Annotated in this window: 52 protein-coding genes and 1 pseudogene (2 of these 53 cut by a window edge); 27 read left to right on the top strand and 26 right to left on the bottom strand. The window is 57.4% G+C overall.

Going from position 1 to position 57487, the window contains the following annotated elements; all coding sequences use genetic code 11:
• The 3 genes from CKW20_RS24750 to CKW20_RS24760 all read right to left on the bottom strand — a co-directional run.
• Nucleotides 1-259: the 5' portion of a putative quinol monooxygenase gene (locus tag CKW20_RS24750; protein ID WP_095055226.1), read on the bottom strand. It extends 44 nt beyond the left edge of the window; the window shows 259 of its 303 coding nt (coding positions 1-259); the start codon lies at nt 257-259; its stop codon lies beyond the left edge, outside the window.
• A 131-nt stretch (nt 260-390) separates the two neighbouring features.
• The gene (locus tag CKW20_RS24755; protein ID WP_095055227.1) at nt 391-3480 is read right to left on the bottom strand and encodes an efflux RND transporter permease subunit; all 3090 of its coding nucleotides are present in this window, start codon (nt 3478-3480) and stop codon (nt 391-393) included.
• Nucleotides 3477-4586 (bottom strand): efflux RND transporter periplasmic adaptor subunit, encoded by a 1110-nt coding sequence (locus CKW20_RS24760; protein WP_095055228.1) that lies wholly within the window; start codon nt 4584-4586, stop codon nt 3477-3479. The genes CKW20_RS24755 and CKW20_RS24760 overlap by 4 nt, the downstream gene beginning before the upstream one ends.
• A 219-nt stretch (nt 4587-4805) precedes the next feature.
• On the opposite strand from CKW20_RS24760, the gene CKW20_RS24765 reads away from it, so the two are divergent.
• A complete protein-coding gene (locus CKW20_RS24765) occupies nt 4806-6266 on the top strand; it encodes an efflux transporter outer membrane subunit (protein ID WP_095055229.1) in 1461 nt (486 codons plus the stop codon).
• Nucleotides 6267-6451: 185 nt separating this feature from the next.
• Here the strand turns inward: CKW20_RS24765 and CKW20_RS24770 are convergent, their stop codons facing one another.
• The gene (locus CKW20_RS24770; protein ID WP_095055230.1) at nt 6452-7072 is read right to left on the bottom strand and encodes a TetR/AcrR family transcriptional regulator; all 621 of its coding nucleotides are present in this window, start codon (nt 7070-7072) and stop codon (nt 6452-6454) included.
• 178 nt (nt 7073-7250) lie between these two features.
• On the bottom strand, nt 7251-8297 hold the full coding sequence (locus CKW20_RS24775) for an ornithine cyclodeaminase (RefSeq protein ID WP_095055231.1): 1047 nt from the start codon (nt 8295-8297) through the stop codon (nt 7251-7253).
• Nucleotides 8298-8824: 527 nt separating this feature from the next.
• Here CKW20_RS24775 and CKW20_RS24780 point away from each other — a divergent pair.
• The 6 genes from CKW20_RS24780 (at nt 8825) to ctlX (ending at nt 13509) form a co-directional block, all read left to right on the top strand.
• On the top strand, nt 8825-9604 hold the full coding sequence (locus tag CKW20_RS24780) for a transporter substrate-binding domain-containing protein (protein WP_095055232.1): 780 nt from the start codon (nt 8825-8827) through the stop codon (nt 9602-9604).
• A 59-nt stretch (nt 9605-9663) separates the two neighbouring features.
• Complete coding sequence (locus CKW20_RS24785) at nt 9664-10389, top strand: ABC transporter permease (RefSeq protein ID WP_095055233.1); 726 nt, start codon at nt 9664-9666, stop codon at nt 10387-10389.
• On the top strand, nt 10386-11096 hold the full coding sequence (locus CKW20_RS24790; RefSeq protein WP_095055234.1) for an ABC transporter permease: 711 nt from the start codon (nt 10386-10388) through the stop codon (nt 11094-11096). Before CKW20_RS24785 ends, CKW20_RS24790 begins: the two co-directional genes overlap by 4 nt.
• A gap of 56 nt (nt 11097-11152) precedes the next feature.
• Nucleotides 11153-11914, top strand: a complete 762-nt coding sequence (locus tag CKW20_RS24795; protein WP_095055235.1) for an ABC transporter ATP-binding protein — start codon at nt 11153-11155, stop codon at nt 11912-11914.
• A gap of 12 nt (nt 11915-11926) precedes the next feature.
• Nucleotides 11927-12406 carry an Lrp/AsnC family transcriptional regulator gene (locus tag CKW20_RS24800; protein WP_095055236.1) on the top strand — a complete coding sequence of 160 codons (480 nt, stop codon included), beginning with the start codon at nt 11927-11929 and terminating at the stop codon, nt 12404-12406.
• 173 nt (nt 12407-12579) lie between these two features.
• On the top strand, nt 12580-13509 hold the full coding sequence (ctlX, locus tag CKW20_RS24805; RefSeq protein WP_095055237.1) for a citrulline utilization hydrolase CtlX: 930 nt from the start codon (nt 12580-12582) through the stop codon (nt 13507-13509).
• Here ctlX and CKW20_RS29405 read toward each other — a convergent pair.
• Together CKW20_RS29405 and CKW20_RS24810 are read right to left on the bottom strand one after the other, a co-directional pair.
• A complete protein-coding gene (locus tag CKW20_RS29405; protein ID WP_141228983.1) occupies nt 13395-13727 on the bottom strand; it encodes a hypothetical protein in 333 nt (110 codons plus the stop codon). The two genes, ctlX and CKW20_RS29405, sit on opposite strands and share 115 nt — an antisense overlap.
• Before the next feature lie 76 nt (nt 13728-13803).
• Nucleotides 13804-14646, bottom strand: coding sequence for a type 1 glutamine amidotransferase domain-containing protein (locus tag CKW20_RS24810; RefSeq protein ID WP_095055238.1), 843 nt, complete (start codon nt 14644-14646; stop codon nt 13804-13806).
• Between the two features lie 115 nt (nt 14647-14761).
• Here CKW20_RS24810 and CKW20_RS24815 point away from each other — a divergent pair, with 115 nt between their 5' ends.
• The 8 genes from CKW20_RS24815 to CKW20_RS24850 all read left to right on the top strand — a co-directional run bounded on the left by CKW20_RS24815 (nt 14762) and on the right by CKW20_RS24850 (nt 24101).
• Nucleotides 14762-15667, top strand: coding sequence for a LysR family transcriptional regulator (locus CKW20_RS24815; protein ID WP_095055239.1), 906 nt, complete (start codon nt 14762-14764; stop codon nt 15665-15667).
• Nucleotides 15668-15883: 216 nt separating this feature from the next.
• Nucleotides 15884-17152, top strand: a complete 1269-nt coding sequence (locus tag CKW20_RS24820) for a cystathionine gamma-synthase family protein (RefSeq protein WP_095055281.1) — start codon at nt 15884-15886, stop codon at nt 17150-17152.
• Nucleotides 17153-17288: 136 nt separating this feature from the next.
• A complete protein-coding gene (locus CKW20_RS24825; RefSeq protein ID WP_095055240.1) occupies nt 17289-18725 on the top strand; it encodes an amino acid permease in 1437 nt (478 codons plus the stop codon).
• A 51-nt stretch (nt 18726-18776) separates the two neighbouring features.
• Nucleotides 18777-19667, top strand: a complete 891-nt coding sequence (locus CKW20_RS24830; protein WP_095055241.1) for a LysR substrate-binding domain-containing protein — start codon at nt 18777-18779, stop codon at nt 19665-19667.
• Nucleotides 19668-19685: 18 nt separating this feature from the next.
• Entirely contained in the window at nt 19686-21074 is a 1389-nt protein-coding gene (gene thrC / locus CKW20_RS24835; protein ID WP_095055242.1) for a threonine synthase, read from the top strand.
• On the top strand, nt 21071-21508 hold the full coding sequence (locus CKW20_RS24840; protein WP_095055243.1) for an Lrp/AsnC family transcriptional regulator: 438 nt from the start codon (nt 21071-21073) through the stop codon (nt 21506-21508). The genes thrC and CKW20_RS24840 overlap by 4 nt, the downstream gene beginning before the upstream one ends.
• A gap of 115 nt (nt 21509-21623) precedes the next feature.
• Nucleotides 21624-22664: a homoserine dehydrogenase gene (locus CKW20_RS24845; RefSeq protein WP_095055244.1), complete on the top strand. Its 1041-nt coding sequence runs from the start codon at nt 21624-21626 to the stop codon at nt 22662-22664.
• 12 nt (nt 22665-22676) lie between these two features.
• A complete protein-coding gene (locus tag CKW20_RS24850; protein WP_095055245.1) occupies nt 22677-24101 on the top strand; it encodes an aldehyde dehydrogenase family protein in 1425 nt (474 codons plus the stop codon).
• Nucleotides 24102-24191: 90 nt separating this feature from the next.
• Here the strand turns inward: CKW20_RS24850 and CKW20_RS24855 are convergent, their stop codons facing one another.
• The gene (locus CKW20_RS24855) at nt 24192-25580 is read right to left on the bottom strand and encodes an amino acid permease (protein WP_095055246.1); all 1389 of its coding nucleotides are present in this window, start codon (nt 25578-25580) and stop codon (nt 24192-24194) included.
• A 268-nt stretch (nt 25581-25848) separates the two neighbouring features.
• On the opposite strand from CKW20_RS24855, the gene CKW20_RS24860 reads away from it, so the two are divergent.
• Both CKW20_RS24860 and CKW20_RS24865 read left to right on the top strand, forming a co-directional pair.
• Nucleotides 25849-26307: an Lrp/AsnC family transcriptional regulator gene (locus CKW20_RS24860; RefSeq protein WP_095055247.1), complete on the top strand. Its 459-nt coding sequence runs from the start codon at nt 25849-25851 to the stop codon at nt 26305-26307.
• A gap of 169 nt (nt 26308-26476) precedes the next feature.
• Entirely contained in the window at nt 26477-27376 is a 900-nt protein-coding gene (locus tag CKW20_RS24865; protein WP_095055248.1) for a DMT family transporter, read from the top strand.
• Nucleotides 27377-27630: 254 nt separating this feature from the next.
• Here the strand turns inward: CKW20_RS24865 and CKW20_RS24870 are convergent, their stop codons facing one another.
• From CKW20_RS24870 to CKW20_RS24895, 5 genes are all read right to left on the bottom strand, one after another.
• Nucleotides 27631-29061, bottom strand: coding sequence for an IS1182 family transposase (locus CKW20_RS24870; RefSeq protein ID WP_095055249.1), 1431 nt, complete (start codon nt 29059-29061; stop codon nt 27631-27633).
• A gap of 180 nt (nt 29062-29241) precedes the next feature.
• Entirely contained in the window at nt 29242-30222 is a 981-nt protein-coding gene (locus CKW20_RS24875; RefSeq protein WP_256585125.1) for an NAD-dependent epimerase/dehydratase family protein, read from the bottom strand.
• Nucleotides 30223-30352: 130 nt separating this feature from the next.
• Nucleotides 30353-30730 carry a c-type cytochrome gene (locus CKW20_RS24880; RefSeq protein WP_095055251.1) on the bottom strand — a complete coding sequence of 126 codons (378 nt, stop codon included), beginning with the start codon at nt 30728-30730 and terminating at the stop codon, nt 30353-30355.
• 629 nt (nt 30731-31359) lie between these two features.
• The gene (locus CKW20_RS24890; RefSeq protein WP_095055252.1) at nt 31360-33792 is read right to left on the bottom strand and encodes an SAM-dependent methyltransferase; all 2433 of its coding nucleotides are present in this window, start codon (nt 33790-33792) and stop codon (nt 31360-31362) included.
• 2 nt (nt 33793-33794) lie between these two features.
• Nucleotides 33795-34538 carry a protein-L-isoaspartate(D-aspartate) O-methyltransferase gene (locus CKW20_RS24895; RefSeq protein WP_256585127.1) on the bottom strand — a complete coding sequence of 248 codons (744 nt, stop codon included), beginning with the start codon at nt 34536-34538 and terminating at the stop codon, nt 33795-33797.
• A 134-nt stretch (nt 34539-34672) separates the two neighbouring features.
• Between CKW20_RS24895 and CKW20_RS24900 the strand changes: the two genes are divergently transcribed.
• Nucleotides 34673-35020: a hypothetical protein gene (locus tag CKW20_RS24900; RefSeq protein ID WP_095055253.1), complete on the top strand. Its 348-nt coding sequence runs from the start codon at nt 34673-34675 to the stop codon at nt 35018-35020.
• A 128-nt stretch (nt 35021-35148) separates the two neighbouring features.
• Here the strand turns inward: CKW20_RS24900 and CKW20_RS24905 are convergent, their stop codons facing one another.
• Together CKW20_RS24905 and CKW20_RS24910 are read right to left on the bottom strand one after the other, a co-directional pair.
• On the bottom strand, nt 35149-35637 hold the full coding sequence (locus CKW20_RS24905) for a hypothetical protein (RefSeq protein ID WP_095055254.1): 489 nt from the start codon (nt 35635-35637) through the stop codon (nt 35149-35151).
• A 15-nt stretch (nt 35638-35652) separates the two neighbouring features.
• On the bottom strand, nt 35653-36069 hold the full coding sequence (locus tag CKW20_RS24910) for a hypothetical protein (protein WP_095055255.1): 417 nt from the start codon (nt 36067-36069) through the stop codon (nt 35653-35655).
• 607 nt (nt 36070-36676) lie between these two features.
• On the opposite strand from CKW20_RS24910, the gene CKW20_RS24915 reads away from it, so the two are divergent.
• From CKW20_RS24915 to CKW20_RS24925, 3 genes are all read left to right on the top strand, one after another.
• Nucleotides 36677-37198: a hypothetical protein gene (locus CKW20_RS24915; RefSeq protein WP_095055256.1), complete on the top strand. Its 522-nt coding sequence runs from the start codon at nt 36677-36679 to the stop codon at nt 37196-37198.
• A 232-nt stretch (nt 37199-37430) separates the two neighbouring features.
• On the top strand, nt 37431-37691 hold the full coding sequence (locus tag CKW20_RS24920; protein WP_095055257.1) for a hypothetical protein: 261 nt from the start codon (nt 37431-37433) through the stop codon (nt 37689-37691).
• 245 nt (nt 37692-37936) lie between these two features.
• Nucleotides 37937-38176, top strand: coding sequence for a hypothetical protein (locus CKW20_RS24925; RefSeq protein WP_095055258.1), 240 nt, complete (start codon nt 37937-37939; stop codon nt 38174-38176).
• A 156-nt stretch (nt 38177-38332) separates the two neighbouring features.
• Here the strand turns inward: CKW20_RS24925 and CKW20_RS24930 are convergent, their stop codons facing one another.
• From CKW20_RS24930 to CKW20_RS24940, 3 genes are all read right to left on the bottom strand, one after another.
• Nucleotides 38333-39175 carry a lipopolysaccharide kinase InaA family protein gene (locus CKW20_RS24930; RefSeq protein WP_095055259.1) on the bottom strand — a complete coding sequence of 281 codons (843 nt, stop codon included), beginning with the start codon at nt 39173-39175 and terminating at the stop codon, nt 38333-38335.
• A 216-nt stretch (nt 39176-39391) separates the two neighbouring features.
• On the bottom strand, nt 39392-39835 hold the full coding sequence (locus CKW20_RS24935; protein WP_095055260.1) for a PRC-barrel domain-containing protein: 444 nt from the start codon (nt 39833-39835) through the stop codon (nt 39392-39394).
• Between the two features lie 480 nt (nt 39836-40315).
• Nucleotides 40316-41554 (bottom strand): acyl-CoA dehydrogenase family protein, encoded by a 1239-nt coding sequence (locus CKW20_RS24940; protein WP_095055261.1) that lies wholly within the window; start codon nt 41552-41554, stop codon nt 40316-40318.
• Between the two features lie 407 nt (nt 41555-41961).
• Here CKW20_RS24940 and sfnG point away from each other — a divergent pair, with 407 nt between their 5' ends.
• A complete protein-coding gene (gene sfnG, locus CKW20_RS24945; RefSeq protein ID WP_095055262.1) occupies nt 41962-43062 on the top strand; it encodes a dimethylsulfone monooxygenase SfnG in 1101 nt (366 codons plus the stop codon).
• 97 nt (nt 43063-43159) lie between these two features.
• Here the strand turns inward: sfnG and CKW20_RS24950 are convergent, their stop codons facing one another.
• The 7 genes and pseudogenes from CKW20_RS24950 to CKW20_RS24980 all read right to left on the bottom strand — a co-directional run bounded on the left by CKW20_RS24950 (nt 43160) and on the right by CKW20_RS24980 (nt 49627).
• Nucleotides 43160-44263, bottom strand: coding sequence for a sigma-54-dependent Fis family transcriptional regulator (locus CKW20_RS24950; RefSeq protein WP_095055263.1), 1104 nt, complete (start codon nt 44261-44263; stop codon nt 43160-43162).
• A 64-nt stretch (nt 44264-44327) separates the two neighbouring features.
• Nucleotides 44328-44455, bottom strand: a pseudogene (locus tag CKW20_RS30020) (monooxygenase); the annotation flags it as partial.
• A 189-nt stretch (nt 44456-44644) separates the two neighbouring features.
• The gene (locus tag CKW20_RS24960) at nt 44645-46015 is read right to left on the bottom strand and encodes an OprD family porin (protein WP_095055284.1); all 1371 of its coding nucleotides are present in this window, start codon (nt 46013-46015) and stop codon (nt 44645-44647) included.
• Between the two features lie 121 nt (nt 46016-46136).
• Nucleotides 46137-47141, bottom strand: a complete 1005-nt coding sequence (locus CKW20_RS24965; protein ID WP_095055264.1) for an MBL fold metallo-hydrolase — start codon at nt 47139-47141, stop codon at nt 46137-46139.
• Nucleotides 47142-47212: 71 nt separating this feature from the next.
• On the bottom strand, nt 47213-47866 hold the full coding sequence (locus CKW20_RS24970; RefSeq protein WP_030130686.1) for a hydrolase: 654 nt from the start codon (nt 47864-47866) through the stop codon (nt 47213-47215).
• Between the two features lie 367 nt (nt 47867-48233).
• Complete coding sequence (locus CKW20_RS24975) at nt 48234-48596, bottom strand: response regulator transcription factor (protein ID WP_095055265.1); 363 nt, start codon at nt 48594-48596, stop codon at nt 48234-48236.
• A 38-nt stretch (nt 48597-48634) separates the two neighbouring features.
• Complete coding sequence (locus CKW20_RS24980) at nt 48635-49627, bottom strand: response regulator (RefSeq protein WP_095055266.1); 993 nt, start codon at nt 49625-49627, stop codon at nt 48635-48637.
• A 354-nt stretch (nt 49628-49981) separates the two neighbouring features.
• On the opposite strand from CKW20_RS24980, the gene CKW20_RS24985 reads away from it, so the two are divergent.
• Nucleotides 49982-55036 carry an AAA family ATPase gene (locus CKW20_RS24985; RefSeq protein ID WP_095055285.1) on the top strand — a complete coding sequence of 1685 codons (5055 nt, stop codon included), beginning with the start codon at nt 49982-49984 and terminating at the stop codon, nt 55034-55036.
• Between the two features lie 56 nt (nt 55037-55092).
• Here CKW20_RS24985 and CKW20_RS24990 read toward each other — a convergent pair whose 3' ends face one another.
• Nucleotides 55093-55590 carry a helix-turn-helix transcriptional regulator gene (locus CKW20_RS24990; RefSeq protein ID WP_095055267.1) on the bottom strand — a complete coding sequence of 166 codons (498 nt, stop codon included), beginning with the start codon at nt 55588-55590 and terminating at the stop codon, nt 55093-55095.
• A gap of 240 nt (nt 55591-55830) precedes the next feature.
• Between CKW20_RS24990 and moaC the strand changes: the two genes are divergently transcribed.
• The 4 genes from moaC to CKW20_RS25010 all read left to right on the top strand — a co-directional run.
• Nucleotides 55831-56304: a cyclic pyranopterin monophosphate synthase MoaC gene (gene moaC, locus CKW20_RS24995; RefSeq protein WP_095055286.1), complete on the top strand. Its 474-nt coding sequence runs from the start codon at nt 55831-55833 to the stop codon at nt 56302-56304.
• Nucleotides 56301-56546 carry a MoaD/ThiS family protein gene (locus CKW20_RS25000; RefSeq protein WP_095055268.1) on the top strand — a complete coding sequence of 82 codons (246 nt, stop codon included), beginning with the start codon at nt 56301-56303 and terminating at the stop codon, nt 56544-56546. The genes moaC and CKW20_RS25000 overlap by 4 nt, the downstream gene beginning before the upstream one ends.
• Before the next feature lie 107 nt (nt 56547-56653).
• Nucleotides 56654-57097, top strand: a complete 444-nt coding sequence (locus tag CKW20_RS25005; RefSeq protein WP_095055269.1) for a CopD family copper resistance protein — start codon at nt 56654-56656, stop codon at nt 57095-57097.
• Nucleotides 57098-57352: 255 nt separating this feature from the next.
• Nucleotides 57353-57487, top strand: partial view of a coproporphyrinogen III oxidase gene (locus CKW20_RS25010; protein ID WP_095055270.1) — the start only. 1251 nt of this gene lie beyond the right edge of the window; only the first 135 of its 1386 coding nucleotides appear in the window; its start codon is at nt 57353-57355; its stop codon lies off the right edge, out of view.

Consider the following 57487-nt stretch of genomic DNA (forward strand, 5'->3'; position numbering starts at 1 on the left):
CTGCCCTGAAGGTAGGACTGTATGCGTCAGCTGCAATCATATGAGGCGTAATGTCATGAGCTTCCAGGGCTGATTTCGACGCCCATCGCTCAATCAAAACAAATTGGTCTTCATCGTCAGTGACCCTATGAAGGTCGTATTGCAGGCACCCATCTTCATTTCTGACAAGTGGGGCAAGTTTTTCAAATGCATCAATTTGCTCTTGTCCTCGCCCCGCCTGCGTAGAAATCAAAATTATCAGCTTCACTTCACTAGCCATAAACATGCTCCATGCTGGTATTCAGAAATTTGATTGCATTACCTATTGAGAACACATGAATTGTCAACTTTGTAGTGAGGTGAACAACGAGAGGACGGGGTGGCATCCTCTTTTCTAGTAAGTTCGCGCGCTTACGCCAGTTCTGCTGTTTCAGTTTGCCTCTGAGTGACAGGACTGATCTTGAACCAGATGGAGTACATCGCTGGCAGGAACACTAGCGTCATGATGGTTCCGACGAACGTACCTCCGATCAGTGTGTAGGCCAGGGTCCCCCAGAAGACGGAGTGTGTCAGGGGGATGAACGCCAGGATGGCTGCCAGCGCTGTCAACAGCACCGGGCGAGCACGTTGTACTGTGGCTTCGATCACTGCGTGGAACGGATCCAGTCCTTCTTGTGCGTTGTGATGGATTTGCCCGATCAGAATCAGCGTATTACGCATCAGAATGCCAGACAGCGCGATCAGCCCAACCAGGGCGTTGATACCAAACGGTTGCTGGAAGATGAGCAATGTCGGCACCACGCCAATCAACCCCAGCGGCGCGGTGAGAAACACCATGATCATCGCCGAGACCGAACGTACCTGCAGGATGATGATCAGCAGCGTGATGGCAATCATGATCGGGAGCAGCGGCAATATCGCCTGGCCAGCCTTGCCCGACTCCTCGATTGCACCGGACTGCTCGATACGATACCCATCAGGCAACTTGTCGACGACCGGCTGCAGTTCCTTTGTGATCACGCTCGAGACGTCCGGTGGCTGCAAGCCTTCGGCAATATCGCCGCGCACGGTAATGGTTGGTGTGCGGTCACGACGCCGTAGGATCGGATCCTCCATACGCACGTCGACTTCCCCTACCTGGGACAGCGGAATCCGCTGGCCCGCCGTGCCCACGAGTGTAAAGCCTTCTATTTTTGCAGGGTCGAGCCGGATATCACCCGCAGCACGCCCGATCACCTGCACCGAACGAATGTCTTCACGAACTGCCGTGATGGGTACCCCCGCGAGCAGGAACTGCAGCTGCTGCGCGACAGCACTGGACGTCAGCCCCACCGCCTGCAAGCGGTCCTGATCCAGGGTGAAATGCAACGTCGGCGTAAGCGAGCCCCAGTCGGTGTTGACGGTTCTCATCATCGGGCTCGCCTGCATCACTTCCTGTACCTGGCCGGCGATCTCGCGCAATTTTGTCGGATCAGGTCCCATTACCCGGTAGGCAACAGGGAATGGCGAATACGGACCAAACACCAGTTGAGTCACCCTGACACGGGCTTCTGGGGCAAGTCCTTCAGCAACTGCCTCGCGAATACGGAACTTGAGGGCCTCACGCGCCTCCTGACTGTCCGTCAGCACCACAACCTTCGCGAATGATGGGTCAGGGAGTTCCGGCGCCATCGCCAAGTAGAAGCGCGGTGCACCTTGCCCGATATAGGCTGTGACGATTTTTGCTTCAGCCTGCTTTTGCAGCCAGGCCTCTATCTTGGCGGTGGTGGCGCTGGTCTGCTCGATGGAGGTTCCATAGGGCATTTGCACTTCGACCAACACCTCAGGACGGTCTGAGGTAGGGAAGAACTGCTTCTTGACCAGGCTCATGCCGAGAATCGCTACGACAAACGTAGTAATAACAGTACCGGCCACTAGCCATTTGCGGGCGATGACGCGCGTCAAAATCTGGCGGAAGCGGTTGTAATTAGGGGTGTTATAGATGGCCGCGTGACCACCTTCGACCTTCTTGATCTTCGGCAACATCTTCACGCCCAGATAGGGGGTAAAAACCACCGCAACTACCCATGATGCAATCAGGGCAATGCCCACGATCCAGAACATATTGCTGGTGTACTCGCCGGCTGTCGACTGTGCGAAACCGTTGGGTAAAAAGCCGATGGCGGTCACCAGCGTACCGGAAAGCATCGGTGCGGCCGTATGACTCCAGGCATACGCGGAAGCTTTGATGCGGTCGTAGCCTTCCTCCATTTTTACCACCATCATTTCGATAGCAATGATGGCGTCGTCCACCAGCAGTCCAAGCGCCAGAATCAACGACCCGAGGGTAATACGGTCAAAGTTCTTTCCAGTGGCCGCCATCACCACAAACACTACGGCCAGTGTCAATGGCACAGCCGCCGCCACCACAATACCTACGTGCCAGCCCATGCTGAGAAAGCAGACAAGCATCACAACCAGCAGGGCGACGAAGAACTTGACCATGAACTCGTCGACGGCCGAACTGATATTCACGGACTGATCAGTGACCTTGGTGAGCGTCATGCCCAGCGGCATGCCTTCATTGATCCTGGTCGTCTCCGCGTCCAATGCCTTGCCCAGGTCAAGACCGTTCCAGCCCTCACGCATCACGACCCCCAGCAGCAGGGCCTCCTCACCGTTATTACGCACGAGGAAGGTGGCCGGATCTTCATAGCCACGCTCGACCGTAGCCACGTCCGAGAGCTTCAGTGTTCGACCTTGCACCGCAAGAGGTGTGTCACGAATCTTCTGCACCTTATCGAATGCACCGTCGAGGCGGAGGAAGATTTGCGGCCCATCGGTTTCAATTGAGCCGGCAGGCGTAAGCGCATTCTGATTGTTCAGCGCGGCAAAAATGTCCTGGGGAGATACACCCAGCGTGGCCAACCGATCATGAGAGAAGGAAACAAAGATGCGTTCGACCTGCTCACCAATGATATTGACCTTCTTCACACCCGGCACGTGCAACAGGCGCTGGCGCAACGATTCCGCATCACGCACCAACAGTCGCTGCGGCTCGCCTTTGGCTTTCAAGGCGAAAAGCGCAAATGTCACATCTGAAAACTCGTCGTTGACCATCGGGCCAATGACACCCGCCGGTAGCTTGATGGCTTCATCGTCGAGCTTTTTACGCGCCTGATAGAACTCCTCCTGCACTTGGGAAGGCGGTGTGCGATCGAGCAGTGTCACCATGGTGAAGGCAAGACCTGGACGGGTGTAGGTTTCCGTGCGGTCGTACCACTTCAGTTCTTGCAGGCGTTTTTCAAGTGGCTCTGCAACCTGATCTTGCATCTCCTGCGCCGTAGCGCCTGGCCACGCGGTTATGACCGTCAACTGCTTTACCGTAAACGGAGGATCTTCCGCACGCCCCAGCTGGAAGAACGACAGGATCCCTGCAACAGCGATCAGCAAGATCAGGAATACCGTGATCGAGTGCTCGCGAACGGCGATCGCCGAAAGGTTGAAGCGCCCCTGGCTCATGGATGGCCCCCGGCAACTTTGACGTCACCCTGTTGAGCCAGTCTCACCTCCTCACCATCGCGCAGCAGATGTGCGCCTAACGCGACAATCTGCTCGCCGACCTTGAGATCGCCTGCAACTCGCGCTGCGTCGTCGCTCAAGCCCAAGACCCGAACAGGCCGCCAGGTCACCTTTGCTGGTTCGCCAGCAATGACCCACACGCCAGTACCTTTGCCCGGGTCATAAACGGCAGCGATCGGCACTTGCAACACCTGTCCATTTGCGGTGCCTTCGGCGATCCGAAGAGTGACGGTCGCCCCCAGCGGCGCATTGGCCAACGCGCCCTCAAGCACATACCGCGCCTCAAAGGTGCGCGTCATACGGTCGGCCGAGTCAGAAAGCAGCCTCAGCTTCGCTGTAACAGCACCCATGGTATTGCCGTAAAGCGTTGCTTGCGCAGTGGATCCTGCTGCCGGGCGTAGCGTCTCGGGCAGGTGCACGATGGCTTCGCGCTGCCCGGCCCGTGCCAGTCGAACCACAGGCTGCCCCGGGCTGACGACTTGCCCGGGCTCGGCGAGCGTCTCCACCACAACTCCATCGGAATCAGCAAACAACACCGCATAACCAGAAGCATTGCGAGCCACGTCAGCCTGCGCCTCAGCAGCGCTGAACTGTGCCTTTGCGGTGTCGGCCGCTGCTTTGATCTGGTCGTAGGCCGATGCAGAAATAGCGCCTGCGGTGACCAGGTCGCGATATCGAGCCTCGTCATCGGCTGTCTGCCTGGCTCGGGCCCGAGCGGCTGTGACCGACTCTTGCTGTGCTCGCGCCTGCAACCCCAGGTCGATTGGGTCAAGACGCATGAGCGGCTGACCCCGCTTAACGGTCTGACCAGTGTCAACCAAACGCTCAAGTATCTTGCCTGATACCCGAAAGCCCAGGTCAGCCTGGACGCGGGCAGCCACGACGCCAGTGAAAGAGCGTGAAACGTCGGACGAACCCTGAGCCGCAGAGGACCTCACCAGAGGAGCATGCGTGCGTGGATCTTCAGCGGTGGATGAGTTGCCACACGCCGTCAGGACTAGAGGCAATAAGCAAGCAGCAATAGGGACAGGTCGAAGCCGGCGCATAGATTCCCTTACTTAAAAAATAGGACATGCGCCACATTCTCAGGCTGGTGACCATATCTGTCAATGGTCACAATCTGGAAGTGTTGGGAATCTCTGTGTTTACGCAAAAGCAGCCGTATTCATTGGAGAGAATTTTGAGGCCTGATCAAATGGCGTTGATTGACAGGATGTGACCATAACGTAATATGGTCACAAATATCCTCGATTGAAGGAACCTCAATGCCTCTCCATCGTCCCATTGCTCTTTTGGTGAGCGCCAGCTTAATGGCAGGCTGCGCGGTCGGTCCGGACTATCAACGTCCAGACGCTCCTCTTTCGGATCGTTACGTGGGTCAATCTGCTGTCGAGCAGAGGCCCGTAGTGACGCCGGCCAGTCTTGTGGCCTGGTGGGAAGGTTTTGGTGATCCAGTGTTAACCAACTTCGTCTCCAAGGCTCTTGAGCAGAATCTGGATCTGGCGCAGGCGTGGGCGCGAGTCACGCAGGCGCGGGCGGGATTGGGTGCGGCAAATGCCGCTTTACTGCCCTCGGGGAACATCAGTGGCCAGGCTGCGCGCTCCTACCAGTCAATCGAAACCCCGCTCGGCCAGGTGTTGAACTCAACGCCTGGCTATGATCGGTACGCAAGCGCCTATGAGGTTAATCTCAGTGCTGGCTGGGAGGTTGATGTCTTTGGCGGCCTGCGACGCGGACGCGAAGCCGCACTCGCCGAGTACCAGGCTTCTGAGGCGGGCGTCGCTGCCACACGACTGGCCATCGCCGCGCAAACCGCCGATATCTACATCACTATCCGCGGATTGCAGGCCCGGTTGGACATTGCGAACCGACAAGTCAGAACGCAGCAGGGACTGCTAGAGAAAGTCCGCTTGCTCTACGGCAAGGGCCTCGCTGCCAACTATCAGGTTCACCAGACCGAGGGAGCACTATCGCAGGTCCAAGCGACAGTGCCGGTCCTGCAGACCGGACTGGATGCTGCCACGAATGCACTGGATGTAATGCTCGGTACACCACCAGGCACTCATCGCACGCAACTGGCAAATGCAGGGAGCATTCCTCTTGCGCCGCAGATAAAGACCACGGGAACGCCGGCCGATCTGCTGCGCCGCAGGCCCGATCTCATCGTGGCTGAGCGCCGACTTGCGGCCTCCAATGCACGCATCGGGCTGGCGATTGCTGAGTACTACCCGAAATTCTCCCTCAGCGCATTGCTGGGAAGTGCCACGACCGTCTCCGGCGGCAACCTTTTCACCGGTGGAGCCAGCCAGTCGGCGGGCGTACTGGGGCTGCGCTGGAGGCTTTTCGACTTTGGCCGGATAAATGCTCAAATCGATCAAGCCAAGGGACAGGAAGCCGAAGCCCTGGCCGCTTACCGTCAGTCCGTATTACGCGCCACCGAGGATGTTGAGAATGCCTTCTCCGCCCTGGTGAATCGGGAAGCTCAGGCAACCACCCTGACTGGAGGCGAGGCATCTCTGGCACAGGCTCGCCAATCGTCATTCATTGCCTACGAGAAAGGCACAGCCAGCCTGATCGATGTTCTGCACGCCGACGAAACGATGCTGCAGGCTTCCGATGCGCGAGCACAGGCGCGAACGGAATCGGCACGGGCGGCGGTCGCAGCATTCAAGGCGCTCGGTGGTGGTTGGCAGCCTCCTGAGGCCCGGTCTGTGGCGACTCGATGATTTAACCCCAATCATCGTTTTGACCTGGGCCGCGCAGGACGAGCGTATTGCCATGTGACTATTTCAGATAAAAGTCACATAACGGGCAAATAAATGCCCTTCGACGGCTGGAGGAAGGGCAAAGTGAAAAGCCGATTGGGTGATATGTCGCTCAGGCCAGTAGGCGTTCGACCGTTAGCTGAAGATCAAGGCATGAGGCTACGCAAGATGAGATTAGAGGTGAGCGTAGGCGCCTCTTCGACGAAATCGAGGTTGTATTGCAGCAGTAGAGGGTTGACGAATGGCCGCAGAGCAAGATGTATTGCTTCTACAGTCTCGTCCAGGGGAGTCTTGCGCTCAAACTCACCCATCTCTCGCCCTTCACGCACAATTTGTAAAATAAACTGCTTGATCTGTGCATCATAAACTTGCGAACTGGGCCAACGCTCCGACGCAGCAAACGCTGCAATATCATAGAGTTTCCGATCATTAAAGAACAGATTCACACCTGTGGCGATCACCGTTTTGACCAAGCGTCGAAAGCGCTCCGTTGGCGAAAGGGTCTCTACATTGATGGCCTGCTCAACAGCCGCAACGATTTCCGCCAAACAATTTGCACAGATGGCTTCACCGATCGCCTGCTTGGAATCAAAAAATTTGTAGATATAGGCCTTGGAAAAGCCGATGGCTTTAGCCAGGTCGGAGACCGTGGTTTTGCCGTAGCCGTACTGACTGAAGTGTTCGTTGGCCGCCGCGACAATTTGGTTTCGAATGTCGTGATCGGCTGGGCCACGGGCGCTGGGCGAAGATATCGATGGCTGATTCATGAGAACAGCTTACTCACCCTATAGCTGACTGACAACTTGTGACCGACAGGATATACAGTCACAAATCCGCGCAGCGGATGGCGCTGTAAAAAAGGCTCAAACGACCGAAGGATAGTTCAGGGTTCCTCCTGGCAGCCGAAAGGGCCGCCAGGTGAACGCGTTGAAGTGTCGAGTAGAGTTAAGCCCGAAGCCTTACATCGTCAGTTGCTGAAGGCTGCAGCAGCGAGAACAGGTTCTTGGGATCCTGCAGCTCTGGCACCAGCTGAATGTCGCTGCCAATGTTGAGCGTTTTTGCAACATCCAGCACATAGCGCAAGGCGGAGTAGTCCTCGATGGCGAAGCCGACAGAGTCGAACAAGGTGACTTCCTCGGCATCCTGCCGACCTTGAGTCTGACCATTGATGACTTTCCAGAACTCGATAACCGGTGAGTCGACGGGCATCTGCTGTATTTCGCCTTCAATGCGGCTTTGCGGTTCGTACTCGACCATGACCCGCGCACGTTCGACGATGTCCCGGTGCAGTTCGGTCTTGCCGGGGCAGTCGCCACCCACTGCGTTGAGGTGCATCCCAGGCTCGATCATCTCAGGCGTCAAAATAGTTGCGTAGGCTTTGTCGGCCGTGACCGTGGTCACGATATCGGCGCCACGTACCGCTTGCGCGACGGTTTTGGCAACGGTCACCTGTATGGCGGGGTAGGCCCGCAGGTTGGCAACCAGCTTCGCCGTCGCGGCAGGATCGATGTCGTAGAGACTGATTTCAGTGATGCCCAACAACGTATGAAATGCCAGGGCCTGGAATTCGCTCTGTGAGCCGTTGCCGATGAGCGCCATTCGGCGACTGTCCGGTCGGGCGAGGTAGCGGGCGGCGAGTGCAGAAGTGGCAGCGGTGCGAATGGCGGTAGTCAGCGTCATTTCACTCAGTAAGACAGGCTTGCCGGTATCGATGTCTCCCAGCGCACCAAAGGCCATGACCGTCAGCATGCCATTGTGCGTGTTCTTCGGATGTCCATTGACATACTTGAAGGCGTATAGCGATGCATCAGACACGGGCATCAACTCGATGACGCCCTCGGGTGAGTGGTTCGCCAGGCGCGCGCATTTCTCGAAATCCGGCCAGCGTACGTAGTCTTGACGGATGTACTCGGCCATTTCGATCAGGCAACGGGGCAAGCCTTTTTCCTGGACGAGACGGCTCAGATCATTGACGTCAATGTAACGGGTCATATTGGGTTCCTTTGGGCGATTTTTGGTGTGCCGGTCTGGACTATTGTCGAGGCAACTCAGAGAAGATTTCGGCCAATATTGACCCTGGATACAGCAAGAGAAGTCGAAAACAGCGAGCGCACAGCGCAATCGGCGAAGTGACAGCCACTGCAATATCGTCATGCAGATGAAGAAGGTCGCAAAGACAAGCACATGCCTGTGCCGCTCCCTTCAAGCGGGGACACAGTGACTTGTAGCGACGACAGAATCGGCTGTGAAAGCCCTTCGTTCAGCACAGGCACGCTGTTTGAACGTGGAGTTACGACACCAGCTCCCTCCCGGCAATTGGCATTCTGACGGTCCGTTTCAAGCGCTTGTTGATCGCTGCTTAAGATGGAATGCAACTCCGACGACTGGCTGCTTCCAGTCGATAACAACAACAAAAACGGCTGCGGTGAAGACCGCATCGACTCTCTGCCCCTGTCAAAAAGTGTGGTCCGACGCAGGCGCTGGATCGCGATAAATCCAAATAATCCGGGACTCAAGAAATGAACATCAAATGGCTGACTTTGCCGGCACTCGCGTTGCTGTGCTGCACCACGGGCGCCAGTGCCAAGGAATGGAAGGAGCTGCGATTTGGCGTCAACCCAAGCTACCCACCCTTTGAATCCACCACGGCCGATGGCGGGGTTCAGGGCTTCGGTGTGGATCTGGGCAATGCAATATGTGCCGAGCTGAAGCTGACCTGCGTGTGGGTCAGCAATGATTTCGACGGGCTGATTCCGGGGCTCAAGGCCGGTAAGTTCGATGCCATCGAATCTTCGATGACCGTTACCGACGCACGCAAAAAACAGATCGACTTTACCGATCGCCTGTACGCCGGACCGACCGCCATCGTTACCCGCAAGGATTCCGGACTGCTGCCCACCGCCGAATCGCTGCGTGGAAAAACCATCGGTTACATGCAGGGCACGATTCAGGAAACCTACGCCAAGGCCAAACTGGGGCCGGGCGGGGTGAAACTGCGGGCCTATCAGAATCAGGATCAGGTCTATGCCGACCTGGTATTTGGCCGTCTCGATGCGTCGATCCAGGACAAGTTGCAAGCGCAGATGAGTTTCCTGACCTCGCCACAAGGGGCGGACTTCCACAACAGTGAAGGCATCAGCGACCCGTTGGTGCCAGCGGAAATCGCCATTGGCGTGCGCAAGGACAACGAAGAGCTCAAAGGCATGCTCAATGCCGCCATCAAGGCCCTGCACGACAAGGGCATCTACGCGCAGATCCAGCAGAAACACTTCGGTGATCTGGATCTCTACAACAACTGATCCTCGCGCCCCGGTCGCTGTGTCGCAGCGACCGGGGCGCATCAAGACAGGTGACTGGCGTGAACTCCTTCCTGAATATTCTGGGGCTCGATCTTTCGGCCCTGCAAGGCTATGGCCCTTTGTTGCTGCACGGCACCTGGGTCACCCTCAAACTGTCGGCGCTCGCGCTTTTGGTGAGCATGGCGCTGGGGCTGCTCGGCGCGGCGGCCAAGCTGTCGCCGCTGAAGCTGTTGAATCTCCCGGCGACCTTTTACACGACGCTGATCCGTGGCGTGCCCGACCTGGTGTTGATGCTGCTGATTTTCTACAGCCTGCAAGGCTGGCTCAGCGCCCTGACTGAGTCCATGGGCTGGCCCTACATGGAAATCGATCCATTCGTGGCCGGCATCCTCACCCTTGGTTTTATCTACGGGGCGTATTTTACCGAGACCTTTCGCGGGGCGATTCTGAGTGTGCCACGCGAGCAGCAGGAAGCCGCGGCGTGCTTTGGCCTGAACCGTTGGCAGCGTTTTCGTTTCGTGGTGTTCCCGCAAATGATGCGTTTTGCCTTGCCGAGCCTTGGCAACAACTGGCTGGTGCTGCTCAAGGCCACGGCGCTGGTATCGATCATCGGTTTGTCGGACCTGGTCAAAGTCGCGCAGGAGGCCGGCAAAAGCACGTTCAATATGCTTGATTTTCTGCTGCTGGCGGCAGCGCTGTACCTGCTGATCACCAGCGCTTCGAACTATGTCTTGCGGGTGCTGGAACGCCGCTATAACCAGGGTGTGCGGGGGATGGCGCGATGATCGAGTTGATTACCGAATACTGGAAACCCTTTCTGTTCAGCGACGGCGAGACCCTCACCGGGTTGGCAATGACCCTGTGGTTGCTGGTGGCGAGTATCGCCATGGGCTTTTTCCTGTCGTTGCCCCTGGCGATCTTGCGCGTCTCGCGCTGGGGCGTTTTGCGTTGGCCGGTTCAGCTGTTTACCTACATCTTTCGCGGCACGCCGTTGTATATCCAGTTGCTGATTTGCTACAGCGGGATCTACGGCATTGCAGTGGTCCGTTCGCAGCCATTGCTCGAAGCGTTTTTCCGTGACGCAATGAATTGCACCTTGCTGGCGTTCACCCTAAATACCTGCGCCTACACCGTGGAAATTTTCGCCGGAGCGATCCGCAGCATTCCCTACGGTGAAATCGAAGCGGCACATGCCTATGGCCTCAGTGGCTGGCGCCTGTATCTGCAACTGATCCTGCCTTCGGCGCTGCGCCGCGCGCTGCCGTACTACAGCAACGAAGTGATCCTGATGTTGCACGCGACTTCGGTGGCGTTCACCGCAACGATTCCGGACATCCTGAAAATCGCCCGGGACGCCAATGCCGCGACGTTCATGACCTTTCAGGCCTTCGGTATTGCCGGTCTGCTGTACCTCGTGCTGTCGTTCGGGCTGGTCGGTGCGTTCCGCCTGGCTGAGAAACGCTGGCTGAGCTTTCTGGGCCCGGCCCACTGACTTCCATTCTTTATCCAGAGCGGCACCGATAAGTGTGCCGCTCCAGGAGTATTCGCATGTACAAACTCACGGTTGAAAATCTGTATAAACGTTTTGGTGACAACGAAGTACTCAAGGGCGTCTCGTTAAACGCGAGGGCAGGGGACGTGGTGAGCATGATCGGTGCCAGCGGTTCGGGCAAAAGCACCATGCTGCGCTGCATCAACTTTCTGGAGCGGGCGGACGAAGGCGCCATTGCTCTGGATGGAGAACGAATCCTAACCCGTCAAGGCGTTGGTGGCATGCGCGTTGCCAATCCAAAGCAGTTGCAGCGCTTGCGCACGCGACTGGCGATGGTGTTCCAGCATTTCAACCTGTGGAGTCACCTGACCGTACTGGAGAACATCGTGCTGGCGCCGTGTCGAGTCTTGGGCATGAGTCGCAAGGCCGCCGAAGAGAGCGCACGGGCGTATCTGGACAAGGTCGGCTTGCCGCAACGGGTGGCCGATCAGTACCCGGCGTTTCTGTCGGGCGGGCAGCAACAACGGGTAGCGATCGCGCGTGCCCTGGCAGTGGAACCGGAGATTCTGTTGTTCGACGAGCCAACCTCGGCGCTCGACCCGGAATTGGTAGGTGAAGTGCTGAAGGTCATTCAGGCACTGGCCGAAGAAGGCCGGACCATGTTGATGGTGACCCACGAAATGGGGTTTGCCCGGCAGGTCTCCAGCCAAGTGTTGTTCTTGCATCAGGGACGGGTCGAGGAGCAGGGTAATGCCACAATTCTCGACCGGCCAAACAGTGAACGTTTACAGCAATTCCTATCGGGTCGTTTGAAGTGAGGCAAGACGTACATGGCGGATATCCGCGATCTGTCGATCGTGCTTGATCGTATCGATCAGGCGATCATTGAAGTGTTGCGCCACGAAGGGCGCATCACCTATCAAAAGTTGTCCGAACGCGTGCATTTGACGCCCAGACCATGCCTGGAGCGGGTGCGCAAACTCGAGCAGCTCGGCGTCATTCGCGGCTATGGCGCGATTCTCGATGAGAAGAAGCTGACGCCGGGCTTGTCATTGCTGGTGCTGGTGGCGTTGTCGAACCAGAGCGGACGCTCGGCGCAAAAGGCCTTCGAAGCAACGGTCCGTGCCTGCCCGCAAGTGCTGGAGTGTCGCCTGATCAGTGGCGCTTTCGACTACAGCCTGCGCATGCGTTGCCGTGACATGGAGCATTACCGGGTGTTGACCGAAGTCTGGTTTGACGACCCGGAATTGCACATCGACAAACTGGTCAGCCACCCGGAGCTGGCGATGGTCAAGACCACGATGGAGTAAGACAAGAATCGCTGCCAAAAGCAGCGATTTTTTGTTTTTCAGCCGCGCCGAATCGGCTGGGCAAGCAGCAATCTTCAGCCGTTTTCATCCGCACAAAAGTCGTTATCAACCGGGTTTTTTCCACCTCGAAACAGACAATGAGCCTCTCTCGCCCCCTCATTGAGTCTGTGCCCATGCAAACCACCAATACCGTTTTAATGATTCGCCCGACACGTTTCTCCTTCAATCAGGACACGGCGGCGAACAATCGCTTCCAGCGTCCGGCAACCGTTGCTGAGGACGTACAATTCAAGGCCCTTGCCGAGTTCGATGGCTATGTCGCCGCGTTGCGTCGGCATGGCGTTGAAGTGCTGGTGCATAACGATCGCGAAGCGCCGCATACCCCGGACTCGATCTTCCCCAACAACTGGTGGAGCAGCCACCCGGATGGCACCTTGGTCCTGTATCCGATGCAGGGCCACAACCGGCGTCTGGAGCGGGACAAAGGTGTACTCGACGAGTTGTTGGGCGAATACCGGGTCGAGCAGGTGCTGGACCTGTCCAGCCTCGAAGAGCAGGAGGTTTTCCTGGAGGGCACCGGCAGCATGGTGCTGGATCGGCAACAGCGGATTTGCTACGCCGGGTATTCCACGCGCACCCATACCCAGGTCCTGGATCAGTTGGTCAGTCATCTAGGTTATGAGCTGTGCGCCTTCCATGCGGTGGACCGCCAAGGCGTGGCGATTTATCACACCAACGTGATGATGAGTGTCGGCACCCGCCTTGCGGTGGTTTGCCTGGAGTCCGTACCCCAATCGGGCGAACGTGCGGCGCTGCTTGAACGGCTCGAAACCAGCGGCAAACAAGTCATCGCCTTGAACTGGGTGCAGCTGGAGTCCTTTGCCGGAAACATGCTGCAAGTGCACAGCGCAGCGGGCGAGCCGCTGCTGGTGATGTCGCGCACAGCCTGGCATTCCCTGGACGCCGATCAGCGTCGCTTGATCGAAGCTCACACCACGCCGTTGCCGGTGAACATCGACACCATCGAGCGCATCGGTGGCGGCAGCGCGCGCTGCATGCTGGCCGAGGTGTTCCTGCCCAAGCATTCATCCACCAAGGAATGAATGCGATGATCGTCCGTCCTGCAACGGCTGATGATCTGCTCCTTGGTCCATAGCGCCTGTTTGTTGTCGAAGGCGCGCTCCCAGAGAGGATTGCCACTGCTGTCTGTGAGTTTTGCCGTTTCGATGGCAAACAGCGAGTCGTCGGTTGTCACCGTCCAGTAGCGCGTGTTGCTGTCGATGCCGTTGATACCGATGCCGTTATTAATCAACCCAGGCAAGTGCGAGTTTTCATTGCAGTGCTCCAAATACCCGGCAACAGCCGGGACCAGGGAATCACGCGGTGCGGCAGACGTGTTAATTCAGTCGAGCAAGCAATGCCTTGCCGACCTCTATGGCCGAGGTCGGATTCTGGCCCGTGATCAACTCGCGATCGATGACCACATTAGGCGTCCAGTTCGAAGCGTTGCTGCGGTACACCCCACCGGCTTTTTCCAGCGCGGTTTGCGGGTAGAACTTCATGGCGCCACCGTTGAGCAGACCTTTGGCTTCTTCCTCTTCCTTGTTGCTGATAACGGTCATCTTGTAGCCCGCATAGATCCAGTCGGCGCTGCCGTTCACCGGTTTCGCGGTCTGGAGTTGGCGGGTAAAATTTTCGGCGTCAGGCAAGGTCGACAACAGGGCGATCGGACCATGGCAGACGAGTGCGGTGGTCTTGCCTTGTGCATGGAAATCCGCCAGCAAGCGACCCAGCGGACGGCTGTGGAGCAGATCCTGCATGGGGGCATGGCCGCCGGGAATGTAGACCGCATCGAAGTGCGCGTAACCGATCTGTTCCACCCGGGAAAGGCTAATGACTGGCGACTGTTCTGGTTGGGTCAGTTTCAGTTGATCGAGCAAGTCCTTATAGGTCTGAAGCGCTGCTTCATCGTTGTTGAAGTACATTTTGTCGATGGATGTCTTGTCCACCGTCGGCACGTTTCCGTTCGGTGTCGCAAAGGTGACGTTATGACCGGCGTCGAGCAGCAGCTTCACCGGTTGCAAAAGCTCGTTCAGGTAAAACCCGGTCGCAAAGACCTTACCGTCCTTCAAATCGAGTTTCGCCGAGTCGGAAAGCACTACAAGCACGTTGTCCGCGCTGGCCGCCAGGCTAGTGCTGGCGAGGGTTGCGGCCAATGCAATACGGGTCAATGTTTTCATGTCACGTCCAAAGTAGTTGGGCGAACACTTGCCGCCCCTGCCTGGATACTCTATTGATGTGTGTTATGGCGATAAACTACCGCCAATGGAATTCATTTGGACTTGGAAAGCAATAATGCCTCGTAGATTTGACCATCTTGGCGATGTGGAAGCTTTTATTCGCGTAGTTGAGCAGGGCACCGTTAGTGCTGCTGCCGTCGCCTTGGCGACCACACCTTCGGTGCTTAGTCGTGCGTTGACCAGGCTTGAATCGCGTCTTGGCGTGCAATTATTGCGACGCACTACCCGCAGGCTCAGCCTGACCGACGCCGGAAAGTTGTATCTGGAACAGACTCGTTCTGCGTTTGCGCAGATCGAAGAGGTGGAGCGCAGTATTCTCGGCCAGGAAGGCGAGTTGAGCGGGCGCGTTCGGATGAGCGTGCCGACGACTTACGGGCATTATCGTCTGCCGCCGCTGGTCAGTGCCTTTGCCCGGCAATACCCAGCTGTGCGGGTGGAGCTGAGCATCACCAATCGCAATGTCGACCTGGTCGCCGAAGGCTACGATCTGGCGATTCGCCTGGGGCAGTTGCCGGAGAGTGGTCTGGTGGGGCGCAAGCTGGAAGATGCACGACTCTGCCTGGTCGCGTCTCCCCAATACCTGGCACGCGCCGGCGTCCCTACGACGCTTGAGATGTTAGGCGAACATGTTTGCCTGCCGTTCATCATGCCCAGCAGCGGCAAGATCGGGCCGTGGTTGTTCTGCCTTGATCAAAAAAATATCGAATGGTTGCCGCAAGCCAATGTGCAGGTTTTGGATGATGTTCTCGGCATCGTTTCGTTGGCCGAAAGCGGTCTGGGCATCTGCCAGACATATGACTTCGTTATCCGGGACAGAATGCGGCGCGGGCAATTGGTGGAAATACTTCCGCAGTTGAGCGGGCGCAGTCGGCCATTCTCGATTATTTACCCGCCTCACCGGCAATTATCAGCCGCATCCCGGGCGCTGATCGAGTTCATCCTGGATAACACTCGAGCCTAGTATCGAGCAAGACTATCGGGATGAGGACCCAAACTCGTGATATCTCGCAGCTGCATGTTGGTGAGCACTTCTCAGCTCTGTAAGCCGCATCCAGCCATTAAAAAAAGCACCCCTTACTCCCGGATATCATGATTTTTCACAAACATGAGCCTTCCTTATAGTCTTCCCAAGCCCACTTGGAACACGGTTGTGTTTCCCTTGATGCGAGACATTGTTATGGAAAATAAGAAACGCGCCATCCAGGCTTCAGAGGTTGGGATGGGGACTCGAGTCGTATGGGGAGGAGAGCAAGTTCAACATCCCTACAATGCGACCCAGACGCCCATTGTGGTCAGTGCCGCCTATGGCTACGACGATATCGATAAGTGGTATGACGTGGCATTGGGAAAGGAGCCCGGCTTCATTTACAGCCGGATGAGCAATCCCACTGTCTCTGTCTTGGAAGATAAACTTTGTGAGCTCGAAAACGCAGAGTCGGCTGTAGCTTTCAGTACCGGAATGGCTGCAATCAGCGGTGTACTACACACCTTCCTTTCCTATGGACAGCGGGTGATATCTACACGTGACAGCTACGGTGGTACGAACAAAATTTTTGAAGAGTTTCTTCCACGCATGGGCGTGGAGGTAACCCTTTGCGATACGCTCGACACTGTGGTTCTTGAGCAGGAGATTGCTAAAGGCTGCAGCGTCCTGTACCTGGAAACACCCACGAATCCAACGCTGAAAATCGTTGATATTCGGCGCCTTGTGGCAGCCGCGAAGCGAGTGGGCGCTTTGGTTGTTGCGGACAATACATTCGCGACGCCTCTGAATCAGAATCCGCTCGCTTTAGGCGTTGATGTGGTTGTGCATAGCGCGACCAAATTCCTGTCCGGTCATGGTGATGTACTCGGCGGTGTGGTTTGCGGAGCCGAGTATTTGATGTCTCAAGTTCGCCATTACCGCGAAATAAATGGAGCCTCGCTGGATCCTTTTTCGGCGTATCTAATCATCCGAGGCATCAAGACTCTGGCTCTGCGTCTTCGCCAGCAACAGGCGAGCGCGCAACTTTTGGCCGAGTACCTCTGTACCGAACCTCTCGTCGAGTCTGTGAACTATCCGGGGTTGCCTCAACATCCTGGCCATGACATCGCTCGTTCGCAAATGAACGGATTCGGAGCCATCGTCAGCTTCGTGCTGAAAGGAGGCATGGACACAGTGACCCGTTTGCTACCTCTGCTCAGATATGCGCATCGGGCGGGTAATTTGGGAGCAGTCGAGACCATTTATGGGCCGGCTCGGACAACCAGTCACGTGGAAAACACCTTGGAAGAACGTCAGGCACTTGGAATTTCCGAAGGTTTGGTTCGAGTATCCGTAGGTATTGAAGATTCAGCAGATTTATTGACTGATCTAAAACAAGCCTTCGCTTTAGTGCGAAGTAAACAAGGTGATGCAAGCCTTCACGCTGACAGTGCCCAACGTTTCAATGAGGTAGGAGCCTAAACACCGACAGGACTTTAAACGCTCATCTTAAGCCCTTCATGAAGAATGAAAATAATAAAATCCAGCGACAAAAAAATTGTACTGCCCAACAGCCAGTTACAAGGCGTTTGTCCGAACATTTCATGAGAATACAACTATGACCACACAGATGGAAAATAATCAGCCCGACCCTAATTCGCGTTTCAAAAAGGAAATGCAAACTCGCCACATCGTTATGTTGGCACTGGGCGGTGTTATCGGTACGGGGTTATTCCTGACCTCCGGTTACACGGTTAATCAGGCAGGGCCCCTCGGTGCCGTGATCGCTTACATCATCGGTGCAGTGATGGTGTATTTAGTCATGGTCTGTCTCGGTGAGTTGGCTGTACAGATGCCAGAAACCGGATCTTTCAGTAGCTACGCAACGCGATACCTTGGCCCAGGCACAGGCTATACCGTGGCTTGGCTTTACTGGCTCACTTGGGCCGTCGCCATCGGTTCAGAATTTACAGCGGCGGGCATACTGATGGTGCGGTGGTTTCCTGATACACCGGTCTGGATTTGGAGTGCGCTGTTTGCCATTGCAGTCTTCTCAAGCAATGTTGTCTCTGTTCGGCTGTTTGCGGAGACTGAATTTTGGCTTTCGCTGATTAAGGTTCTGACCGTTATCACGTTCATTGTGATCGGCGGAGCGGCAATTTTCGGTCTTTTTCAAGTACAGAATTTGCAGGGTACCGGACTTTCCAACTTCACCCGTGAAGGGCTTTTCCCCACAGGGTTCTTACCCATTGCAATGACCCTCCTGGCTGTTTCCTTCGCATTTTCCGGAACCGAGCTCATCGGGATTGCGGCAGGGGAAGCGCAAGATCCACAAACTAGCGTTCCCAAGGCAATTCGCACGACAGTGGTACGTTTGGCGCTGTTCTTCGTGGGGACGATTTTCGTCCTGGCGACGTTACTGCCACGAGAGCAAGCGGGGCTCGTAGAAAGTCCCTTCGTCATGGTGTTTGAGTTGATTGGCATCCCATACTCTGCCGACATTATGAACTTCGTCATTCTCACCGCGCTGATTTCCGCCGCTAATTCGGGCCTGTATGCAGCGTCGCGCATGTTGTGGACATTGAGCGATCAAGGACATATGCCTAAGCGCTACGCCAAGCTTTCCAGTCGGGGTGTACCGGTGAATGCCATCGTTCTCAGCATGGCGGGTGCAGTGGCTTCTCTGCTCAGCAGTGTGCTTGCCCCTGATACGGTTTATTTAGCCTTGGTGTCCATTTCCGGTCTGGCGGTGGTAGTCGTGTGGATGAGCATCGCTGCAAGCCAGATCGCGTTCCGTCGTCAATACGTCGCTAATGGCGGACGAGTTGAAGACCTGCATTTCCGTGTGCGTGGCTATCCGTGGGTGCCTATCGGTGCACTGTTGTGTTGTCTGCTGGCTTGTGTGGGTATCGCTTTTGATCCTGAGCAGCGCGTGGCGCTTTACTTCGGCCTTCCCTTTATCGCGTGGTGTTATTTCATTTACTGGATCACTCGAAACAAGAGAGCAGAGCGGTTGGCTTTAGCCGCAGCTGTTCATTCCTCTGGCACCGCGTGAATTTCTCAGGCAATGATTAAGCATAGATAAAGTCCTGATGAGGTTGCGCCGATGAGTCAAAAGTCACTACCACCCTTGAACTGGTTGAGGGCATTCGAAGTATCGGCGCGTTATTTGAACTTTACCCACGCGGCAGAAGAACTCCATTTGACTCAAGGGGCTGTGAGTCAGCAGATCCGTCAGTTGGAAAGTCACCTCGGTGTAGCGCTGTTCAAACGCTTGCCTCGAGGGCTTGGCTTGACCGAGGAAGGGCAGTCGTACCTGCCTGTCGTACAAGACGCGATCAGTCGACTTGCAGTCGGCACAAACGAGATTTTCGGCCAGCGCAATCGAAGACATTTGAAAGTGCGTGGCAGCCTTTCCTTTCTTCACTATTGGTTGGCACCCCGGCTCGCAGATTTTTGTCGGGAGTATCCGCAGATCGATATTCGGTATATCAGCAATATTTGGGTGAAAGAACCAGACGGCGAGGACGACCTGGAGATTCGCTGGGGATGCGGTGAGTGGTCGGGCTTGCACGCTCAGCGATTGACTTGGGACATCCTCCAGCCTGTTTGCTCCCCAACGCTCATGGCCAGCTCACCCATATATGAGCCTCGCGACTTGATGAACCATTCTCTACTTCACGTGTTGGGTTACGAAGAAGGTTGGGGTTACTGGTTGAAGCGAGTTGGAGCAGACGACGTCGACTATTCCCGTGGCCTTCAGTTTGACACGCTGATCTCCACGATCCGCATGGCCGAACTGGGGCAGGGCGTTGCGCTGGCACGATCTTCCGTGGTCGAGGATTTGCTCAAGAGTGGGCAATTGGTTGCGCCATTCAATCACCGAATCGAGGCCAGCGAATCCTTTTATCTGGTGCACGAACAGGCCGAAGCGCTATCGCCTGATGCCGCAAATTTTTCTACTTGGCTGGTGGCCCAAGCCCACCGCCTTCTGTAATACCGATTGGGGGTGGTCATGGATTATGTAAGTACACGCGGCGGTGACACGCGGGCGGATTTTCGCAGTGTGGTTTTGTCGGGGCTCGCCGAAAATGGAGGTCTGTATGTTCCGACCCGTTTGCCAGTATTCACTGAGAAACAAATTACCAGTTGGTCATGGCTGCCGTTTGATGAGTTGGTATGGCGGATAATTTCGCCCTTTGTTGGCTCGTCCATGGACGAAAGCACCCTGCGTGACTTGCTCAGCGATAGCTATCAACAATTCAAGCATCGCGCTATTACGCCGCTTGAGCAGATCGGGCATAACGAGTGGATACTCCAGCTGTTTCATGGCCCGACCCGTTCTTCCAAAGATTTCGCCGCGCAATTGCAAGCGCGCTTGGTCAAGCATTTTCTGAAGGAGGTCGGGAAACAAGCATGGGTGGTCGGTGCAACTAACGGTGATACGGGCCTCGCGGCGCTTGAAGCCTTTGCTGACTGCCCGGCCGCTCGCCTGGCGATACTGTATCCGCGCGACGGGCTTGCGCCTGAGCAACTCAGTGCCTTGCAGGCAGCCGACCCGCAGCGGGTTCTGCTGATTGCGGTTGATGGAAATTTCGATGATTGCCAGACACTGGTCTCCCGACTCTTGCGTGAGTGGCCGTTGGACGGCGTGATGCCGGTCTGTTTCAACTCGACCAATTGGATCGGCGTCCTGGCCCAGATTGTTTTTTACTTCCATGCGGCCTTGCAACTGGGCGGTGGCTCGCGTCCCGTGGGCTTCAGCGTTCCAGCTGCCAGCTCGGCCGAGATCTACGCCGGTTACATTGCGCAGAAAATGGGGTTACCGATCAACCAAGTGATCATTTCCACCAACAGCAATGATGCCCTGCACCAGTTTTTTCATTGCAATCGCTACTCCACCCGGATGACTGATCGAACAGTGTCGCCGGCGATGGATTTCTCATTGTTTTCCAACCTGGAGCGGTTTATCTGGGAGATTTACGAGCACGATGGCTGCTCGACAAAAGGGCTGATGGAGCATTTTGAACGTTACGGGGAAATGAGCATCGGCAACCAACAATGGCTGCGTGCTCGGGTACTCTTCGATTCCTATGCCGTAGATGAATCTCAGGTGCGTGATGAGGTGGTCGAGCTGTTCCGGGAAACAGGCTCGGCCATCGACCCCCACACCGCTGTCGGTGTACTGGCCGGCAGGCTTCATCGACGCAGCCTGGGCGCACCGATGGTCACTTTCGGGCAAATTGCGCCGGCCAAGTCGGCGGCGCTGTTGGCTGAGCTGGGCGTCTGGCAAGCAAGCGTTCCGGGTACAGTCGAGGTGCGCGCGCAACCACCCTACCTGGCCAGGGACGATCTGGGCGGTCTGTGTCAGGTTCTTCGTCTGGCGCAGCAGAGGTTTGCATGAAGCGCATTCTGGATCCGCTGGACGAACGCATACTGGCCGAACTGACCGCCAATGCGCGAATAGCCCATATCGAACTGGGCGCCAAGATCAACTTGTCGCGCAATGCTGTGCGCCAGCGCATCGAACGTCTTGAGCGCGACGGTGCGATTCAGGGCTATACGGTACTTCTCGGTGAGTCGCGGCGGCCTGCGTCGCTTATCAGCGCGGTGATCTTTGTCTACCGCTACGACCGCATGCGTGGCGAAGAAGTACTGGCTGCGCTGCGCTCCATTCCTGAAGTCGTGCAATGTGAAGTGCTCAGTGGTGAGTTCGATTTGATGCTGCGCGTGAATGCCGCCACACCTGAACGTGTCCATCTCGTCTGGAAGGAAATCGCGGCCATGCCCGGGGTGGAAAACACCGTGACCTCGTTCGTTCTTTCTGCTGTGTTTTGAATACATCGAGCTTGGGCAAAACGCCCAACTAATACAGCGTTTTGCCATATTCAACTGCCCAAGCCCGGCTCTTAGGATGTTCCTGTCGAACAACATCAATAAAGGAACAGCTTTTATGACTGAGTACAAAATCGCCTTGGTTGGGTTTGGTGGCGTGAACCGTGGTTTCGCCCAATTGGTCGCCGATCGTAATGCCGAATGGAAAGAGTCCCTGGGCTTCACTATCAAAATCGTCGGTGTCACCGATCTGTTCCTCGGCTCCATCGTTGCTAAAGACGGTCTGGATGCAAAGCAGTTGGTCGCGCTGCCCGTTGAGAAAGGCGTGTTCGCTCAACTGCCCGGTGGTCATGCTGAGGCCTTCAACGAAACCGTGATCAAGCATTGCGGTGCAGACATCATCGCTGAGGCCACTTTCACCAATCCGGTGGATGGCGAGCCCGCCACTACCTTCTGCCGCTGGGCATTGGAAAGTGGCATTCATGTAGTGACCACCAATAAGGGCCCCATTGCGTTGCACGGTGCCGAGCTCAAGGCGTTGGCCCGTCGCAACCAGGTGGCTTTCGAATACGAGGGAGCGGTGATGAGCGGCACCCCGGTGATTCGTCTGGCCAGGCAGGCCTTGGCGGGTGCCAACGTACAAGGCTTCGAAGGCATCCTGAACGGTACTTCCAACTACGTGCTCACCCAAATGAAAGACGGCCTGAAGTTCAATGATGCCGTCGTACAAGCGCAACAGCTCGGCTACGCCGAGGCAGATCCAACCGCCGATGTGGAAGGGTTTGACGTGCGTCTCAAGGTGGTCATCCTGGCCAACGAACTGCTCGATGCACATCTGAATGTCAGCGATGTGATGTGTTCGGGTATCAGCAATATCAGCGCGCAAGATATTGCCCAGGCAAGTGCCAATGGCGCGAGCTGGAAACTGATTGGCTCAGCCGATCGTGAGGCAGATGGCTCGGTTCGAGCGAGCGTGGAGGCCCGGCTGCTGCCGAACTCGCATCCTCTGGCAGGTATTGTCGGCGCCACGAATGCAGTGTCATTCAATACCGGACTGCTAGGCGCTGTCACGGTGTCCGGGCCTGGGGCAGGGCGTATCGAGACGGCCTTCGCATTGCTGTCGGACATCGTCGCCATCCACACCGCCCACGGCAAATAACAGGAGATTGTCATGAGCGTATCCAGCAGAGCCAGTATCCAGCTTGTTGAAGCCAAACAGATTGATGTGTTCAGTCCATTCGATGGTCACCTGGTAGGGAGCGTCCCTTGCCTCGATGCTGCCGCCGTTCCTGGCTTGCTGGAACGCGCGCGAATCGGCGTGCGCGAGGGGGCGGCAATGCCTCGTCATTTGCGTGCGCGCATTCTTGAGGACGCCGCCCGGTGTGTGGAGCTTGAGTCCGAAGCATTTGCCAGACTGATCGTTGCAGAGGCGGGAAAAACACTGCGACAAGCAGAAAAGGAAGTGAAGCGTTGCGTGAACACGTTGAAACTATCGGCGGAAGAGGCGCGTCGTAACGCCGGGGAAGTGATTCCATTTGGGGCTTATGAAGGATCGGAGTCGCGTCAAGGTTGGTTCACGCGCGAACCGTTGGGGCTTATCGTCGCGATCACTCCCTACAACGATCCGCTGAATCTGGTCGCCCATAAACTCGGCCCGGCAATCGCCGGTGGCAATGCAGTGATTTTGAAACCCTCGGAACTCGCGCCGTTGTCTGCTCTCAAGCTCGTTGAGTGCCTGGTGAAAGCGGGTCTTCCACCCTCGGTGATTACCCCGGCTACAGGTGGCGTCGACTTGGGTAAAGCATTGGTAGAGGTTCGCGAAGTTCGGATGATTTCCTTTACGGGTGGCTTTGCCACGGGAGAGGCCATTGCTCGTAGTGCTGGGTTGAAAAAGTTGGCAATGGATCTCGGAGGAAATGCCCCGGTTCTCGTGCTTGAAGATTGTGATATTGAACCGACCGTGGAGTCCTGTGTGTCTGGTGCCTTTTGGGCCGCAGGGCAGAATTGCATCGGCACGCAGCGCATCCTTGTTCATCGTTCAATTTATGAGGACTTCCGTGAGCGTTTTGTCAGCCAGACGCGTGCATTGGTGGTGGGCGATCCTGACCAGCGAGCAACAGATGTAGGCCCGATGATCACGGAACAGGCGGCGCGTCGTACCGAACAATTGGTAAATGATGCGCTGGCCGAGGGTGCCGTTCTTCTGTGTGGACACCATCGCCAAGGGGGAAGTTATGCGCCGACCGTGCTTGAGCACGTGAGGCATAGCAGTACGATTTGGCAGCAGGAGGTCTTCGCGCCGGTGGTTATCCTGGAGCCTTTTGACCATCTCGATGATGCTGTTGCTCTGGCTAACGCAACAGAGTACAGCTTGCATGCAGGTCTATTCACACGTGATATCGCCAAGGCTTTAAAACTGGCGCGTCAGATCGAGGCGGGTGGCGTGATGATCAATGACTCTTCCGATTATCGTTTCGATGCCATGCCTTTCGGAGGTTTCAAGTACGGAAGTCTGGGGCGCGAAGGTGTTCGATTTGCGTATGAGGACATGACGCAGCCTAAAGTGGTTTGCATCAGCGAGTTGGATGAGGATTGACAGGCGAATGCAATCAGGTGCGCAACTGGAATGCAGTTTCGCACCTGAGAGGTCGATTGACACCCCAAAGAGACCTGACGAAATGCCGGATTAATGCAACAACGAGCGGCGCCTCGCATAGGCGAAGTAGATCACCAGGCCAATTGCCAACCATGCCCCAAATACCAGCCAGGTCGTCTGCTTGAGGAAGGTCATCAAGGTTACGCAGAACGCGATGGCGAGCAACGGAACAACGGGCACGCCCGGGCATCTGAATGCGCGAGGGAGATCGGGTCGGGTCTTGCGCAATACGATCACTGCCACCGAGATCAGACTGAATGCGGCCAACGTACCGATATTGATCAGCTCGGCGAGGACGTTCAGCGGAATCAGTGCCGAGATCAGCCCGAAGACTATTCCGACCATCCAGGTGGCGAAAAATGGTGTGCCGAATCGTGGATGAACCCTGGAAAGGCGCTGTGGAAGCAGTCCGTCGCGCGACATCGCGTAGATGATCCTGGTTTGACCGTACGCCATAACCAGAATGACCGTCGTCATACCGACGATTGCGCCTAAATCAACGAACCCGGCAACCCAGCTTTCACCGGCATATTGCAACGCCAATGAGACCGGATGATCAACGCCAAGGAATTGGGCATAGGGCACGATGCCGGTCATGATCATTGAAACGGCAACGTACAACACCGCACAAACGGCCAAGGAACCGATAATGCCGATGGGGAGGTCACGCGCCGGTTTTTTCACTTCTTCGGCGGCAGAGGAAACCGCATCGAAACCAATAAAAGCAAAAAAAACCAAGGCCGAAGCATTCAAAATACCTTGGCCACCGAAGGGAGCGAAAGGTTGCCAGTTAGCCGGCTGAACATGTCGCGCACCAACGGCGATGAAGAGCAGCACCACGGCGATCTTGATGATCACCATTACGTTGTTTACGCGCGCGGATTCTTTGATGCCCATGGAAAGCATCCAGGTAATTGCCAGCATAATCACCAGCGCGGGTAGGTTGAACCAGGTTTCCACACCGGGCAAAGAGCCTGGAGCCGCCGTAAGCACAACCGGAAGATTCAGCCCAAATCCGCTCAGCAGGGACTGGAAGTAACCCGACCATCCAACAGACACAGCCGAACTGGCCAGTCCGTATTCGAGCATCAGATCCCAGCCGATCATCCAGGCCACCAACTCTCCCAGCGTCGCGTAGCTGTAGGTGTAAATCGAGCCTGCTACCGGTACAGATGAGGCGAACTCGGCATAACAGAGCGCTGCAAATGCACAGGCCAACGCCGCTAACAGGAATGACACCGTGAGGGCCGGTCCCGCAGTCAATGCGCCGGTTCCGGTCAATACAAAGATGCCCGTCCCCACGATTGCACCGATACCAATCAGGACCAGATCCATCGGCCCCAGCACTTTTTTCAACCCGGCAGGAGCTCGGGCAGCAGCCATCATTGCGTCCAGGTCTTTTGTTCTGAAAATGCTCAATATTGCCTCCGTTGTTACTTGTTTTTATTGTCAGAGCCAGTGGCTTGGGTGTCGGAAATGACAAGAAATTGTATTTCAGCGCCTTGAAAATTAGCTTTCGAAACGGATCTGTATTTAATGATTTTTCAGACGTTAATTATCCAAAATGTGTTCTTTATGTAATTTCCTTTCTAATATTTGTCGTCTCTAGAAATGGATGCTTGATCAAGGACCTGCGGGATGGGGCCAATCGCCCTACCGCGTACTCATTGTTAAAGGGAGAGAACACATGGCGGAAATGGATAAGGTTGATCGTTCAATTCTGGAAATTCTGCAAATGAATGGTCGCCTGACGAACGCCGAGATCGCCGCTCGTGTCTGCCTGTCAGCGCCAGCCTGCTGGAAGCGACTGAAGCGCCTGGAAGAGGAGGTGATTGTTGGGTATCACGCGCACTTGAACCCAAAGACCATGGGGCTGGGACTTTTTGCTTTCATCAGCGTCACCCTCGATAGTCACTCCGAGGACGCCATGGAGCATTTCGAAGCCGGCGTTCTGGCGCTGCCCAACATCATTGCCTGTCACAAAGTGTCGGGGAAATACGACTACCTCTTGCAGGTAGTCGTCAAAGACATGGAGGCATTCCATGAACTCGCCATGCATCGCATACGTACGCTCGGCAATATCAAGGAAATGTACACCGGGTTTTCGCTCAAGGAGATCAAGCACTGCAATACCTTGCCACTGTAAGTGCCTGGACTTGCCCCTTTCAGGACGGTCAAGCATTATAAAAAGCCCCGCCAAGAAATCCTGAGCGGGACTTAATGAGAGGGTCAGCCTGACCGGGAAGCCCAGCGAGTTTACGTTTGCAGGGCCGACATTCTATCTAACGACAAAGCAACGACAGGGACCGTCATCAATGCAATCCAGTTTCAGCAAAGGCGTCATGTTTGCCCTCTCCGCCGCGGCACTGAACGCGACGATCGGTGTGCTTAGCAAAGTACTCATGAGTAATGGCTTCACTGCCAGCAGTGTGGCCGTCATCAAGACCCTGCTGGGTTGCATGCTACTTTCGATCCTATTGCTTTTCCTCAAGCGCCCGGCGTCTACGGCCAAATGGACTCAGGCGGCAATCTGCGCCTTCCTTGGCATCTTCGTGCTTTTTCACTTCGAAACGTCCGCCTATCGGCATTACGCTGCGGCAGGTGTAGTGGTGGTGCTGATGGCCAGTGCCTCGATTTCCTCGATCATCCTGGGGCGCATTTTCCTCAAGGATGCCATCACCGCGAACGCGACCGTGGGCGCCGCACTGGCCATCGCCGGGATCGCGGTGATCTTTGGCGCCGATTTGCAACAGGGCTTTACCCTGCAAGGCGCTGCGCTTGCCTCCGTGGCCGGCTGCGGTTATGGGGCCTTTTCGGTTGCCATGAAGCAGATGGGCGTTTCCGGGGGGCTGCACCTCACCCGGCAATTGCTATTTTTTGGCAGTCTGTACCTGCTGATGCCGGCTGCGGCCGATGGTTTCGTGATCGGCGAGCTGTCGCCATTGGCGATCGCCGCACTGCTGGCGCTGGCCGCGCTGCCGACCATCCTCGGCTTCTTTTGCACCACCAAGGCCATCGAATATCTCAAGCCATCCCAAGTGCAGGCGCTGGAACTGACCGAGCCGCTGTTCGCCGCGCTGCTGGCGTTTGTGGTGCTCCATGAAGTACCGCGCGAAAGCCTGTTCGCGGGGGCGGCACTGATCATCGTCGGGCTGTGTTTCTCCAATGAGCTGATCCGCTTGGGCAGTAAAGCCCCGGCCCCGACGACTGAGTGAGCGATTGACGGGGCCTTTGCTGTCATATTGAGTCAATCCGCTCGGACTTTTTCAATAGAATCAGTCGTTTACAGCCTGTCGCGGAGGGCTGCAAACGACCCAGAGTGTGTAAAAACGGTAGATCCCGTTTCGATTTTCAAGGCTGAGTGGCTGTCCGGCTTTGTAGCCTGATCAAGGCACGATGTCCCTTCCTGACGAGCTAAACCGCCCCAGCAACGCGCCAGATCATCGGGAGACGTAAAAACAGGCCGGTTTTAGGCCGTTAGCGCCTTCATCAAGTGATGGGTACCGATGATTTTCATGACCCGTTTCAAGTTGTAGGCGAGCACATTCAAGCTCATCTCCGCGCTCACCCCGGCCAGCTTTCGCGTCAGGAAGTGCGTTGCACCCATCCATTGTTTGAGCGTCCCGAAGGGATGCTCAACAGTCCGTTTTCGGACTCGCATCATCTCTGGTGCTTTGCTCAGCCGAAGCTGCATCTCCTCCAATACGTCTTCATGCTCCCAGCGTCGAACTCGTCGTTCCGTGCTCGGTGTGCACTGCAATTTCAACGCGCAGCCCTGGCATTTCGAACTCCAGTAACGGTGCAACTTCAGGCCTTTTTCAACGTAGGAGTAGTGCCAGATCAGCGCCTCTCCAGCCGGGCAAATGTATTCGTTTTTTGCCGCGTCATAGACGAAGGCATCGTTATTGAAACGCCCGTCAGCCTTGGCTCCAGAGGTCATCGGTTTGGGCACATAGGCGGTGATGCCGGCATCGTGACAAGCCAGGATTTGTTCGCTTTTGAAATAACCTCGGTCCGCCACCACCGACAACGTTTCTGACGCTATTGCCTCGCGGGCCTGCTTGGCCATTGAACTGAGTTGATCGCGGTCGGAACCGACGTTGGTCACCTCATGTGCAACGATCAAATGGTGCTGAGTATCGACCGCTGTCTGCACGTTGTAGCCGACGATTCCTGTGCCGCGCGTCATCATGGAACGGGCGTCTGGATCGGTCAGTGAGACCTGTTTATCCGGCGATTCATTGAGCTGGATTTCGATCGCTTGAAGCTCCTTCATTTGAGTTTTGAGCTTGGCGATTTTCTCTTCCAGCCGCACGGCACTGGGCTCGGAAGCTGTGGGTTCTTGCCGATCGGCAGCATCGAGTGCCGCCAGGTAACGGTTGATACTCGATTCAATTTCTTCCATGCGCCGCTTCAGTTTGGCGCTGGTGAAATTGCGGTCGCGGTTGTTGACTGCTTTGAATTTACTGCCATCAATGGCGACCAGATTTTCTCCAAACAGTCCCAACTGCTGACACAGCACAACGAACTGGCGACAGACACCTCGGATGGCCTTGCTGTTGTCTTTTCGGAAGTTGGCGATGGTCTTGAAATCGGGCATTAAACGCCCGGTCAACCACATCAGTTCGACGTTGCGTTGAGCTTCTCGCTCCAAACGTCGGCTCGACTGAATGCGGTTGAGATAGCCGTAGATGTAGATCTTCAGCAGGATCGCGGGGTGGTAAGCCGGCCGGCCAGTATCGGCTGGAATGGCACCTTCAAAACCCAGATTGACCAGGTCGAGTTCGTCGACGAAGACGTCGACTACACGCACCGGATTGGTATCGCTGACGTAGTCGTCGAGGCTCTCGGGAAGTAAGGTGCCTTGGCCTCGATGTTCACCTTGGATAAAGCGCTTCATGGGCGATCCCTGCGATGAAATCCTCAGAAATCATAGCAAGGGTTCGCGAAGGCGTTTTTACACACTCTGGACCCTGAGCTGCCGGTAAAGACCTGTAGAAATTGGCCAGGAGTGGCCGATCCATGGATGGAAAAAATCTGTGCGCTTTTTCCTGCCAAGACGGTGGCGCTGGGCCCGGTATCAGCGCGCCAACAGGTACGCAAACGCCTGCTTGAGGGCGTTCTGCGGCGAGCGCGGCTGGTAGCCCAGTTCATTGATGGCCTTGTCGATGCAGTAGACCTGGCGCACCCCATATAACATCTGCACCTGGCTGAGCAGCAGCTCGGCTGGCTGACCGGTGTACCGTGCCCGCTGTTCCTGCAGCCAGGCGATCAGCAACAGCAAGGCTTTTGGTGCGCGGCGTGGCAGACGATAGCTGGGGCATAACGTGTTGAGCGCCTCGATCACCTCAGCCAGTGATGAAGCCCGCTGATTGGCCAGTATGTAGCGCTGGCCGGGCCGGCCTTTTTCAGAGGCGCGGATCAGACCGTCGGCCACGTCGCGCACATCGACAAAGTTGAAATGAAAGTTCGGGTCCAGCACCAGCTTGCGCGCCAGCACGGCGGCAAGAAATCCCATCGTGTCGGTCAGCCGAGTGGCATGAGGGCCGATGATTGCCGAGGGCAACACCGCGACCATCGGCAGCTCACAGGCCTTGGCGGTTTCCCAGGCAGCGCGTTCAGAGAGGATTTTCGAGCGGTAGTACGGGTTGTCCTGATCGGTGTTCCAGCTGTTTTCATCCAGGCGCTGGCCGTTGTGTCCCACCGCTGCCACGGAGCTGACATAGACTACGCGCCGGACCCCGGCCTCTGCGGCGGCCCGCAGCACATTACGCGTACCTTGTACGTTGACGTCGACGATCTCGGCCTGTGGATTCCTCGCCCAGTGCTTGAACACTGCCGCTACCTGGTACAGCACGTCCACCCCCTGCAGGGCCTGGCGCAGTGAGTCAGGGTCCTGCAGTTCGGCGCGTACCACCTGGCAGTCGAGCCCGTTCAGGGCTGCTCTTCGGTCCGGGTCACGGACCCCGGCGCGCACTTGTTGCCCTCGGGCGAGCAGTGCCCGGACCAGGGTGTTGCCCAGATGCCCGTTGGCACCTGTGACCATCGATAGCGTCTTCATGGATTGCCTTATCCGCTGACGGCGGAAACTGAAATGGACAAGGCAGGGTACGGGTTGCCCCAAGGGACAGAGTCAAGCGCTGGCGTCCGGCCAATCGAAGGTGACAGCACAGGACCAGGCACTTTAAAGCTCATCGGTTTTGTGAAATCACACCACCCATGTATTGATTCAAATCGCGCAGATCTTTAATGCTCCATGAGTGCGGCGATAGCTTTACACCATTCTCACGCAAGGTTCTTGGAATCAAGTCTCCATTTGGGCGAAGTATTATCGAAGATACAATCACGCCCGGATAATCATTTAATCGTTTTTTGAAAGTGGATGTTGTTAGATCAGGTGTAGGAGGATTGCTTTTATTGGCCAGTGGTCCTGTTGCTTTGAGATCCATTCCGTGGCACATGCTGCATCGCTGTAGATAGAGATTTTTTCCATTAGCATTATCCGCGAAGGATAGTGATGTTTGAGTCAGCGATAAAATTCCTAGCGAAGCGATGAATAATATTTTCATTGTTTTTATCTTCCTTGATGGGATCAGCGTCGATTGGAGGCGATTTGGAGCGCGGGAAAGATATCAGCCATCGCGTTGGCACTCACAGTCATTTCTGATGCTCAACTCGTTTTCCCGGCGCATCCCGGTGACCGCTCTTGGCCGATTTCTGCCCTCGTGACAGGCAGAAATCGGCCGATTCTGTTGAAAAAGTCGGCCATGGTTTGCTCAGCGGAAAAGTACGCGTCTGAGATTGAAATCTTTACTTTGGGCAGAGGCTTCCGGACTCAGATTTCACGTAGCAGCGTGCAAAAAAGGCGTTTTCACCGGTCAATGATCAGGCAGTTTGGGCGGATCGACTGTTTTCAACAGAATCGGCCGTTTTCTGCCGGTCACCACCGGCAGCTTATGGGATGAAAGCCACCTCTGACGACTCGACTGCGTCGGCCAAAACCAATTGCTTGCGGCACGGAACCTCTCATCTTTGGCATGACGCCCACGTCCACATTTTCAAATGTTTAGCTTCGAAGCAGGAAAGGCGTCACCCTCGCTGATCGACACAGCGAGACGTGTGAACTGCGGCAAGCGGCGTTCCAACAGGCCATTCGTCTCACCAGGGTCTGTTGACGTTTCGCTCCGAACCGCCGCGATCAGGGAAACACGACCGCCGCCGCGAGATATAGCAGCAACGCCATCAGCAATACCACGGTGAAGCCCAGGTGGATCGCCAGCAGGGTCGCCAGCACGGCCGCCACCACCGATACGCTGGCGTTAACGCCCCAAGCGATCGGCACCAGTGCTTCGGCGCGCGCGGAGACGCGCTCGAGTCCGAGCGGAAACGGCATGCCCATGGCGAACGCCAGCGGCGCTACCAGCGCGGCGCAGATGCCAAACCTAGCGAGGGTCTGCACCGGCGCCAGCAGCTGGAACAACGGGGGCAGGGCGATCAGGTAGAGCAGGGCGATCGCGCAGATCGCCAGGACTGGCCGCGCGAGCGGATGACGGGGCCCTACACCCGTTCCAATGTCCCCCGGCTGCCGGCCGGAGTAATGGCTGCCGAGGCCAGCGAAGATCAGGAACGCGCTGAGCGTTACCGCCACCGAATACAACGGGTGGCTGAGGAAAAGGGTGAACTTCTGGATGAAGGCGATTTCCACGAACATGAAGGCGAAGCCGATGGCGGCGAAGTAGGCCACGACCCGAAGTTCGAACCTGGCCAAAGCCGCATTCCGAGAGCGCCGCTGGCGCCGCCGCGCCACCCATAGCGGCGCCAGGATCAACAGCACGGCGGCCACGCTGGCCTGTATCAGCGTGGCGATCAGCACCGGATAGCCCCACTCCAGCATTGACAGGCCGCCCTGCTCCTTCAGCGCCAGCAGTTCCGGCAGCGAGCGCCACTTGAAGAAGTGGAAGAAATACGGCCGGTCATCCATGGTCGGACGCACGTCGAACTTGTAGCGTGCCAGGAACTCCGCGCGCTCGCCGGACAGCAGGGCCTGCGCCGCTTCGAAGAACCAGGGCCGGTCGAGCAGGTTGTAGCGGTTCGCTTCGGCCACGGTCATCCCAGGGTAGTAGGCCAGGTCGAAGGAGCGCGCCCGGCAGAACTCCCGCAGCACGGCGATGCCGGCGTCGTCGAAATCCCTGTTGCTGACCAGCAGCGTCGCGGTCTTCCAGCCGCGGATCATGGCGATGCGGCGCGCCGCGCTGGCCTGCCCGTCGCGCTCGATGGCCGCGGCTGCGGTGGCCAGGAGCCTGGGAATATCGCGGGGCGGCAGGGTGACCCAGCGGGTGATAGCCAACAGGCCGCCGGGCGCGAGATGGTGCAGGTACTCGGCGAAGGCATCCACCGTGTACAGGTAGTTCTCGGACAGCGCATGCAGGCCGCCCGAGGCAGTGCCGAAGGAGTCCAGGAGGGCGATCTGGATCAGGTCGTAAGGCTCTTCGCGCGAAGCCACCAGGCCGCGCGCCTCGCCGATCAGCACACGGACGTTGGGCGCGCTGTACGGCTTGCCGGAGAAGTCGGCGAAGCGGTGCTGGACCAGATCGATCACCTGCGGGTTCAGTTCGATGGCATCCACCGCGCTGGCGCCGTGGTAGATCGCCTGCAGCACATCGGCGCCGGCGCCGCTGCCCAGCACCAGCACGCGGGGTTGGCGCAGCAGGTGATAGGGCAGAGCCGAGGTCAGGTAGTCCAGGTAGGCGAGCGGCTCGCGGCGCCCGTCATAGCGGTTCAGCACGGAAAGGCCGTCGCCGTCGGTGAAAATGGCCAGTTGTGCGGGCGGTTCCTGCGTCGCGTTGAGGCTTAGGCCCGGCGCATGGCGCAGGGGAATGGTCGGGCTGTCGACGACCGTGAGCAGGCCCAGCGGACTCCAGGTCTGGGCGATTGCGCGCGCATCCTTGATACGCAGCGTCTGGCTCAGTTCCTTGTACTCGGAGGGCGACAGGGCGATCCAGCGTGCGGGCACGCCGGCCGGCACCGCGACCGCCGCCGCCAGCAGCAACGGCACGAGCCAGTGCCTATGCCCCGTGTAAACCATGCCGGCCAGCGCCCCGGCGGCGATGCCGGTGCCGCCCAGCAGCCGCAGCGCATCGACGGGCGTCAGGGCGAAGAGCGCGGCGATGATCACCAGGCTGCCCACGCCAGCTCCGAGAATGTCGAAGGCGTAGATCCGATGAATCTGTTCCTGATAGCAGGTGAAGGTCAGGCAGATGCACACCGCCGCGCAGAAGAACGGCACGAACAGCAGCAGATAGATCATCAGCAGGCGCGCCGACTGCCGCGCGTCCCAGAGGATCTCGAGGGGATTGAATGGAACCTGCTGGGCCAGGCTGAAGCAGGCGATGGCGCTCAGCCCGAACAGCACCGCGCCGCCGATGAACACGCCGTGGAAGCGCGGCGCCAGCACAGGCCGCGCCAGCGCCACGGCGGTGCCGGCAGCGCCGTAGCCGAGCAGCGCGACGCTGATCATCATGTAGGCGAAATGGTGCCACTGGATGATCGAAAGCAGTCGCAGCAGCAGCACCTCATAGCCGATTGCGGAGGCAGACAGCAGCGCCAGGGCGAGCAATGGCGGCGAATGCATGCTCAACCGCCTTCGACCAGTGGCACGAAGCGCACAGGCAGCACCTGCCGGGTGGACACACTGCCGTCGCCAGCCTTCTCGATCAGCAGCAGGTACTGAATCATGAACGGCGCGCCGACCGGGATTACCATCCGGCCGCCGGCCTTGAGCTGGGCGATCAATGGCGGCGGTACATGGCTGGCGGCGGCAGTGACGAGGATGGCGTCGTAAGGCCCGTGCTCAGGCCAGCCGTGGTAGCCATCGCCCAGTCGGGCCTGCACCTTCGCATATCCCAGTCGGCCCAGGCGCTCCCCGGCCTGCACTGCGAGCGGCTCGATGATCTCCATCGTGTAGACCGCCTGCGCCAGCTCGGCGAGGATCGCCGCCTGATAGCCCGAGCCAGTGCCGATCTCGAGTACCACGTCGCCGGGCCCGACCTGCGTCAGGTCGGTCATCAGGGCGACGATGTAGGGCTGGGAGATGGTCTGGCCGTAGCCGATCGGCAGCGGGCGGTTCTCATAGGCGTAGGGCACCTCGTCGGGTGGTACGAACTTATGGCGTGGCACCTTGGCCATGGCGGCCATCACCGGCGCGGCAAACTCGACCCTGCCGGTTTCGGTGCGGGTGGCGGACGACAAGTTGGCGATCTCTCGCACCATGGCGTCGCGCAACGGCGCGAACGGGTCGTCGGCATGCAGGCCGGCGGATGCCAGCGCCAGAGCGATGGCAGGCGCCAGGATGCGCATCAGGAGCATCACCGGCTTCACAATGACTCCTCCGCCTGAGGAATAGTCGAATCGTATGGCCGGCGGGCTGGCTCGGCAAGCCTGGGGTGCCGGCGACCAAACCAGGCTGCGGCGACTGCCTGAGAAAATATCGATGCGCCTTAAGGGGGTGAACCATGGAATCGTTGCTGCCTTTCCTGTTGTTTGCGTTCGTTGCCTCGATTACCCCAGGGCCGACCAATATTTTGGTGTTGAGCCACAGTTCGCGGCTGGGGCTGGGTGCCACGCTGCCTGTCATTTTTGGCGCATGCGTGGCGGCAGCGCTGATTGTCTTTGCAGTCGGGCTCGGCGTGGGCGAAACACTGCTGCGGTTTCTGTTGGTCTCCTTGCCGTGCATGACCCTGTGGGCGTTGCTTGGCGTGGGGAGTGCTCGGGTTTTTGGTTCGCCACAGGCGTTCAAACGCATGAACCATGCACTGGCTTTTTTGCTGCTGGTGTCGGCCTGGTTGACCGTGCTGATGTAGGTCGAAACATTGCTTGGGCAGGGCGAAGTAAGTCACAGATGGCCAAACTAAAGCGCAGAGCCTGGACGATTCGTATTGGTTGGGAAGGGGGACGGAAGGAGCCACGCTCCTTCCGCTGGTTCAGCTAGTCAGTTCGTACCAATGTAGGGGTCCCATTGGATGAAACGTGTCGATGGCCGAAGTCCTCCAGAGGTCACCTTGACCTGGATCTGGTAGGTAGTCTGAGACGATGCGTTGCGAGCCAGGCCCACCCAATAGTTACCAGTGGCACCGACTTGCATCGGGTAGCCATCGCTGCCGAACACGCTGCCCTGGGAAATTTGGAAGCCGGTGATGGACACCGTGTCGCCAGCGTTCTGATCGATCGGTACCACCTCGAAGCCGATGTAGTCCCCGATGTTGCAGTGGGTGCGCAGTTCCAGCGTTCCTTCGCCGCTGCTGTCATTGCTCAGACGATTGTCGAACATGTACACACCGGTGGAAATGTTCCCGCCACCAGTGCCCAGTACATATGAGGTATCGATAGCAATGGTGATTGCGGTTTGCGGATTGGCGATACCGGCAAGCACCTGCGAATCAGCAACCCAGACCTGGGCAGTACTTTTTTGGCCACTCATTGTCGTGCTCCTTCCTTAGGCAGAGACAGTCACGCTGGGGTTGAGCTTCACGGTGATACCGGAGCCGCTCGCCACCTGTACGTTGAGGGATACCGGGTAGGACGCGGTACCTGCGTTCTGCACGGTGCCGGTGAACGCGCTCGGGTTATCCGAAGCGGTTTGCGGCTGGCCACTGAAGCCCCAGGCGCTCGAGTTACCGAAGGCGGCAATGGAGACCTGCGAGGTCGACTTGGGATTGATCAGGAACACTTGCCAGCAGACATTGCTGCCTTTGGACGCAGCAGTATTCAGGTTGGCGGTGCCTTCTTGGGTGGTGCCAGCAGAGATACGGTTATCGACCAGATAGACCCCCGCGGTGGAGCCATTGGTCACTGCATTGTCGTCGACCCAGATTTGCACCTGGACGTCACAACTGGTGGTAGGAATTGCCATGAGAGAACTCCTTGTAAGGTTTCGACGCAAGCGTCGGGCGTGCCCTATGTCGACCCCACACACTTACCTGCAGGCGTGGTGCCGCACCTCCTTGAGCCTTGTGGTCGCGAGGACCTTGGCAAAGCATCTCGGTCAGGCGAGTGGGAAGATAGACCAAGCAAGGAAAGGCAACTTGCCATTACGCTATTGGCGCTAGAGACGTTCGAAATAACTACCGCGACAGAAGCCTCAAATCGCCTTGGGGCGGTTTGGCGAACCCACGGAATACAAGGTTCTCGAGCTTTCGGCATGGCAACCTTAATGCCGATACGGCTGGCGATGGCTTGGTGCCCACTCATCGGCAAGGTCAGTTCACGGCTGTCCAGGTCCTGGGGTCAGCCACTGGCGCTTGACTGCCGGAAGCGCCCGTTTTGAAACTCCGCTTATGGCCGGTTTCTGCCTGTCGCCAAGGGCTGCAACCGACCCAATAGCAGTCTGTTGCACCAGGTAGAAAACGACCAGGAGCGGGCCTGGGCCTTCACAAGATTTAGTATCATAAGGCCATTTTTCAGTATCGTTCGGCCCCTGAGATTTTCAGGGGAAGTCCGGAGGTATCAGGGAGCAGTTGATGTACGGGAATGACAAGTTTGGCTGGACGTATGCGCTGCTGGCTGGAGCAGTGGCTCTCAGCGGTTGTACTTCACTATTTCAGGGCAAGCAGTATCTCTTTCCCCGGCCGGATGAACCCTCGGCGACGGTTCGCCTTAAATATGAAAGTGGCACCAACCTGGACGCCATGACCTTCAACGAATCGGGTTGTTACGCGGGCTTCACGCCATTGCCATACACCGACGGTTTTATCGAAGCGCAGGTAGCAGTGGGTAAAGAGCTGGTATTGACGTACCGGCAAGTAGTCGCGGGTAGCATGTGTCAAATACCCTTTTCTTTCACACCTCAGGAGGGGGCCACTTACATCTTGAAGTCGGGCTTCTGGAGTGAGTCCAAGACGGGCATCCTACCCCTCTTCACCAGCGACCAATATTACTGCGGACTTGGCGTAGTCAAAAAAGTCGGGACTCAGGAGAGCGTCGAACCCATTCAACAGCTGCGCATCAAGACGGGTTTTGCGTGCCTCAGGTTCGTCAAGTAGAAGCAATAGGCTGTCTGTCTCGGAGCCGAGAAAGGGGACAATCTGTACCCCTTTTTCTCTGTCTGTTTTTGGTGACCTCGACACGTACTGACTCGACGATCCACATCGGCAAGGTGACCAGCCGTTCGTCTCGTGCAACGACGTTGTTTTCTGTGGGCATGGGGCGTCCTGTGCCGGGTCATGCCCGGGCGAGGCGGGATCAACTACAGTTGATAGATGATTGGAGGTGCGTATGAGCATTACTGTCTGCGTCGTATGTGGCGATAGCGCCGAGAAAGCTTATCCAGTAGGCAGTTTTGATGAGTTCAAATGTCCGAACTGTGGCTACTACTCAGTCGATCGGCAGTTGATTGACGAGATGGAGGCAGCGAGTCAGGTCTTTGATACGGAGCGTACGCAGCAATATTTGATGATTCACTCTCAGCCGGGCCAAGTGCCTGCGATTACGCGTGTCGAGACTACAAAGCATCAACTAATTGTGGAGAGCACGTGAAAAAGGTGGGGGTTGATCAGGCTGCCACTTGCTGCTGTTCCTGGCTGAGGGTCTGTTGCACGGCTGCAATGATGCGGCACAGGTAATGCCAATCGGCTCTACGGCCTTCTCGTCCATCAGGTATCACGCAACCATGATGCGCGGATGTTTTCCCGTAGCGGCACCTGCTTCGCCAGCTGGCGTGAAGTGAGTTTGTGGGCTATTTGTTGATGGTCCGGCATAAGGCCGGATCCAGGAGAATCGATATGGCTCATTGGGATTCATACGGCTACCCGGAGAACGATCCAAAAGTTTGGATCACGTTTGGCCCACAAAAGGATGGTTCGCCGCAGGTGGCGTTTCTCGGCCCTATTCAGCCAGAGGGTGATAGCCCCCAAGCGGTCGAGTACTACCAAGAGGTGGCAGGGCGCTGGACTGATGAGCTTGTAGCCCATGAAGAACTGGACAAAATGGCTCAAGCGATCATTGAGCAGAAACACCTTTAGCAATAGGTGAGGATGGGTCAGGCCGGTTGCCCGGCTGGCGCCGGTCTCGCTAATGGTGTGATCGGATTCGGTTACGCGGCCTTAACCATGATGGTGCGCAATGGTTCAATGGCCTTGGTTGTCAAAGGCTCACGCCGGTACTGTCGCCCCGCGTATTCAGGAGATCTCCAACTCGCCTTCGAGAAAAATCTTGCGGCGTTTCTTATGGCTGAACTTGTTGTGCTTGCTCGCCGTGTAAATCCGCGCGAACGCAGCGCTATCGATTTCCACGCACTCACGCAGAAAGTCGGCGACCAAACCGTCGTACAACGCTTCGTCGATGAAATGGTTCATTTCTTTGTGATAGAGAAAACCCAACTGAAAACCCAAGGTTTCAGAGGTGAAATCCGATGGGCGGGTGAAAACATTCTCCATATCGATGACCCGCAGAGTACTCCACTGCTTTTCAGGCACCATGACGTTCGCCACCCATAGGTCGAGGTGAATCAGACCACGCTTGCGCATGTCGACAATGAGGTTCATGCACCCTTTGATGAACTCGACCACTCGCTCAGGGTGCTTCTGCAACCATTGCAAACCATTCAAGTGTCCCTCGAGGAATTCTGTCAACAGCACGAACTCCTGGATAATACCGAACCTCGGCTTGACCACCCCGAAGCCCACAATGCGAGCAGTCTCAACGCCGCGTTCTGCGGCTATGATCGTGTTCAACAGCTCCTCAACAGGCCAGTCGAACCTGCCTGAGCGCTTTGGGCGTCCCAGCGCTATACGGAGTTTCTTTGGCAGGGTCGCGACACGTTGAACCTTCATGAAGAGCTTGCATTCGTCATGACCCACTAATTGCCTGATGCGGTTGGGGCGGTCCAGGTAATGCGGTTCTATCAACTTACCGATGGAGTCGAGGACCGCTACGCTCGGGGGGTGCGAGAAATTCAAGGTCGCCTTAGCGATTTGATGGCAGAAAGGAAAAGCTGATTTGACGGTTTTAAGCGATTGCACAGGACATCCGGTCTTCTTTTGAAGCGGCGCATAGGGCCAAAAATCCGACAATTGTATCAAGATTTATATCTAGAGTAATCCTGGGTGAACCCTTTTTCACCGCAATGCGCGCCTTAGGGTTTTGGCACCCCCAACGACCAGCCTTGACATGTCGTTGTTTGCTCGGCGCGCATCACTCTTCTTTCAGATATTGACAGTTAGCTATTGTCGATATTTTTATCTCCGGACAGTATCGTAATCGAAGGGTTTAGTTCCATAGAAAGAATGGATTTCCGTTGCCCAAGACTCATCGGCCATATTAGGCCAATTATCCTTGTCAAAACCTGGTGCATTTTCCAAGCGCTCTTTCTCTACGTTTAGTATGAAGCGCTTATTTACTGTATCGAGTGTCAACGCATTCCAGGGTACCGCAAACAGTTTTTCTCCCATGCTAAGAAAGCCACCACAGGATAGAACGGCATAACTCACTCTACCGCTGCGAACATCCAGCATGATTTCCTTAATATCCCCCAGGTCTTCTTCATTATGGTTATAAACATCATTTCCAATGAGTGTGTCTGCCCCCATCAGGTCGGGGCCAGGTCCCTGCTCCTCAGAGTCAGCGTCTCGTATGAGGTTGGTTTTGTATATGCCATAGGTATCGCGATCTTCGTAGTTCATTACTATCTCCTATCAGCAAGCGCCAATCAATCAGGATAGGTATCCACAGCTTTGTTGGCTGTATGGGTGGGAGTCATCCCTTTCGAAAAAAGTTGAATTTTTTTTCTGCATGACGACGAATGGTGAGTTGGAATTAAAAAATAGTTAATCAGCTTTTAATTAGTGCGCTATCCATGGGCAACTGTATCTATGGCTCGCATATAACTTCATAAATATGAAGATTATTTGGGTCGTTATTCATAGTCGATCTCAGTCAGTGAAGGCGAACTTATTTGAACGATAAATCAATATAGGGAAGTTCAGTAAAGTCCAGGGCGGGACATAAAATACGGTCTAAGTCTAATTCGGGGTAAACACCCAGCCCCCCCCCCTAAGGCGAGCTGGTTTTGGTGAGCACTCTGGGCGTAGCGACGAGCCAAGACGCGTTGCTGGCCCGTGCTTCGTCGCTGACCGATTATCCGGTACCCGCGTAATGCAGGCTTACTTCGAACCTCCACCGATCTGCCAGACATAGGGCGGTTCGGTGCCGTTGATTTCCCAGTCGCCGATGATGCGTTCCTTGTAGATCAGCGGGTTGTGTGAGGCCGCGGTGCGCGCGTTGCGCCAGTGCCTATCGAGAGCCTTTCCGGTGCTGGTGGCCGAGGCGCTGAGGGCGTTGAACAGGTCGCTGGTGGCGCGCAGCACCAAGTCGGCGATCACCACCTGGGCCTGGGCCGATTCCAGTTCGGCGGCGATGTTGGCCTCGCGCTCGGCGACTTCGTCATGGGCGAAGCGGCTTTCGTACGCCACCTGCAAGGCGGTCGCCGCGCGCAGGGTGGTGGCATGTGCGGCGTAGACCTGCGCCGACGCCTTGCCCACCACTTGCTGCACCTGGACATCCTGGCTGACGTGGCTGGCATTGCCGGTGCTGAAAATGCGCGTGCGCTTGCGCACTTCTTCCGTGATGTCTTGTACTGCGGCACGGCCGGCACCGGTCTGAACCGCCAACAGCACCAGTTGATAGAAGGCCGTCTGGTACTTGAAGCGGGTGGCGAAGTCCAGCAGGTTCTCGGGCTCCACCACTGCGTTCTCGAACACCGAGGTGCCGCTGCCGGTGGTGCGCTGGCCAAAGCCATCCCAATCGTCGCTCTGCGTGATGCCCGGTTGTTGTACGCGAACGGCGGCAATCACGTCGGCGCCGGTGTCATCGCGCTGGGCATAGAGGTCGATCCAGTCGGCGAAGATGCTTCCGGTGCTGTAGTACTTGGTGCCGTTGACCACCCAATGCTCACTCAGGCGCGAGACACGGGTGCCGACCTGGCCGATCTTCACGCTGCCGACTTCGGTCCAGGCGTTGCCCACCAGATCACCCTCGACAAAACGCTTGAACCAGGTGTCCTGCGGCGCGTCGGCCTGCGCATTGAGACGATCTTCGACAAAGGCAAAGTGACCGCGCAACGCCTGCGGCAGGTTGGAATCGGCTGCGGCCAGTTCGATCAGTAACTCAAACAATTGGGGTAGGGAAGCGCCGGCGCCACCGTACTGCACCGGCACGCGCACGGCGCCAAAGCCTGCTTCCTTCAGCCACTTCACTTGTTCAAAGGGCAGGCTGCGGCTTTGCTCGCGCTCCAGTGCGCCGGCGGCGATGCGTGCAAAGATCGGCCGGAAGCGCTCGGCCAGGGTTTGGTAATCGGTACCGCTGGAGAGGGGGTGTGGCAGGTGCTGTTGCTGGACAGTCATGGTGCAGCTCCTTATTGAAGGCAAGAGTGCAACAGAACATTCGATCTGTTGCGTACTGCTATCAGTGCACAGGTCGTGCCTGGGGCTGCAAAAAGCCGTTTTTCCGGGGTGCGCGGGGGTATTGACGAAGCTCGCGCGTGTCGCCTGCCGGGCAACTTGCTGAAGCACTGACCGCCCGGCAACAGCGGCCGAGGCGCGCTGTGTTGTGTGGACCCGGAGCAACTGTTGTCCGCGCAACAGTTGATCAACAGCCTGTCCGGCAGGCGACACTGCGCAAGTCCGAAGAAATCTAATAACTAGTTGATTTTTATAGATTTATTGAAGTGGCACGGTTGCTGCTCCAGTCCTTGTGCAGGTGCCGCGGTGGACTCTGCCAGCACGAAGGACAAATCAATGGAGTACATGCAATGAGCCAGGACAACATCAAGTTTGCCTACTGGGTGCCCAACGTCAGCGGCGGCCTTGTGGTCAGCAAGATCGAACAGCGCACTAGCTGGGACATCGATTACAACCGCAAACTGGCGCAAATCGCCGAAAAGGCCGGCTTCGAATACGCCTTGTCACAGATTCGCTTCACTGCAGGTTATGGCGCCGAAAACCAGCACGAATCGGTGACTATCAGCCACGCACTGTTGGCCGCCACCGAGAAGCTCAAGGTGATCGCGGCCATCCTGCCTGGCCCATGGAGTCCGGTGCTGGCGGCCAAGCAGCTGGCCACCATCGACCAGTTCACCAACGGTCGCGTCGCGGTGAACATCGTGTCGGGCTGGTTCAAGGGCGAATTCCGGGCCATTGGCGAGCCATGGCTGGACCACGATGAGCGCTATCGCCGCTCGGAAGAATTCATCCAGGCGCTGAAGGGTATCTGGACCCAGGACAACTTCAGTTTTCATGGCGATTTCTACCGCTTCCACGACTACACCCTCAAACCCAAGCCACTGCAGCAACCGCACCCGGAAATCTTCCAGGGTGGCAGCTCGCGCGCGGCGCGGGACATGGCTTCGCGGGTTTCCGATTGGTACTTCACCAACGGCAACAGCATCGAAGGCATCAAGGCCCAGGTCGACGACATTCGGGCCAAGGCCGCGATCAATGGCCACTCGGTGAAAGTCGGAGTGAACGCCTTTGTCATTGCCCGCGAAACCGAGGCTGAAGCCCGCGCGGTATTGCAGGAGATTATTGCCAAGGCCGATCCGGAGGCTGTCAACGGTTTCGGCAGCGAGGCGAAAAACGCCGGTGCCTCCAGCCCTGAAGGCGAAGGTAACTGGGCCAAGTCCACCTTCGAAGACCTGGTGCAGTACAACGATGGTTTCAAGACCAACCTGATCGGTACGCCACAGCAGATTGCCGAACGCATCGTCGCCCTCAAGGCGGTGGGTGTGGATCTGGTGCTCAGCGGCTTCCTGCACTTCCACGAAGAAGTGGAATACTTCGGCCGCAAGGTGTTGCCGCTGGTGCGTGAGCTGGAGCGCGAGGCGGACACGGCCAAGACTGCGGCACTTGCCTAAAGGACGGGAAGGTCAAGGCGACATTCACCGATAACCCGCAACCCGGCACCTTGCCGCAGCCGGCACAGGTGCAGCCGCTTGACGGAGTGGCCAGTCCTCAGATCGACAGGTTGGCCACGTTCACCGCTTGCCCGGCCTGGGTTGGACGGCGTTTGTTGACTACCAGCTCACCGACCTTGATCAGCATCGAACGGGTGACGTTGCGACTCCGCCCCAGCAGGCTGGCGGTGTGTACCTGGTTGTAGTGGCAGAAGCGATAAGCCGCGCGCAGCAGCGCTTCCTCGACTCGCTCATGCAGGGCGCCACTTTCTTCCTCGAACAGCTTCTGGAAGGCTTGCTGCAACAGGGCGTCGGCACTGTCGTCCTGAACGGTGGTGCTGGTGTCCTGGCGTTCGATACGCAGGTTGGACAGGTGCAGGTCCTGGACGCGGATCAGGTTGTTACGGCAGATCAGCAGGGTGTGGTGAATGACGTTTTCCAGTTCGCGAATATTGCCCGGCCAGGAGTAATTCGCCAGCTTCCGTTCGGCTTCGCTGTCCAGCACCACTTCGCCATAGCCCAACCGGCGACTGTACTCGGCGATGAAGTGGCGGATCAGCGGCAGGATGTCACCCGGCCGTTCGCGCAGCGGGCTGAGTTCCAGGCTGACCACGTTCAGCCGGTAATAGAGATCCTCGCGAAAGTGCCCGGCATTGATGGCTTTTTCCAGCTGCACGTTGGTCGCGGCCAGCACCCGCACATCGATGGGGATGCTTTTGCGTGAACCCAGGCGTACCACTTCACGCTCCTGCAGCACCCGTAGCAATTTGACCTGGATCGGCATCGGCAAGTCGCCGATCTCGTCGAGGAACAGGGTGCCGCCGTTGGCTTCCTCGAACCAGCCGGCCTTGGCGCTCAGCGCGCCGGTGAAGGCGCCTTTTTCGTGGCCGAACAGTTCGGCCTCCACCAGGCTTTCGGAAAACGCGCCGCAGTTGACCGCGATAAACGGCTTGTTGCGACGGGCGCTGAGGTTATGCAGATGACGGGCCACCAGCTCCTTGCCGGTCCCGGTTTCGCCGATGATCAACACGCTGGCATCACTGGGCGCGACCTGTTGCAGGTGCGCCAGCAGCGCCTGTGATTTCGGGTCTTCGAACACTTGCGCGGTGGCGCGTATCGAGGTGGCCAGGGCTGGAGAGGGCGGTAGCGTGAGTAGTTGCATGGTCGGGCCTATGAGTAAAAGGACGGAGTGGGCAGTGCGGTGTTGAGTGCCCTTGTAATCCACCGGCCTGGCTGACGTTGGCCTTAAACCAGGGACGCGTTTCCTTGAGGGTGTAATTGCGGGCCTCTTCGAACGCACCTCGGCAATACCAAGGAAGATATTGGTGAAGGTCAATTGGGCGCATGCCGATCGCTGCCATCGGTGGCGGCGAGCAATGTAGATGATCTAAAAAATATAAAATAAATACTATTTGGTTATTAGCTTAAGGCGCGCCACCGGCATCGATGGTTTTCTGGCGCACGTTTTGGGGGCAGATAAGCAACCCCGTATCTCTTTCGGCACCTGTCCTGAAATGGTTTACGGGATACGCGCTCTGAAAACTCAAAGCGATCCCAGCTTGAGCGGGTACTCGATAACCACATAAGTTCGGTCGATGTCATCGCCGGCCTGAGCGTTATTGCCTCGATGCGTCACATGGGACAGCTGCACGGACAAGTCCTTGGCCCGGCCCGACTGCACGATATAGCGTAGGTCTATATCGCGTTCCCAATGCCGGCCGCCATCCCCTTGTTGGGGGTGGTAATCGCCGGTGGCCGGGTCGAACGGGTTATACGCACCGCCCTTGGGTGCCTGGCTGCCGTCGATGCCACGCCCGGTCACGTAGCGGGTCATGAACTTCAAGCCGGGCAGGCCGAAAGTGCCGAGGTCGAAGTCGTAGCGCACCTGCCAGGAGCGTTCATGGGGACCGTTGAAATCAGCGTACTTGATCGAGTTGGCCAGGTAGATGGAATCACCACCGACGAAGTCGAAGGGTGTGTCGCCGTTGATTTTCTGATAAGCGAAGGTGAAGGCTTGGGCACTGGTGGTGTATTTGGCTGACAGGCTGTAGGCGGTGTTATCGATCGCCCCTGCCACGGCCTCGCCATAGTCCTGGGTGTGGTAAAGATTGCCATCGAGGAAAAAACCGGACTGTTTCAGGTGCAGGTTGGCGTAGTACTGACGCCAGGTGTCGCTCAGTTCCGAGGCATAAAGGGCACCGCCCACCAGGCGATCTTCGAACAGGTTGACCCCGATAAAATCGATGCCACCCGTACCGGTGCTCACACCGTAGCCGGAGAAGTCGCCCTTGCGGGTGGACGCATCCTGATTCTTGAAAGCGGTGAAGTGACCGGCCAACAGATGCACATCATCGATTTCACGGCTATCGATCAACAGGCCCGTGGCGTATTCCGGTTGCAGGCGTTTGTCCGACGTGTCGAACACCGGGGTTTCCACGGTCATTTCACCGAACGCCAGGGTGGTGCGGGAGGCTCGCAGCTTCAGGGCTCCACCACCGCTGGAGTAGCTGTCTTCGCTGCGACCTTCATCATCCAGAGGTAACAATCCCGTCCCGGAATGCCCCTTGCCGCCGTCCAGTTTCAAGCCGAGAAATCCATGGGCATCGATACCCACTCCAATCATGCCGGGAGTGAACCCGGATTCGAACGAGGTGATGAAACCCTGAGCCCATTCCTGTTTGTAACTCTTGTCTGCCGGCGAGGGCGATCGATAGTCATTGTTGAGGTAGAAGTTTCGGCTGAGCACCTCAAGCGTCGACCCTGCCAGCAAACCTTGTGCGGTTTGTACGGGCTCGGCGGCTATCGCGGTTCCGGCTGTGCTCGTGAGCAACATGCACAACCAGAAGGGCATCAGGGGGCCGGTCGCCTTGCCCGGTCCTTGAATTGCAATGAGGTCTTTGGATGCATAGATCATATTCATTCACTGGTCGTTAGTGACGGCGACCGTCATGGCTGAAGCGACCGCCACCAAAGGCCAGGATCTGCAGAAGACTACCGGCCATGGCGATGTTGTTGGAATGAACCGGATCCTGTGATCACTGGATCAGCGGGACATTTTTCGGTCGTTGGTAAGGGCCGTATTCGAGAGGCACCCAGGCGAAGGCTTTTTCGCGATTGCTGATATGCCCGATACCAGGGAAGGGCAAGTGAGCACCGGCAACCCAGGTGCGGTCATGAGCGACCTGTTTGAACAGTTTTTCGCGAGTCTCGACGGCCTGTTTGCCCTGGACATCGAAGCCGATGCTCACTTCCGGATGCTGGAACTGCACGGCGAAACTGTGGACCAGGTCACCCATGAATAGAATGCTCTGGCCGTTGGAGCTGAACGTGTAGCCGCTGCTGCCGGGTGTGTGGCCGGGCAGGCTGACCGGGATGACGCCAGGCACCAGCGACTGCTCGGGGGTGAAGGTTCTGAAGCGGTCGGCGGCGACATAGGGAGCCACCGATTTACGGGCAATCTCGAAGTAGCTACGGGCGTCTTTCGGGGCCTTGTCCAGGTTTGCCTGGCTGAGCCAGTAATCGGCTTCCAGTTTGGCGGCATACACCGTGGCATTGGCGAACTCTGGTTCACCCTTGGCGTTGATCAGGCCACAGACGTGATCGACATGCATATGGGTGAGCAACACGGTATCCACTTGCTCGGGCTGGTAACCGGCAGCGCGGATATTGTCGGGCAGCCAGCCAGCGGTTTCACCGAAACAGGCACCGGCACCGGCATCCACCAGCACCAGGTTTTTGCCGGTGTTGATCAGGAATGCGTTGAACGCGGTTGGCATGCCTTGGGTAAAAATGAACTTGCGTTCGAGCATGGCGCGAATGTCTTTTTGCGAAAGGCCTTTGAGCAGCGTTGGCCCGAGGTCGCTGTAGCCATCGAACAACGCGGTGACTTCATATTCACCCACCGCCAGACGCTGATAGCCAGGGACTTGGGTTTGTACTTGCGACGGTGGCGCCGCCTGAACCTGACTGGCTGCAAACGTGAGACCGAGGGCCATCAGTGAGCCCTTGAAGTAGGCGGGGAGGTGTTTGAGAAGGCTCATGGCTTGCTTCCTGGTTGCAATAAAAAAGGCGTGAGGAAGCGGCTACGCATGTGCGCAGCCGCTGTCGTCGCTTAATGGCCTTCAGAGGCGTGGAACATGGTTTTGGCGTAGATCAGACCCAGGCCGTAGGCGCCGCCATTAGCGATCGAGGTCTTGACGGTTTCCTCGTAGGTTTCAGTACGAGCCCAGTCACGTTGCAACTCCAGCAGGTATTGCAATGCCGTCATCGGGCGGGCACCGATCTGGATCATGCGTTGCACGGCCATTTCATGGGCTTCGATGGAGACATCGCCGCAGGCATCGGCGATGAAGTAGACCTCAAAGCCTTGGTCGATAGCTGACAGCGCCGGGCCGACGATGCACACGGAGGTCCACAGACCGGCGAGGACGATTTTCTGTTTGCCGAAGGCGTTCACTTCGACGGCGATGCGTTCGTCTTCCCAGGTGTTCATGCTGGTGCGGTCGATTACTTTGTGGTCCGGAAACACTGACTTGATTTCGTCGAAGATCGGGCCGGAGAAGCTTTTTTCGGCAACGGTGGTGAGGATGGTCGATACCTCGAAGCCCCGGGCGGCCTTGGCTACCAGCGCGGCGTTGTTACGCAGGGTGACGGCATCGATCGACTTGGTCGCGAAGGACATTTGCGACTGATGGTCGATCATGATCAGGGTGTGGTCAGTTGGGGTAAGAAGGGTTTTGCCTGGAGCTGCTTTTGCGAGAGCCATGATGTTTTTCCTTACGTATTGACTGAGGGTTACTTGGGTTGCTCGACGACGTGTGCCGTTGATGATGAAAAAAGTCATCGAGTCTTTCGTGGCGATGGGCTGGAGGAGCCGTCGCCTCATTGGTCAAGTCGAGGAAATAGTCACGCATTCCCACCTGGCAGGATTGAACAGTTGTGCTGCATTTTTGGATGTTTGTGCGATAGCGTGCGGTTTTTTCGATAGGGCAGCGGTCTGACGCCAGGATGATTGCCAGGGAGGGAAAATGATTCAGAAATGGCAAGGACAGGGTTAGCGGCGACGATTTTCAGATTGAGCGTTTGACTCAGCGCATCTCTCGCAACACCCATTTCACGGTCGCAGGGCAGGCCTATTTCGATTGAAGCGCAATCTCGACAGCCGCCAACAACGCGTCGCCGCTGAAGGGTTTACGCAGACATTCGTTGGCGCCGTAGCGGCTGGATTCAGTCAGTGTCGCTTCATCCCAGTATGCCGACATGCATATCACCGGAAATTTTCTGTCCAGGAGTGCAAGCGCTTGCATGACCTCTATTCCCGAGAGGCCCTTCATCTTCAGATCCAGCAGCAGACAGGCGACGTCATCAAAGTTGTCGAGCGCCAGGAATTCCTCTCCCGAAGCGAATATCCGACAGCGGTAGCCAGCCGACCGGAGCAGGTTGGCCAGGCTTTTGCGCACGGACGCATCGTCGTCCACGATGCAGACGATAATCATGACGGATGATCCGGGGGCGGCGCAGTCAGTGCCGATAGTCATGAAGAACCCTGCATGACTGACGCCGGCTCCGCGCTGATCAAGCCATACAGGCTGACCAGGCTGACCAGCGAGCGCGTCTGCATCTTCTCCATGATGTGTTTTCGGTGGACCTTGGCGGTGACTTCACTGGTGCCCAACCGGTTGGCGATGTGCTTGTTGGACAGCCCTGCGACGATCAGCGGCAGCACTTCGCGCTCACGGGGTGTCAACAGGGCTGCCCTTTGACGGGCGCTCTGAATACGCTGCCATTGCTCGAAGGACTTCGCTGCACGCTGTCGGGTGGTGCGCAGGATGTCCAGCAACTGGTCGTCATTAAACGGTTTGGTCAGGAATTCGACCGCTCCCGCTTTCATGGCCTGCACCGACATTGGAATGGTGCCGAAACCGGTCATGAAAATGACCGGCCACGGATGCCCGCGTTGTCCGAGCGCCGATTGCAGTTCCAGCCCTGTCGCCTCGGGCAGGCTTATGTCCAGCAGCAGGCAAGCGGGGCCGATGTTGAGGTCAGCGCCAAGCAACTCCTCCGCCGAGGCAAATATCCGGTGCACGATGCCTTCGGCTCGCAGCAGTCGGCTGAGCGCTGTGCGCACGGAGGCTTCATCGTCCACGATGAGCACCGGCACGCTGTCAGGATCGATCCTCTGCTGATCCTCGGACGCCAAGGGGCCCAGGGCCGCAGGATGGAACAGGGGCAGGGGCGGTTCATGCTCTTTCAATAATCGGTAACCTCGGCGCGGGACCGTCTGGATGAGTTGTTTTTCTCCGAGCAACTTGCGCAGTGAGGAAATCTGCACCTGCAGATTGTTTTCCTCGACGACGGTGTCAGGCCAGACCTGTGTGATCAATTCATCTTTGCTGACGATTCGGCCATCGGCCTGCATCAGCACCGAGAGGATTTCGAACGCCCGGCCCCCGACACGCAGCGGCCGTCCATCAAGAAAGGCTTCACGCCGTTCCAGGGAAATAGTGGCTTGGCCGAGTCGGATCATACGTTCCTCTGCACTGCGTTGACGGGGAGTGACGCCGGAACGTCGTTTTATCAGGGCTACACGCTAGGGGACGGCCCGACATATTGCAATTATCCCGAGGGATAACACGCGATGATTTCCAGGTGCGAAAACCACCGGCAGTGGGGCCTCTCAACGGCCATCGTGGTGCCGATTACGGACAAGATGGTTCGCCCGCAGGCATCTGGTCAGAGCGCTGCGTATACTCTCCAGGCTTAGCCCGAAACGAATCTTCAGCGGTGATTGTTCATGCCCAGCAGCCCTCTCTCAGCATCCGGTTCCCGTGGTCTTGATGTCGTACATGATGAAGCCTGGCTGGAACGTTGCACCTTCACCATGCTGCGCCGGGAAAACGATCTGACCTGGTTTACGCTTCAGGATCCGCAGTCTGGAACATCCTGGCTCGCCGCCCGGGCACCGATTCAGCGGCCTGCCACATGCCAGCGGCTGGAGCGCGATTTTCACCGGGACCTGGATCCGGCTTGGGCGATTGCTCCTGTCGCGTTCATCCGTTCGGCCGAGGGGCCTTCGTTGATCTATCCCTCGTCGGGGACGCCGCTGATGGATCTGATCAGTGATACAGGGCTGCCACTGGGACGCATGCTGGCCATCGCCGTAACAGCGGCCAATGCGCTTTCATGTGCGCAGAAAGTGGGCGTGCGACATGCCTGTCTGCAACCCCACCATCTGATGGTGGATACCGCCAATTCGGTCAAGCTTCTGGGTTTTCACAGCCATTGCGGGGAAGCGTGCGCCGCGCAATTACCCGATTTGGAACAATGGCCGTATCTAGCCCCCGAGCAGGTACGGCGCGATGCCGCCAGTTTTGACGCGCGCAGTGACGTCTATGCCCTGTCTACGATTCTTTATCAAGCGCTGACCGGCAACCTGCCGCTCACTGCCCGAGACCCGTCCCAATGGCTGCACGTGCATGCTGCCGTCCAACCGGAATCACCGGCGATTCATGTCGCCGATCTGCCGGAAGGTATCTGTCGGGTTCTGCTCAAAGGCTTGGCAAAAGAGCCGGGTGCCCGCTATCAGAGCGCCGCATCGATGGCCGCGGATCTGGCTTGGTGCCAAAGTCAATGGCTGGAACATGAGTGCATCGACGCGTTTCGGCTGGGCGCTTTCGATGCGTTGCCTTCCTTGGCCCGCGGCGGTGCTCTGTTCGGTCGAGACACCGAGCGCACGCAGCTGATTGAACTGCTACAGCAGGTACGCAACGATGGCATCGCCCGGGTCCTGCTGGTCGGCGGCGCGCCGGGCGCCGGCAAGTCGACGCTGATCCATCAGGGTGTCCGCCCCTTGGCGCCCGGCTACTGGGCCAGCGGCAAGAGCAATCTGCTGCAGCAGGAAATTCCCTACGCACCGTTGTCGGAAATTATCAGATCGTTGATGACCCAGTTGCTAGGCAAGCCAGCCTTGGAGCTGGAGATGCTTGGCGAGCAACTGGTCGAACGGCTAAAGGGGCGGGGGAGGGTCCTGGTGGAGCTGGCGCCCGAGGCTGAGCTGGTCATCGGTGTCACGCCTGAGTTGCCGAACATGCCGGCGCGGTATGCGCTCGATCGCGCTAACCGCACCTTGCTCGATGTACTGGAAGTCTTCGCTCAGCCGGGAAGACCCTTGGTGCTGTTCGTGGATGATGTGCAGTGGGCGGACGATTCGACCCTCTCGTTCCTTCAGGCCTTCGTCGATCGGCGGCCCAGGCATCTGCTCCTGTTCCTGGCGTACCGCGAGGCCGAGTCGCAGGCTCTCGAGCGTAAAGGTGGATTGCTGGAGGTGCTCGGCCGTGGCCAATCGGTGCCCTGTACACGCGTCATGCTGGGTCCATTGTCGGAGCCCGCGGTCGCTGAACTGATCGCCGCTGAACTGGACACTGACACCGCGGGTATTGAAGCACTCGCACAAGTCGTGCACTACAAGACGGCCGGCAACCCGCTTTTCGTCCGTCAGGTGTTGCGGGCGTTGATCGATGAGCGCCTGGTGCGCTTCGACGTGCTGAGTCGCCGCTGGGTCTGGAACCAGGAGGAGGTGGACAGTTATCGCTATGCGGACAATGTCGCCGACTTGATGGTGCAGCGTCTCGAACGGCTGTCTTCGATGGAGCGCGAAGTGATGCGCACGGCCGGATATATCGGCGGGCGCTGTGACGAATCGCTGCTGCACCAGCTAGTGCCGTGTGATCCGCAGCAGATCAGCATCGATGTGCAAAGCCTGGTCGATGCAGGATTACTGCTGCGCGAACGCGAGCAACTGGTGTTTCCCCACGACCGTGTACTAGAGGCCGCCTGCGAGCTTCCTGCGCAGTCGGGACGCGCCGCCGAGCATGCCCGTATCGCCGGCGCCATGCTGGATCAGTGGGGCGAGCAGATCCATGAGCGTGTGTTCGAAGTCGCCAGCCAGATCCAGCGTATTGACGTCGATACACTGGAGGCATGTCGCCGTACCGCGTTCGTTGAACTGTTGGTCGAAGCCGCCAAGCGCGCCAGGGATACCGCCGCCGTCGCGCAGGCCGTGGGTTTTCTGCGCACTGCCGAGAATTTGCTCGGCCAGTCGGGTTGGTCCGGCCTCTACACCCAAACGTTCGCCACCCAATGGCTGGCTGCCGAGTGCGACATGCTTCTGGCCGATCTGGCCGGTGCCCAACGACGCCTCGATGATTGCCTGACCCACGCCACCACAGTACTCGATCGCGCGAAGACCTATCGGTTACGGGCCACCTTGCGCACGCTGCACTCCGATTACGAGGGGGCGATCACCGAGGCGCTGAACGGACTGACCCTGTTGGACATTCCCCTGCAGCGCAACCCCTCGCAGGAACAACTGACCCTAGCGTTTTCCCAGGTACGCACACTCATCGGCACACGTCAGATCGCTGATCTGGTGCATTTACCCAAAGCGAATGACCCGTCTGTCGAAGCGGCCATGGAACTGCTCAGCACGCTGACTTCTTCATTCTTCGTCAATGACGGTATTCGTTTGTTGCATCTGGCGAAAATGGTTGAACTAACATTGCTGCATGGCACGACGCCGGGCAGTGGTTACGGGTTTGCCTGGTTTGGCGTGATGATTGCCGAACGCTATGGCGAATATGTGGACGGACAAGCCTTTGCTGAATTAGCGCTTGAGCTCACCGACAAGCATGGCTATGAAGCAGGGCGCACAGGCACGCTGGTAGCGCTCGATCAAGTCAGCCCGTGGACCCGACCGATGGCCTACGCTCGACAGAAGGCGTTCGCCGCATTCGCATGCGGCCAGGCCGGTGGCGACCTGGGCATGTCCTGCTATGCCTGCAACCACATCGTCTCCGATCTGCTGTTCATGGGCGAACCCTTGCAAGGCGTGTTGAACGAACTGGATCAGGGTCTGGCCTGGGTGCGGCAATTTCACTACATCGATATTGAGCGCATCCTGCTGGCGCAACAGGCGTTCGCTACCGATCTGCGCGACGGGCGCGCGCAACGGCCGCTGGCCGAACTGGACGGCGCGGAGCATGACAGGTTCGGCCCCATCGATCGACGCAGCGTCTCACAACCGACACTGTTCTATTTGTGGCTGTATTCCGGCATGTCCGCGTTTCATTTCGGTGATATCCCTTACGCATTGCGACGTTTCGAAGAAGCTGCCGCGCTGGCCTGGTCCATTCCGGCGCATATCAATCTCGCGGATTACTACCTGTTCTACAGTTTGGCGCTGGGCAGTGCGCAGGCGCCCGGCGAGGTGGTCGAAAAGCTGCAAAAGCTCGAGCAGCAACGTCAGCGGTTTCTGTCATGGGTCGAGCTCAACCCAACGACCTTCCGCAGCAAACTGCTGCTGATCGAAGGGGTGATTGCCCGTTTGCGCGGTCAGGAGCTGGTGGCCATCCGCTGCTTCGATCAGTCGCAGATCGCCGCGACGGCGGCCGGTTTCATCCATGAGCAGGCGCTGGCCCACGAACAGCTGGCCGATATCTGTTTACCGAACGGACTGGTGTCCGGCGCCAACCACCATCTGCGCGTCGCGCGCGACTGCTACAACCTGTGGGGCGCCGGCGGCAAGGTACGTCAGCTGGAAGCCTTGCATCCGTTTCTGAAGGCTGAGTCGTCATTCGACTCGGCCCGGCCCGTGACCCAGGTCCGGCTCGATCTTGAAGTGGGGATCGAGGCGGCGCGTGCGCTTTCGCAGGAGGTGTTGCTCGAACGTCTGGTCGAAACCCTGATGAATCACCTGATGATTCAGGCCGGTGCCGACAATGGCGTGCTGATGATCGTCATCGATGCCGAACTGCAACTGGCGGCGACGGCCTCTGTCGAGGCCGGCACCGTGCGGGTTGCACTGGACGCTGGGCAACCGCTCGAACAGTTGGCGCCGACCTCGGTACTCAACGCGACCATGCGCACGCGCATACCTCTGGTGCTCGATGATGCCGGGGACGATTGTCCCGAGGCCTATAGCGCCGATCTGCAACGGCGCCAGACGCGTTCCATGTTGTGCCTGCCGTTGCTCAAACAGGGTATGTTGATCGGTCTGGTCTATCTGGAGAACAGTCTCGTCCCTGATTTGTTCAGCGCCGAGCGCCTGACCATGCTGGAAATTCTCGCCTCCCAGGCCGCCGTGTCATTGCAAACCGCCCGGCTGTATGCGCAGCTGGTCGAGGACAACCAGCTGCGCGCGCAGATGGAAGCGGACTTGCGCAGCTCCCGGGCTGAACTGGCGCGCAGCTCGCACCTCAAGGTCATGGGTGAGCTTTCAGCTTCGATTGCCCATGAAATCAGCCAGCCGCTGCTGGGCATTTTGTCCAACGCCTCGGCCAGTCTGCGCTGGCTCAAGCGTGATCAGCCCGATCTGGAAGAAGCTATTCAGGGGCTCGAAGACATCCGCTCGGACAGCGCCCGCGCCGCCGACATTGTCCAGGCGCTTCGCGCGCTCGCCAAACAAGCGCCATTGCAACGGCTGCCGGTGCAGGTCGACGATTTGATTGGTGAGGTCGTGCGCCTGATCGCCACCGACCCGGCGAACCGCAACGTACGACTGGAAACCCGGCTCGATGCGCAATGCCCTGTGTGGGTCGATGCGGTGCAAATCCAACAGGTGGTGTTCAACCTCATCACCAATGCGCTGGAGGCCATCGCCGAAGCTGCAATCACGGATGGGTGTCTCATCATCGGCTCAGCGGTCAAGGACGATCATGTCCAGGTCTGCTTCCAGGACAACGGACCGGGAATTGGCGCGCAACAGCGCGAGCAGATTTTCGATGCGTTCTACACCACCAAAGGCAGCGGCATGGGTATGGGGCTGGCCATTTGCAGGTCGGTGATCGGCGCGCACGGCGGGATGCTGGTCGTTCAGGACAGCGAGCAGGGTGCCAGGATCTGCTTCAACCTGCCGCTCGCGCCAGCCAGCGCCGGATAAAAAAGGGCCGCATGAGCGGCCAAAGGGAGGAGCTCGTTTTGTCGACCTCGATCAGTTCACACGTGCAGCTCCTGCACGCGCGACTGTCCCATGCCGTCGACCAGACCATCGCGAATTCTCCAATCGGGTATGTCCCGATCAATCACTGACGGCTGGGGAAGATGGCTTGTTGCATGATCAAAGGCCCGACGCCATGCCTTGGGCGTCATCCCTTCCAGGCGGCTGAAGGTGCGGGTGAAATGCGAGTGGTCCGCGAAACCGCATTCATAGACGACATCGGTGATCGGCATCGAGGTGACTAGCAGGCTTTTGGCTTTTTCGATTTTCATCCTCATTAACCAGCCTTGCGGCGAGTGGCCGGTAATCTTTTTGAATGCCCGGGAAAAATGGCTACGGGACAGGTTGCAGTGTTCGGCAATCTCGTTGATGCGAATGCAGCTGCCCATTTCACGGAGCATCAGTTCCTTGGCGCGGCGCTCCTGCCAGCCGGACAGGGCACCCAACGGCCGGACAAGGGTGCATGGATGGTTTGAATTCACCGATTGCGGGTTCATGGCGGCTCTCCTTTTCGTTCAGGAAAGTCTGTCCCTCGGCGACATTTAAAGTCCTTAAGCAAACCTTAAGAGTTATGAAACGCTGCCTGCGTCTGGTCGAAACGCTGGCAGCCAGGATCCTGTAAGCATGTGCTTGTCTGGATTACTTGATTGACGTCAACCGCAGGTGTCGGCCTGCTCTGTATTCTGCGCTGAAACAGACTGTTGGTAGCGCAAGGCTTATTGCTTATGACTGAATTGATGTTGACTCACCTCGACTCACTGGGACGCGCGCGTATGGTCGACGTTACGGATAAAGGCGTGACGTCCCGAGAAGCAGTGGCTGAGGCATGGGTTCATATGCTTGCCGAGACCCGACAAATGATTGCCAGCGGTGCTCACCCTAAAGGTGATGTATTTGCGGTAGCGCGGATCGCTGGCATTCAGGCGGCCAAACGCACGAGCGAGTTGATTCCGCTGTGTCATCCGCTGCTTCTGAGCAGTGTTAACGTTGAGTTGAGTTTTGAAGGTGACCGACGCGTACGCATTGTTTCTCGGTGCAAGTTGTCCGGACAGACCGGCGTCGAGATGGAGGCACTGACCGCCGCCAGTGTGGCGGCCTTGACCCTGTATGACATGTGCAAGGCCGTGGACCGGGGCATGAGTATCGAATCGGTGCGGCTGTTGGAGAAACGGGGTGGTAAAAGCGGTGGGTATCAGGCGCAGGAACAATGAAGCTGAATGTTTTGTATTTCTCGCGGTACCGCGAAACGCTTGGCCTTGACGGTGAAACGATTGAAGGCGATTTCACTTCTGTCGATCAGTTGCGTCAGCACCTGATACATCGTTCTGGTGCCTGGCGGGTGCTGGCCGAACAGAACATCATGTGTGCTCGCAATCAGGACATGTGTGGGCTCGATGAGCCGTTGATAGACGGTGATGAAGTGGGTTTTTTCCCAACCGTAACGGGAGGGTGATTCGATGATTCGAGTCCAGGCAGCCCGCTCCGACCCCCGTCGAGGCGGCGCAACGATGGGAGTGACGCGAGTGAATCGTGTTCAGCTGTATTGAGAGCGAGAATCCCATGCTCTATCCACTGTTTCTGATGTTGCATCTGTTTGCCGCGCTGATCTTCATCGGCACGGTGTTCTTCGAAGTCCTGTTCCTTGAAAGTATCCGCAAACAGCTGCCCGTCAAGGTTATGTTGCTGGTCGAGCAGGGTATCGGTCGACGCGCACGCACCCTGATTCCATGGGTCTTGCTGGTGTTGTTCGGTGCCGGGTCGGGGATGGTCTGGCTGCGCTATTTGCCGGCCCTTGCCACACCAATGGCCTCATCGTTTGGCACATTGCTGATGATGAAAATCGTGGTGGCCGTCAGCGTACTGCTGCATTTCCTGGTCGCCATGTTTTTGTTCAAAAGTGGCCGGATGAGTGCTCGATACCTGCATTTCATCCATGGCAGCCTGTTCTGCCACATGGTTGTCATCGTGCTATTGGCCAAGTGGATGTTCTACCTGACGTGGTGACTGGGCAAGCGCTAATGCCAGTCAGTTAAGACAGGAACCCTGTAGGAGCGAGCTTGCTCGCGAAGACGGCGGTACAGTCAACATCGATGTCGCCTGATATACCGCTTTCGCGAGCAAGCTCGCTCCTACAGGGGGCCGTGGCTTGCCTGGTGTCTGTTGCGCGACAAGCACTTTGCTCGCGCTTGATGCAAATCAAGGCGCATTGATCGCCAGACTCCGACACTGGCGGTCCGCAGCCAGTCTCGGAGACTCGTTATGCTCAATTTATTTCACGGCCCCGGTGAGCCGAACGTCCGGCGCGATCAAGGCGCGCTCGACCCCAACTGCCATGTCGACACTGAAAAATTTCATGGCGGCATCGGCTCTCTGGATTTGCTTCGTGCATTGCGC

The sequence above is a fragment of the Pseudomonas sp. Irchel s3b2 genome, from assembly GCF_900187445.1.
In the GTDB taxonomy this organism is placed as follows: Bacteria; Pseudomonadota; Gammaproteobacteria; order Pseudomonadales; family Pseudomonadaceae; genus Aquipseudomonas.

Bases quoted from the DNA above. Each gene is read 5' to 3' on its own strand.
- CKW20_RS24755 (WP_095055227.1), bottom strand. From the start codon at position 3,480: ATGAGCCAGGGGCGCTTCAACCTTTCGGCGATCGCCGTTCGCGAGCAC.
- CKW20_RS24760 (WP_095055228.1), bottom strand. From the start codon at position 4,586: ATGCGCCGGCTTCGACCTGTCCCTATTGCTGCTTGCTTATTGCCTCTA.
- CKW20_RS24765 (WP_095055229.1), top strand. From the start codon at position 4,806: ATGCCTCTCCATCGTCCCATTGCTCTTTTGGTGAGCGCCAGCTTAATG.
- CKW20_RS24770 (WP_095055230.1), bottom strand. From the start codon at position 7,072: ATGAATCAGCCATCGATATCTTCGCCCAGCGCCCGTGGCCCAGCCGAT.
- CKW20_RS24775 (WP_095055231.1), bottom strand. From the start codon at position 8,297: ATGACCCGTTACATTGACGTCAATGATCTGAGCCGTCTCGTCCAGGAA.
- CKW20_RS24780 (WP_095055232.1), top strand. From the start codon at position 8,825: ATGAACATCAAATGGCTGACTTTGCCGGCACTCGCGTTGCTGTGCTGC.
- CKW20_RS24790 (WP_095055234.1), top strand. From the start codon at position 10,386: ATGATCGAGTTGATTACCGAATACTGGAAACCCTTTCTGTTCAGCGAC.
- CKW20_RS24795 (WP_095055235.1), top strand. From the start codon at position 11,153: ATGTACAAACTCACGGTTGAAAATCTGTATAAACGTTTTGGTGACAAC.
- CKW20_RS24800 (WP_095055236.1), top strand. From the start codon at position 11,927: ATGGCGGATATCCGCGATCTGTCGATCGTGCTTGATCGTATCGATCAG.
- ctlX (WP_095055237.1), top strand. From the start codon at position 12,580: ATGCAAACCACCAATACCGTTTTAATGATTCGCCCGACACGTTTCTCC.
- CKW20_RS24810 (WP_095055238.1), bottom strand. From the start codon at position 14,646: ATGAAAACATTGACCCGTATTGCATTGGCCGCAACCCTCGCCAGCACT.
- CKW20_RS24815 (WP_095055239.1), top strand. From the start codon at position 14,762: ATGCCTCGTAGATTTGACCATCTTGGCGATGTGGAAGCTTTTATTCGC.
- CKW20_RS24820 (WP_095055281.1), top strand. From the start codon at position 15,884: ATGGAAAATAAGAAACGCGCCATCCAGGCTTCAGAGGTTGGGATGGGG.
- CKW20_RS24825 (WP_095055240.1), top strand. From the start codon at position 17,289: ATGACCACACAGATGGAAAATAATCAGCCCGACCCTAATTCGCGTTTC.
- CKW20_RS24830 (WP_095055241.1), top strand. From the start codon at position 18,777: ATGAGTCAAAAGTCACTACCACCCTTGAACTGGTTGAGGGCATTCGAA.
- thrC (WP_095055242.1), top strand. From the start codon at position 19,686: ATGGATTATGTAAGTACACGCGGCGGTGACACGCGGGCGGATTTTCGC.
- CKW20_RS24840 (WP_095055243.1), top strand. From the start codon at position 21,071: ATGAAGCGCATTCTGGATCCGCTGGACGAACGCATACTGGCCGAACTG.
- CKW20_RS24845 (WP_095055244.1), top strand. From the start codon at position 21,624: ATGACTGAGTACAAAATCGCCTTGGTTGGGTTTGGTGGCGTGAACCGT.
- CKW20_RS24850 (WP_095055245.1), top strand. From the start codon at position 22,677: ATGAGCGTATCCAGCAGAGCCAGTATCCAGCTTGTTGAAGCCAAACAG.
- CKW20_RS24860 (WP_095055247.1), top strand. From the start codon at position 25,849: ATGGCGGAAATGGATAAGGTTGATCGTTCAATTCTGGAAATTCTGCAA.
- CKW20_RS24865 (WP_095055248.1), top strand. From the start codon at position 26,477: ATGCAATCCAGTTTCAGCAAAGGCGTCATGTTTGCCCTCTCCGCCGCG.
- CKW20_RS24870 (WP_095055249.1), bottom strand. From the start codon at position 29,061: ATGAAGCGCTTTATCCAAGGTGAACATCGAGGCCAAGGCACCTTACTT.
- CKW20_RS24875 (WP_256585125.1), bottom strand. From the start codon at position 30,222: ATGAAGACGCTATCGATGGTCACAGGTGCCAACGGGCATCTGGGCAAC.
- CKW20_RS24880 (WP_095055251.1), bottom strand. From the start codon at position 30,730: ATGAAAATATTATTCATCGCTTCGCTAGGAATTTTATCGCTGACTCAA.
- CKW20_RS24890 (WP_095055252.1), bottom strand. From the start codon at position 33,792: ATGCATTCGCCGCCATTGCTCGCCCTGGCGCTGCTGTCTGCCTCCGCA.
- CKW20_RS24900 (WP_095055253.1), top strand. From the start codon at position 34,673: ATGGAATCGTTGCTGCCTTTCCTGTTGTTTGCGTTCGTTGCCTCGATT.
- CKW20_RS24905 (WP_095055254.1), bottom strand. From the start codon at position 35,637: ATGAGTGGCCAAAAAAGTACTGCCCAGGTCTGGGTTGCTGATTCGCAG.
- CKW20_RS24910 (WP_095055255.1), bottom strand. From the start codon at position 36,069: ATGGCAATTCCTACCACCAGTTGTGACGTCCAGGTGCAAATCTGGGTC.
- CKW20_RS24915 (WP_095055256.1), top strand. From the start codon at position 36,677: ATGTACGGGAATGACAAGTTTGGCTGGACGTATGCGCTGCTGGCTGGA.
- CKW20_RS24920 (WP_095055257.1), top strand. From the start codon at position 37,431: ATGAGCATTACTGTCTGCGTCGTATGTGGCGATAGCGCCGAGAAAGCT.
- CKW20_RS24925 (WP_095055258.1), top strand. From the start codon at position 37,937: ATGGCTCATTGGGATTCATACGGCTACCCGGAGAACGATCCAAAAGTT.
- CKW20_RS24935 (WP_095055260.1), bottom strand. From the start codon at position 39,835: ATGAACTACGAAGATCGCGATACCTATGGCATATACAAAACCAACCTC.
- CKW20_RS24940 (WP_095055261.1), bottom strand. From the start codon at position 41,554: ATGACTGTCCAGCAACAGCACCTGCCACACCCCCTCTCCAGCGGTACC.
- sfnG (WP_095055262.1), top strand. From the start codon at position 41,962: ATGAGCCAGGACAACATCAAGTTTGCCTACTGGGTGCCCAACGTCAGC.
- CKW20_RS24950 (WP_095055263.1), bottom strand. From the start codon at position 44,263: ATGCAACTACTCACGCTACCGCCCTCTCCAGCCCTGGCCACCTCGATA.
- CKW20_RS24960 (WP_095055284.1), bottom strand. From the start codon at position 46,015: ATGATCTATGCATCCAAAGACCTCATTGCAATTCAAGGACCGGGCAAG.
- CKW20_RS24965 (WP_095055264.1), bottom strand. From the start codon at position 47,141: ATGAGCCTTCTCAAACACCTCCCCGCCTACTTCAAGGGCTCACTGATG.
- CKW20_RS24970 (WP_030130686.1), bottom strand. From the start codon at position 47,866: ATGGCTCTCGCAAAAGCAGCTCCAGGCAAAACCCTTCTTACCCCAACT.
- CKW20_RS24975 (WP_095055265.1), bottom strand. From the start codon at position 48,596: ATGATTATCGTCTGCATCGTGGACGACGATGCGTCCGTGCGCAAAAGC.
- CKW20_RS24980 (WP_095055266.1), bottom strand. From the start codon at position 49,627: ATGATCCGACTCGGCCAAGCCACTATTTCCCTGGAACGGCGTGAAGCC.
- CKW20_RS24985 (WP_095055285.1), top strand. From the start codon at position 49,982: ATGCTGCGCCGGGAAAACGATCTGACCTGGTTTACGCTTCAGGATCCG.
- CKW20_RS24990 (WP_095055267.1), bottom strand. From the start codon at position 55,590: ATGAACCCGCAATCGGTGAATTCAAACCATCCATGCACCCTTGTCCGG.
- moaC (WP_095055286.1), top strand. From the start codon at position 55,831: ATGTTGACTCACCTCGACTCACTGGGACGCGCGCGTATGGTCGACGTT.
- CKW20_RS25000 (WP_095055268.1), top strand. From the start codon at position 56,301: ATGAAGCTGAATGTTTTGTATTTCTCGCGGTACCGCGAAACGCTTGGC.
- CKW20_RS25005 (WP_095055269.1), top strand. From the start codon at position 56,654: ATGCTCTATCCACTGTTTCTGATGTTGCATCTGTTTGCCGCGCTGATC.